Origin of the sequence: Paenibacillus periandrae, assembly GCF_022458865.1 — a bacterium.
GTDB classification, from domain to species: Bacteria; Bacillota; Bacilli; order Paenibacillales; family NBRC-103111; genus Paenibacillus_S; species Paenibacillus_S periandrae.
This window is the reverse complement of the sequence record NZ_JAJNMU010000037.1, coordinates 1-57671: the sequence shown is the minus strand read 5'-3', so window position 1 is coordinate 57671 and position 57671 is coordinate 1. Positions and strand designations below refer to the sequence as shown.

Annotated in this window: 60 protein-coding genes and 2 pseudogenes (1 of these 62 running past the window's edge); 54 read left to right on the top strand and 8 right to left on the bottom strand. The window is 46.0% G+C overall.

What is annotated here, in order from left to right:
* On the bottom strand, window positions 1–304 hold the 5' end (the start) of the coding sequence (locus LRL21_RS40035) for a LysR family transcriptional regulator (protein ID WP_240421390.1). Its footprint begins 596 nt before the window's first position; the window shows 304 of its 900 coding nt (coding positions 1–304); the start codon lies at window positions 302–304; its stop codon lies beyond the left edge, outside the window.
* Window positions 305–554: 250 nt separating this feature from the next.
* Here LRL21_RS40035 and LRL21_RS40030 point away from each other — a divergent pair, with 250 nt between their 5' ends.
* The 3 genes from LRL21_RS40030 (at window position 555) to LRL21_RS40020 (ending at window position 2286) form a co-directional block, all read left to right on the top strand.
* Window positions 555–818: an aldolase/citrate lyase family protein gene (locus tag LRL21_RS40030; RefSeq protein ID WP_240421389.1), complete on the top strand. Its 264-nt coding sequence runs from the start codon at window positions 555–557 to the stop codon at window positions 816–818.
* A gap of 21 nt (window positions 819–839) precedes the next feature.
* Window positions 840–1880, top strand: coding sequence for a threonine aldolase family protein (locus LRL21_RS40025; RefSeq protein WP_240421388.1), 1041 nt, complete (start codon window positions 840–842; stop codon window positions 1878–1880).
* Window positions 1881–1992: 112 nt separating this feature from the next.
* Window positions 1993–2286 carry a type 2 periplasmic-binding domain-containing protein gene (locus tag LRL21_RS40020; RefSeq protein WP_240421387.1) on the top strand — a complete coding sequence of 98 codons (294 nt, stop codon included), beginning with the start codon at window positions 1993–1995 and terminating at the stop codon, window positions 2284–2286.
* Between the two features lie 75 nt (window positions 2287–2361).
* Here LRL21_RS40020 and LRL21_RS40015 read toward each other — a convergent pair whose 3' ends face one another.
* Window positions 2362–3279 (bottom strand): LysR family transcriptional regulator, encoded by a 918-nt coding sequence (locus tag LRL21_RS40015; protein ID WP_240421386.1) that lies wholly within the window; start codon window positions 3277–3279, stop codon window positions 2362–2364.
* A 158-nt stretch (window positions 3280–3437) separates the two neighbouring features.
* Between LRL21_RS40015 and LRL21_RS40010 the strand changes: the two genes are divergently transcribed.
* The 11 genes from LRL21_RS40010 (at window position 3438) to LRL21_RS39965 (ending at window position 13236) form a co-directional block, all read left to right on the top strand.
* A complete protein-coding gene (locus LRL21_RS40010) occupies window positions 3438–4196 on the top strand; it encodes an HpcH/HpaI aldolase family protein (RefSeq protein ID WP_240421385.1) in 759 nt (252 codons plus the stop codon).
* Window positions 4197–4238: 42 nt separating this feature from the next.
* The gene (locus LRL21_RS40005; protein ID WP_240421384.1) at window positions 4239–5288 is read left to right on the top strand and encodes a threonine aldolase family protein; all 1050 of its coding nucleotides are present in this window, start codon (window positions 4239–4241) and stop codon (window positions 5286–5288) included.
* A complete protein-coding gene (locus LRL21_RS40000; protein ID WP_240421383.1) occupies window positions 5285–6196 on the top strand; it encodes a sugar phosphate isomerase/epimerase family protein in 912 nt (303 codons plus the stop codon). Before LRL21_RS40005 ends, LRL21_RS40000 begins: the two co-directional genes overlap by 4 nt.
* 43 nt (window positions 6197–6239) lie before the next feature.
* Window positions 6240–6557 (top strand): Rossmann-fold NAD(P)-binding domain-containing protein, encoded by a 318-nt coding sequence (locus LRL21_RS46545; RefSeq protein ID WP_338044751.1) that lies wholly within the window; start codon window positions 6240–6242, stop codon window positions 6555–6557.
* Window positions 6527–7201: an NAD(P)-dependent oxidoreductase gene (locus LRL21_RS39995; protein WP_338044752.1), complete on the top strand. Its 675-nt coding sequence runs from the start codon at window positions 6527–6529 to the stop codon at window positions 7199–7201. Before LRL21_RS46545 ends, LRL21_RS39995 begins: the two co-directional genes overlap by 31 nt.
* 75 nt (window positions 7202–7276) lie before the next feature.
* Window positions 7277–8017 carry an MBL fold metallo-hydrolase gene (locus LRL21_RS39990; protein WP_240421382.1) on the top strand — a complete coding sequence of 247 codons (741 nt, stop codon included), beginning with the start codon at window positions 7277–7279 and terminating at the stop codon, window positions 8015–8017.
* A gap of 14 nt (window positions 8018–8031) precedes the next feature.
* Entirely contained in the window at window positions 8032–9339 is a 1308-nt protein-coding gene (locus LRL21_RS39985; protein WP_240421381.1) for an ABC transporter substrate-binding protein, read from the top strand.
* 13 nt (window positions 9340–9352) lie between these two features.
* Window positions 9353–10420 (top strand): ABC transporter ATP-binding protein, encoded by a 1068-nt coding sequence (locus tag LRL21_RS39980; RefSeq protein ID WP_240421380.1) that lies wholly within the window; start codon window positions 9353–9355, stop codon window positions 10418–10420.
* 7 nt (window positions 10421–10427) lie between these two features.
* Window positions 10428–11297 carry a carbohydrate ABC transporter permease gene (locus LRL21_RS39975; protein ID WP_240421379.1) on the top strand — a complete coding sequence of 290 codons (870 nt, stop codon included), beginning with the start codon at window positions 10428–10430 and terminating at the stop codon, window positions 11295–11297.
* Window positions 11298–11315: 18 nt separating this feature from the next.
* A complete protein-coding gene (locus tag LRL21_RS39970; RefSeq protein ID WP_240421409.1) occupies window positions 11316–12137 on the top strand; it encodes a carbohydrate ABC transporter permease in 822 nt (273 codons plus the stop codon).
* A 28-nt stretch (window positions 12138–12165) separates the two neighbouring features.
* Window positions 12166–13236, top strand: a complete 1071-nt coding sequence (locus LRL21_RS39965; RefSeq protein ID WP_240421378.1) for a succinylglutamate desuccinylase/aspartoacylase family protein — start codon at window positions 12166–12168, stop codon at window positions 13234–13236.
* 238 nt (window positions 13237–13474) lie between these two features.
* Here LRL21_RS39965 and LRL21_RS39960 read toward each other — a convergent pair whose 3' ends face one another.
* Entirely contained in the window at window positions 13475–13711 is a 237-nt protein-coding gene (locus LRL21_RS39960) for a hypothetical protein (RefSeq protein WP_240421377.1), read from the bottom strand.
* 70 nt (window positions 13712–13781) lie between these two features.
* Between LRL21_RS39960 and LRL21_RS39955 the strand changes: the two genes are divergently transcribed.
* The 5 genes from LRL21_RS39955 to LRL21_RS46540 all read left to right on the top strand — a co-directional run bounded on the left by LRL21_RS39955 (window position 13782) and on the right by LRL21_RS46540 (window position 16313).
* Window positions 13782–14303: a hypothetical protein gene (locus LRL21_RS39955; RefSeq protein ID WP_240421376.1), complete on the top strand. Its 522-nt coding sequence runs from the start codon at window positions 13782–13784 to the stop codon at window positions 14301–14303.
* Window positions 14304–14341: 38 nt separating this feature from the next.
* Window positions 14342–15055, top strand: coding sequence for a phosphatase (locus tag LRL21_RS39950; RefSeq protein WP_240421375.1), 714 nt, complete (start codon window positions 14342–14344; stop codon window positions 15053–15055).
* A gap of 91 nt (window positions 15056–15146) precedes the next feature.
* A complete protein-coding gene (locus LRL21_RS39945; protein WP_240421374.1) occupies window positions 15147–15788 on the top strand; it encodes a LuxR C-terminal-related transcriptional regulator in 642 nt (213 codons plus the stop codon).
* A gap of 43 nt (window positions 15789–15831) precedes the next feature.
* Window positions 15832–16236: an NlpC/P60 family protein gene (locus LRL21_RS39940; protein ID WP_240421373.1), complete on the top strand. Its 405-nt coding sequence runs from the start codon at window positions 15832–15834 to the stop codon at window positions 16234–16236.
* The gene (locus tag LRL21_RS46540) at window positions 16161–16313 is read left to right on the top strand and encodes a hypothetical protein (protein WP_338044750.1); all 153 of its coding nucleotides are present in this window, start codon (window positions 16161–16163) and stop codon (window positions 16311–16313) included. The genes LRL21_RS39940 and LRL21_RS46540 overlap by 76 nt, the downstream gene beginning before the upstream one ends.
* Window positions 16314–16446: 133 nt before the next feature.
* On the opposite strand, the pseudogene LRL21_RS39935 reads toward LRL21_RS46540, so the two are convergent.
* Both LRL21_RS39935 and LRL21_RS39930 read right to left on the bottom strand, forming a co-directional pair.
* Window positions 16447–16578 (bottom strand): annotated as a pseudogene (locus LRL21_RS39935) (ArsR family transcriptional regulator); the annotation flags it as partial.
* 47 nt (window positions 16579–16625) lie between these two features.
* Window positions 16626–17222, bottom strand: a complete 597-nt coding sequence (locus tag LRL21_RS39930) for a TetR/AcrR family transcriptional regulator (RefSeq protein WP_240421372.1) — start codon at window positions 17220–17222, stop codon at window positions 16626–16628.
* 168 nt (window positions 17223–17390) lie between these two features.
* Between LRL21_RS39930 and LRL21_RS39925 the strand changes: the two genes are divergently transcribed.
* Complete coding sequence (locus tag LRL21_RS39925; RefSeq protein WP_240421371.1) at window positions 17391–18056, top strand: nitroreductase family protein; 666 nt, start codon at window positions 17391–17393, stop codon at window positions 18054–18056.
* Between the two features lie 510 nt (window positions 18057–18566).
* On the opposite strand, the gene LRL21_RS39920 is transcribed toward LRL21_RS39925, so the two are convergent.
* Window positions 18567–18722 carry a hypothetical protein gene (locus LRL21_RS39920; RefSeq protein ID WP_240421370.1) on the bottom strand — a complete coding sequence of 52 codons (156 nt, stop codon included), beginning with the start codon at window positions 18720–18722 and terminating at the stop codon, window positions 18567–18569.
* Window positions 18723–19146: 424 nt separating this feature from the next.
* Between LRL21_RS39920 and LRL21_RS39915 the strand changes: the two genes are divergently transcribed.
* From LRL21_RS39915 to LRL21_RS39885, 9 genes and pseudogenes are all read left to right on the top strand, one after another.
* Window positions 19147–19362: an MATE family efflux transporter gene (locus LRL21_RS39915; protein ID WP_240421369.1), complete on the top strand. Its 216-nt coding sequence runs from the start codon at window positions 19147–19149 to the stop codon at window positions 19360–19362.
* Window positions 19363–19405: 43 nt separating this feature from the next.
* The gene (locus LRL21_RS45935) at window positions 19406–19537 is read left to right on the top strand and encodes a hypothetical protein (RefSeq protein WP_275901129.1); all 132 of its coding nucleotides are present in this window, start codon (window positions 19406–19408) and stop codon (window positions 19535–19537) included.
* A gap of 171 nt (window positions 19538–19708) precedes the next feature.
* Complete coding sequence (locus LRL21_RS39910) at window positions 19709–20524, top strand: phytanoyl-CoA dioxygenase family protein (RefSeq protein ID WP_240421368.1); 816 nt, start codon at window positions 19709–19711, stop codon at window positions 20522–20524.
* Between the two features lie 11 nt (window positions 20525–20535).
* Window positions 20536–21432, top strand: a complete 897-nt coding sequence (locus tag LRL21_RS39905; protein WP_240421367.1) for a sugar phosphate isomerase/epimerase family protein — start codon at window positions 20536–20538, stop codon at window positions 21430–21432.
* 186 nt (window positions 21433–21618) lie between these two features.
* Window positions 21619–21765 (top strand): hypothetical protein, encoded by a 147-nt coding sequence (locus tag LRL21_RS39900; RefSeq protein WP_240421366.1) that lies wholly within the window; start codon window positions 21619–21621, stop codon window positions 21763–21765.
* A gap of 26 nt (window positions 21766–21791) precedes the next feature.
* Complete coding sequence (locus LRL21_RS39895) at window positions 21792–21947, top strand: DUF6298 domain-containing protein (RefSeq protein ID WP_240421365.1); 156 nt, start codon at window positions 21792–21794, stop codon at window positions 21945–21947.
* Window positions 21917–22252, top strand: a pseudogene (locus tag LRL21_RS47105) (DUF6298 domain-containing protein); the annotation flags it as partial. The gene LRL21_RS39895 and the pseudogene LRL21_RS47105, both read left to right, overlap by 31 nt.
* 43 nt (window positions 22253–22295) lie before the next feature.
* On the top strand, window positions 22296–22481 hold the full coding sequence (locus tag LRL21_RS39890) for a DUF6298 domain-containing protein (RefSeq protein WP_240421364.1): 186 nt from the start codon (window positions 22296–22298) through the stop codon (window positions 22479–22481).
* The gene (locus tag LRL21_RS39885; RefSeq protein WP_240421363.1) at window positions 22471–22806 is read left to right on the top strand and encodes a putative collagen-binding domain-containing protein; all 336 of its coding nucleotides are present in this window, start codon (window positions 22471–22473) and stop codon (window positions 22804–22806) included. Before LRL21_RS39890 ends, LRL21_RS39885 begins: the two co-directional genes overlap by 11 nt.
* A gap of 58 nt (window positions 22807–22864) precedes the next feature.
* Here the strand turns inward: LRL21_RS39885 and LRL21_RS39880 are convergent, their stop codons facing one another.
* Window positions 22865–23395, bottom strand: coding sequence for a GrpB family protein (locus LRL21_RS39880; RefSeq protein WP_240421362.1), 531 nt, complete (start codon window positions 23393–23395; stop codon window positions 22865–22867).
* Window positions 23396–23779: 384 nt separating this feature from the next.
* On the opposite strand from LRL21_RS39880, the gene LRL21_RS39875 reads away from it, so the two are divergent.
* From LRL21_RS39875 to LRL21_RS46535, 10 genes are all read left to right on the top strand, one after another.
* Window positions 23780–25057: a glycoside hydrolase family 38 N-terminal domain-containing protein gene (locus LRL21_RS39875; protein ID WP_240421361.1), complete on the top strand. Its 1278-nt coding sequence runs from the start codon at window positions 23780–23782 to the stop codon at window positions 25055–25057.
* Window positions 25057–26253 carry a glycoside hydrolase family 38 C-terminal domain-containing protein gene (locus tag LRL21_RS39870; protein ID WP_240421360.1) on the top strand — a complete coding sequence of 399 codons (1197 nt, stop codon included), beginning with the start codon at window positions 25057–25059 and terminating at the stop codon, window positions 26251–26253. The genes LRL21_RS39875 and LRL21_RS39870 overlap by 1 nt, the downstream gene beginning before the upstream one ends.
* Window positions 26254–26447: 194 nt before the next feature.
* Entirely contained in the window at window positions 26448–27230 is a 783-nt protein-coding gene (locus LRL21_RS39865; RefSeq protein ID WP_240421359.1) for an SDR family NAD(P)-dependent oxidoreductase, read from the top strand.
* A gap of 19 nt (window positions 27231–27249) precedes the next feature.
* Window positions 27250–28029 (top strand): enoyl-CoA hydratase/isomerase family protein, encoded by a 780-nt coding sequence (locus tag LRL21_RS39860; protein ID WP_240421358.1) that lies wholly within the window; start codon window positions 27250–27252, stop codon window positions 28027–28029.
* A gap of 75 nt (window positions 28030–28104) precedes the next feature.
* On the top strand, window positions 28105–29289 hold the full coding sequence (locus tag LRL21_RS39855) for a CaiB/BaiF CoA transferase family protein (RefSeq protein ID WP_240421357.1): 1185 nt from the start codon (window positions 28105–28107) through the stop codon (window positions 29287–29289).
* Window position 29290: 1 nt separating this feature from the next.
* Window positions 29291–30451 carry an extracellular solute-binding protein gene (locus tag LRL21_RS39850; RefSeq protein WP_240421356.1) on the top strand — a complete coding sequence of 387 codons (1161 nt, stop codon included), beginning with the start codon at window positions 29291–29293 and terminating at the stop codon, window positions 30449–30451.
* Between the two features lie 51 nt (window positions 30452–30502).
* Window positions 30503–31567: a lactonase family protein gene (locus tag LRL21_RS39845; protein WP_240421355.1), complete on the top strand. Its 1065-nt coding sequence runs from the start codon at window positions 30503–30505 to the stop codon at window positions 31565–31567.
* A 594-nt stretch (window positions 31568–32161) separates the two neighbouring features.
* Complete coding sequence (locus LRL21_RS39840) at window positions 32162–32452, top strand: carboxylesterase family protein (protein ID WP_240421354.1); 291 nt, start codon at window positions 32162–32164, stop codon at window positions 32450–32452.
* Window positions 32453–32806: 354 nt separating this feature from the next.
* A complete protein-coding gene (locus LRL21_RS39835; protein WP_240421353.1) occupies window positions 32807–37996 on the top strand; it encodes a sugar-binding protein in 5190 nt (1729 codons plus the stop codon).
* Window positions 37997–38241: 245 nt separating this feature from the next.
* Window positions 38242–38658 carry a chitinase N-terminal domain-containing protein gene (locus LRL21_RS46535; protein WP_338044748.1) on the top strand — a complete coding sequence of 139 codons (417 nt, stop codon included), beginning with the start codon at window positions 38242–38244 and terminating at the stop codon, window positions 38656–38658.
* Between the two features lie 423 nt (window positions 38659–39081).
* On the opposite strand, the gene LRL21_RS39825 is transcribed toward LRL21_RS46535, so the two are convergent.
* Complete coding sequence (locus LRL21_RS39825) at window positions 39082–39987, bottom strand: helix-turn-helix domain-containing protein (protein ID WP_240421352.1); 906 nt, start codon at window positions 39985–39987, stop codon at window positions 39082–39084.
* Between the two features lie 367 nt (window positions 39988–40354).
* On the opposite strand from LRL21_RS39825, the gene LRL21_RS39820 reads away from it, so the two are divergent.
* The 15 genes from LRL21_RS39820 (at window position 40355) to LRL21_RS39750 (ending at window position 57526) form a co-directional block, all read left to right on the top strand.
* On the top strand, window positions 40355–41902 hold the full coding sequence (locus LRL21_RS39820; protein WP_240421351.1) for an extracellular solute-binding protein: 1548 nt from the start codon (window positions 40355–40357) through the stop codon (window positions 41900–41902).
* Window positions 41903–42240: 338 nt separating this feature from the next.
* The gene (locus tag LRL21_RS39815; RefSeq protein WP_240421350.1) at window positions 42241–44253 is read left to right on the top strand and encodes an MGH1-like glycoside hydrolase domain-containing protein; all 2013 of its coding nucleotides are present in this window, start codon (window positions 42241–42243) and stop codon (window positions 44251–44253) included.
* A gap of 271 nt (window positions 44254–44524) precedes the next feature.
* Window positions 44525–45382, top strand: coding sequence for an ABC transporter permease (locus tag LRL21_RS39810; RefSeq protein ID WP_420832557.1), 858 nt, complete (start codon window positions 44525–44527; stop codon window positions 45380–45382).
* A gap of 1 nt (window position 45383) precedes the next feature.
* Complete coding sequence (locus LRL21_RS39805) at window positions 45384–46256, top strand: carbohydrate ABC transporter permease (protein ID WP_240421348.1); 873 nt, start codon at window positions 45384–45386, stop codon at window positions 46254–46256.
* Window positions 46257–46427: 171 nt separating this feature from the next.
* Window positions 46428–48683 (top strand): helix-turn-helix domain-containing protein, encoded by a 2256-nt coding sequence (locus tag LRL21_RS39800; protein WP_240421347.1) that lies wholly within the window; start codon window positions 46428–46430, stop codon window positions 48681–48683.
* A 612-nt stretch (window positions 48684–49295) separates the two neighbouring features.
* Complete coding sequence (locus tag LRL21_RS39795; RefSeq protein WP_240421346.1) at window positions 49296–49922, top strand: zinc dependent phospholipase C family protein; 627 nt, start codon at window positions 49296–49298, stop codon at window positions 49920–49922.
* Between the two features lie 86 nt (window positions 49923–50008).
* Window positions 50009–50533, top strand: a complete 525-nt coding sequence (locus LRL21_RS39790) for a nucleoside-triphosphatase (protein ID WP_240421345.1) — start codon at window positions 50009–50011, stop codon at window positions 50531–50533.
* A 279-nt stretch (window positions 50534–50812) separates the two neighbouring features.
* A complete protein-coding gene (locus LRL21_RS39785; RefSeq protein WP_240421344.1) occupies window positions 50813–51373 on the top strand; it encodes an ATP-binding protein in 561 nt (186 codons plus the stop codon).
* A gap of 127 nt (window positions 51374–51500) precedes the next feature.
* Complete coding sequence (locus tag LRL21_RS39780; protein WP_240421343.1) at window positions 51501–52022, top strand: transposase; 522 nt, start codon at window positions 51501–51503, stop codon at window positions 52020–52022.
* Window positions 52023–52530: 508 nt separating this feature from the next.
* Window positions 52531–53421, top strand: coding sequence for a methyltransferase domain-containing protein (locus LRL21_RS39775; RefSeq protein WP_240421342.1), 891 nt, complete (start codon window positions 52531–52533; stop codon window positions 53419–53421).
* Between the two features lie 347 nt (window positions 53422–53768).
* The gene (locus tag LRL21_RS39770) at window positions 53769–54113 is read left to right on the top strand and encodes an ArsR/SmtB family transcription factor (protein WP_240421341.1); all 345 of its coding nucleotides are present in this window, start codon (window positions 53769–53771) and stop codon (window positions 54111–54113) included.
* Between the two features lie 31 nt (window positions 54114–54144).
* The gene (locus LRL21_RS39765) at window positions 54145–54660 is read left to right on the top strand and encodes an SRPBCC domain-containing protein (RefSeq protein WP_240421340.1); all 516 of its coding nucleotides are present in this window, start codon (window positions 54145–54147) and stop codon (window positions 54658–54660) included.
* Window positions 54661–55116: 456 nt separating this feature from the next.
* A complete protein-coding gene (locus LRL21_RS39760; RefSeq protein ID WP_240421339.1) occupies window positions 55117–56028 on the top strand; it encodes a GNAT family N-acetyltransferase in 912 nt (303 codons plus the stop codon).
* Between the two features lie 417 nt (window positions 56029–56445).
* Window positions 56446–56904: a GNAT family N-acetyltransferase gene (locus tag LRL21_RS39755; RefSeq protein WP_338044747.1), complete on the top strand. Its 459-nt coding sequence runs from the start codon at window positions 56446–56448 to the stop codon at window positions 56902–56904.
* 148 nt (window positions 56905–57052) lie between these two features.
* Window positions 57053–57526 (top strand): GNAT family N-acetyltransferase, encoded by a 474-nt coding sequence (locus LRL21_RS39750; RefSeq protein WP_240421337.1) that lies wholly within the window; start codon window positions 57053–57055, stop codon window positions 57524–57526.
* Window positions 57527–57671 lie beyond the last annotated feature (145 nt).

Below are 57671 nucleotides of genomic sequence, written 5' to 3'. Positions count from 1 at the left end.
CTACATTAACCGTGCATCCGATGGTGATTTTATTTTCAGAGTTTTGTAATGATTTCAACAGGACGGCTTGGGCTTCTTCTGCACAGGAAACCATTTGGCGAGCGTAAGGCAGAAGTAGAGTGGCGGCATGAGTCAAAAAAATCCGGTTTTGTCTACGTTCAAATAAAGTTGCACCCATGAACGATTCTAATTTTTTCATGTGAAAAAGCACGCTTGGATGTTTTACCTTAAGCATTTCGGCAACAACAGTCACTTTTTTATGTTCCGCCATGAACACGAGTATTTTTAATTGCTGTAAGTTCATGTCAATCCCCCATAGTGTAAATATTATATACATAGTATGTATCTAGTGTTATCCCTATTTTAACGGTGAGTTAACTTAGTGTTAATTCTGGGATAATTGCATCGTTTTATTATGAAATAGCAAGATCTTGAAGCGTATTTCAACCCGATAGTCGATTAATTTTGAAAAAGGAAGTGTGGGAAGAATTGAGAAGAAAACAGTGAACCAAAATTTTGGTGGAAAGTGATCAAGAGTATAAGCTTGCTGTTGTGTGGCCACGGGGAACCTTTTACGTTTTGGTCAACATAAGGACGCTGTTGAGAAGATTGATTCAATCGTTAAAGTTGAAGGAATTGATGTGTTATTTATAGGTCCATCCGACCTTTCTCAATCTCTCGGGTATCCCGGGGATGCCGGGCATCCTGTGGTAAAAAAGGTTATGAATGACGCATTTTCAAAAATAATAGAGTCTGAGAAGATAGCGGGTACGGCGGGAAATCTTGAAAGATTGGACGTCCGGGCCATATATGCTTAATGAAAAAAGGGAGAATCTACAATGATTGATTTACGCAGCGACACCGCAGCAAGAATACCGTCTGCTATGCTGGCGAACATTATCACGGAGCGGCTGGGCGACGACGGGCAGACGCAGGAGGATATGGACGACGATGAGAAGGTCAAAGAACTGCAACAGTTAGCCTGCGACATAACTGGTAAGCAGGACGCTGCGTTGTTTCCCACAGTCACCATGGCAAACTTGGCGGCTGTGTACGCTTGTGCCGCGCCGGGGGAACAGGTGCTGGTTGAGCGGGATATGCATCTATACCGCTTTGGGCAGTATTTTGCCTTTCACCCGGATTTTGGAAGGCGCGTCCCGATCTTTTATGGTTTGACACAACAGGGCGCCCCAGATGTGGAAGACATCGGGCAACTGGTGGAGCGGAATAATCCCTCGCTGATCTGTCTGGAGAATACCCTCAATTTTACGGGAGGCGTTTGTATTCCCCCCGAGGCGCTTAAAGAGATTTCTCTTTACGCCCACAAACGGTCTGTTCACATACATGTGGATGGCGCGCGCCTATTCAATGCTAGCTGTGCGCTGAGTATACCAGCGCGGGAGTTGTGCCAACATGTGAATTCAGTAGCGATCTGCCTTTCTAAGGGACTGGGGGCACCAATAGGAGGTGTGCTCTGCGGGGAGAAAACATGGATTGAACGTACGCGCAAAATCAGAAAGCTGCTGGGCGGAACCATTCATAAAGCTGGTATCATCGCAGCCCCGGGCATCTACGTATTGCAAAACAATATTGAGCGCTTGAAAGAGGATCACGCAAACGCGCAGCTTTTTGTAAAAGTTTTGAAAGCCAAGGCGCCGTCTGCGAAGCTGGTCCGAGAGGTACAGACGAATCTTGTACTGCTGGATATCTCTCAGAGTGGCCAAACGTCCGAAAAATTTCTTGATGAGCTGGCACTGCATGGCGTGCTGGGCAAAGTCAGGCCCAACAATTCGGTCCGACTAGCCTTTCACCAGTGCGTCTCGTCTAGCGATGCCGAACGGGCAGCGCTGGCGGTGGCCGATCAAATCAACTGTTGGTAGTGGATATATGTAGCCAAAGGAGAGGAAAAGATAATAGTGAATCTGAAAATATTAGGACACAAGCACAGAATTCCACTTAATGCGGCAGGAGGGGCACCCTCGCATTTAATTAGTGACCAGAGTTGCAGCCACCGGTATGAATATCGAATCTAAGGAGGAATCGGCACGGACATTTATGAAGTGGATGACCGATGCGAAACAAACCGTTACTTCGAGCCTCATTACAGGCTATCAGCCGACCCGTCATTCCGCGATTAACAGTCAAGAGATGCAGGACGTGTTTAAAAAGAATCGTCTGTTCAAGATCGCTTCGGATCAAATGGAGTTCGCATCGCCGCGGCTTATGGAGTTGGCCTACTATGAAATCGGTAAAATTTTAATTCAGAAATTCAAAAAGCACTCCTGAATCCTTCCTAAACACCCAAGGCAGCGCTGAATGAGGCGGCCAAGAAATCGAACGCATTTTGCAAAAATCATGAACTCAACGTTCGAAAACTAGGTTAGTTAATTGGTGGATCAAAAGCTGATTAGAAAATAAGTCTATAAGTTGTTTCATTTGCAGGTTGTAGGAGCGTTTATTGCTATAAATGAAGCATAATTTTTGAGTGGGGACGGACTCCAGTTTTTTAAAGATAAGCTTATCTTTCTTAACTTCTTCAAAAACCGATAAATAATCCATAATGGAGATCCCCAGACCCGATATAACCGCCTCCTTTATGGCGTCAGATGCTCCGAACTCTGAAACTGCATGAAGATTCAACTTATGCTGTAATGTCCACTCATCGAAAACCTTACGCGATAGTGCTCCTTGCTCACGAATAAGCCAACGATCGTTTTCGATTTGTATGGGATGAATCGATTCGATATTGGCCAGCGGATGAGACGGGGATAGTGCAATACCGTAAACGTCGTCAAAGAGGGGGAGTTTTGAAAAGTCGTATCTTTCGATATGACGCTCCATTAAAATTCCAAAGTCAATTTGAAAGCTTGCCAACAAAGTTGCGATAATATCCGACTTTTCGATCTTAATATCTACGTTCACATTAGGAAAGGCTTGTCGCAAATGGTTAAGCAAATGAGGGAGAAAATATTTTCCTACAGTAGCCGTACACCCGATGGTAATTTTATTTTCAAAGTTTTGTAATGATTTGAGCAGCACGGCCTCGGCTTCTTCGGCACTGGAGACCATTTGGCGAGCGTAAGGCAGAAGCAGAGTGGCGGCATGAGTCAAAAAAATCCGGTTTTGTCTTTTTTCAAATAAAGTTGCACCCAGGTACGCTTCTAGTTTTTTCATATGAAAAATCACGGTTGGATGCTTTAGTTTTAGCATTTCGGCAACAACAGTCACTTTTTTGTGTTCTGCCAATAACACGAGTATTTTTAATTGCTGTAAGTTCATGTAAATCCCCCATATTGTAGATTTTATCTACATACTACGTAGATAGTGTTATCCCAATTTTAACGGTGAGTTAACTGTGTGTTAATTCTGGGATAATTGCATCGTTCTATCATGAAATAGTAGGAGCTAGAAGCGATATTTTAAGGAGGTAAACTGACTTGAAAAATACTATGAAAGAAAAATTGCTAGAAGGTAAAGCAGTATTAGGAGTTTCTATTATGATTCCCTCCGTACAGCTTGTGGAAATGGCCGGGAAATTAGGCTTCAATTGGGTTCTGATTGATTGCGAGCATGGTTCCATCAATTTAGAAACAGTTGAATACATGGTAATGGCTGCCGAAGCGAGCAACATTACACCCATCATCAGACCGCAAAAAAACGATCCGGAGCTAATCGCGCAATACATGGATCGTGGTGTGATGGGGATACAAGCGCCACATGTCAGTTCTGCAGCAGAGGCTCAGGAAATCGTAAACGCTGTAAAATACTATCCGATCGGCAACAGAAGCTTGGCCGTGGGAACACGCTCTGCCAATTACGGATTTGGGATCAATTTAACCGATTATTCCCAACGGGCTAATCAAGATCTGTTGGTCTGCGTCCAGATTGAGGACAAGGAAGCTGTTGATAACCTTGATTCTATCGCTAAAGTTGAAGGAATTGACGTGTTATTTATTGGCCCATCCGACCTTTCTCAATCTCTCGGACATCCCGGAGATGCCGGGCATCCTGTGGTAAAAAAGGTTATGGACGACGCTTTTTCAAAAATAATAGAGTCTGGGAAGATAGCGGGTACGGCGGGAAATCTTGAAATAACACCAAGACGTTTGGAGCAAGGCGTCAAATATTATTATACGCATTTGACAACGCTGCTTTCTTATTCATCTTCGGCATTTTTGAGTAATGCAAACGTTTAACGTCCGGGCCAGATTTGCTTAATGAAAAAAGGAGCATTTACAGTGATTGATTTACGCAGCGACAATGCATACCGACTACCCTCCACCATGCTGGCAAACATTATCACAGAGAGGCTAGGCCGGTTACAAGGGGGTATTAATGACGATGAGGTGGTCAAGGAACTGGAATGTTTAGCCGCCAACATCACAGGCAAGCAAGCGGCCATACTGTTTCCCTCAGGCACCATGGCAAACACAGCGGCGGTATACGCCTGTACCGCGCCAGGAGAACATGTGCTTGTTGATCCGGATATACATGTATACCGCAGTGAGCGGGTTGCCTTTCATCCGGATTTTGGAAGGCGCGTTCCGATTTTTTACCGCCTGACACAACAGGGCACCCCGGATGTGGAGGACATCGGGCAGCTGATGGAGCGGAATAATCCCTCACTGATCTGTTTGGAGAATACCCACAATTTTGCGGGAGGCATTTGTATTCCCCCCGAGACGCTTAAACAGATTTCTCTTTGTGCCCACAAACGGTCTGTCCACATACATTTGGATGGCGCACGCCTCTTCAATGCTTGCTTGGCGCTGGGCCTATCGGCGCGAGAGTTGTGCCAGCATGTAGATTCGGTGATGTTCTGTCTTTTTAAGGGACTGGGCGCACCAATGGGATCGTTGCTCTGCGGGGAAAAAACATGGATAGAACGTGTGCGAGGAATCAGAAAGCTATTGGGTGGAACTATTCATAAAGCGGGTGTCATCGCAGCCCCGGGCATCTACGGATTGCAAAACAATATGGAGCGCTTGAAAGAGGACCACGCAAACGCGCAGCTTTTTGCAAAAATTTTGAAAGCCAAGGCGCCATCGGCCAAGCTGGTCCGAGAGGTACAGACGAATATTGTAATGCTGGATATCTCACAGAGCGGCCAATCGTCCGAAAAATTTCTTGATGAGCTGGCACTGCGCGGTGTGCTGGGCAAAGCCAAGTCCGACAATTTGGTCCGACTGGTCTTTCACCAGTGCGTCTCGTCTGGCGATGCCGAACAGGCGGCGCTGGCAGTGGCCGATCAAATCAACTGTTGCAGTGAAAGAAGAGGTACAAAATGAATGAATCCATGCATAAGTATTTTAAACCCGGTCTCGTACACTTCATGGCTTATCCTTCAACTATAAAGGGAGAAGGCCCTATAGTAGTGACAGTAAAAAAAATAGCATGTGATGACTATTTTGGTGCAATTGAAGTAACCTGGATGAAAGACCCTGAAGTAAGAAAACAGGTTAAAAAAATAGTTGAGACCAGCCATATGACAGTAGTCTATGGTGCACAACCCAGGTTATTGATAACAGGAATGAACATCAACGACCTGAATGAAGATGGAAGAAGAAAAGCTGTTGGCACACTAAAAGACGGAATTGATGAAGCTTATGAAATAGGAGCAGAGGGATTTGCTTTCTTAAGTGGGAAATATGAAGAGGCAACTAAGGAACAATCCTATCAGGCCCTGCTGGCATCAACAAAAGAGCTTTGTGAATATGCAAAATCAAAGGGCAACATGAGAGTAGTACTTGAAATTTTTGATTATGATATCGATAAGAAAAGCATCATTGGTCCTGCACATCTGGCAAAAAGATTTGCAGAAGATGTAACAGCAGAATATGATAATTTCGGTTTAATGGTGGATTTGAGCCACATTCCAATGATTAGGGAGACTTGTGAAGAGTCCATATTACCTATTAAGGACTACCTGGTGCATGCTCATATGGGAAATACAGTAATTAAGGATCCCAGCTGTGAAGCATATGGGGATACGCATCCGAGATTCGGATTTCCTAACGGAGAAAATGATGTAAAAGAGCTTACAGAGTACTTGAGAGTGTTATTGAGCATCGGCTTTCTTAACACTGAGAATCCTCCAATCGTAAGTTTTGAAGTTAAACCCTGGGGAAATGAAGATTCTGAGCTAGTTATAGCAAATGCCAAAAGGACTCTGAACGAAGCGTGGGCACGAGTGTAAATTAATAGAATTTATTTAATTTAGGGGGGAGGAGAAGATCATAATGAAAATTGTTGTTTTAGATGGGTATACTTTGAACCCCGGAGACCCTACCTGGGATAGGCTGGAGAAAATCGGTGAATTAAAGATTTATGATCGTACGCCTGCAGAAAAGATAATTGAGAGAATAGAAGATGCGGAAATTGTATTTTCGAACAAGACTCCATTAACCAAAGAAATTTTTTTAAAGCTGCCCGGTATAAAGTATGTAGGCCTTCTGTCTACAGGCTATAACGTAGTGGATGTTGATGCAGCAAAGGAAGCTGGCGTTAAAGTAACAAACGTTCCAACATACGGAACGGATGCGGTTTCACAATTTTAGCATTCGCGCTGTTACTTGAAATATGCCATCACGTCGGCGCGCACAGCGATGCTGTTAGAAGAGGCGATTGGACAAACAATCAGGATTGGTGCTTCTGGAATTATCCGCTGATTGAACTTGCAGGCAAGACTATGGGTATTATTGGATTCGGAAGGATCGGCCAGGGGACTGCAAGAATTGCGCAGGCATTTGGAATGAAAGTTCTGGCTTACGGTGGCCGCCAGAATAAGGCTTTGGAAAATGAAAATTTGAAATACGCAACACTTGATGAGCTTCTGGCAGTCTCTGATGTAATTAGCCTGCATTGTCCGCTTTTTGAAAATACAAAAGGTATCATCAATAAAGATACCATAGCAAAAATGAAAACTGGAGTTATGATTATCAACACCTCCAGAAGACCACTTGTTGTCGAGGAGGATCTTGCCGATGCACTAAACAGTGGAAAAGTGGCGGGAGCCGGTTTGGATGTGGTATCAACAGAACCAATCAAGTCCGATAATCCACTGCTTACAGCAATAAACTGCCTGATCACGCCTCATATTGCGTGGGCTCCAAAAGAATCAAGAGCACGTCTTATGAATATCGCAGTAGATAATCTTGAAGCCTTCCTTAGTGGAAACCCTGTCAATGTGGTAAATAGCTAATTCCATACCTCATTGGTTGACGGGGAAGTCATTTTTGAAATGAATTATCGCGGGAAAATAGGGAGAGAGTAATAAATGCGTTTACAGATCTTGGGACCTTGGGTGTTAGCTCCATTAGATGCGGCAGGGGCGGCTCCTTCTTATTTGGTAAGTGATCAACATACAACATGTTTGCTCGATTGCGGTGCAGGAACATTGCCCCTATTGCAATCCATGAACGTATTGCCGCATCTGGACGCTATTGTGATTTCGCACATGCATCATGACCATTATATGGATTTATTTCCACTGGCCAATACGTTATCCAAACATTCGCTCAGAATCAAGCTATTTGTCCCGGATTTTAATGGCCGGAGCATATTGACGGAAATTTCCAATGTGTTATTCGAGGGAGATAACCGATTTAGCAAAGCGTTCGAAATCATCGAGTATGGGGTTAAGGATGAGCTCGTCGTCAAAGGATTGCACATGACCTTCCAAGAAACGATCCATTCCATGACCTGTTATGCACCGCGTATAACGAACGGCAACAAAACGATCGTTTATTCAGCGGATTCGGAATATTTTCCGGAATTCAGCCAATTTGCGCAAGGGGCGGATCTTTTGTTGTGCGAGGCAACCTTCCTTGACCCTCTTCCCGGTCATATGACGGGAGAACAGGCAGGAACCATTGCTGCGGAGGCCAATGTGGGGAGACTCGTTTTGACCCATCTGAGAGACGACATGGATGTCAATGAACAAAACAGACAAAATGCTTGCAAAGTTTTTCTGGGAACCGTGGATCTTGCTGTACCAGGTGCGGAGTATCGAATCTAAGGAGGAATGACAATATGAAAAAAATGGCGGCAATTACTTCTCTTATTTTATCGTTGGTATTTTTCACAGCTTGCCAAGGCAATGTTGAGCAGCAAAAAGACGCTTCGCAAACGGCCGGGAGTACATCATCGAAAAAACCGGTTGAAATCACGTTCTGGTATGCGTACGGCGGAAACCTCGGCAAGGCAAGCGAAGAATTGGTCAAACAGTTTAACGCCGAGCAAAATGAGGTCAAAGTGACGGCTCAGTTTCAAGGAGCCGACTACAACGCGCTGCAGGCGAAGTTGCAAGCTGCGGTTGTCGCCAAAAACGCTCCGGACGTAACTGTAATCGAAAATCTGGCGACCGGCCCGTTTGCCAAATCCGGAATACTACAGGATCTGACGGGCTTTATACAAAAAGATAAAGTAGATCTAAACGATTTTGTACCCGTCATGCTCGGAAATTCTTATGTGAATAACAAGTTTTATTCGTTCCCTTATTTACGCAGTACCAATATGCTGTACTTTAACGCTACGATGCTTAAAGAAGCGGGGCTCGATCCGGCAGGGCCAAAAACTTGGGACGAGCTATCCGAATATGCTCATAAGCTAAACGTTCCGGGCAAGCGCAGCGGAATAACCGCAGTGGTTGATTATACAAGATTTGAATCTTTTGTGAAAGAAGCAGGCGGAAGCATGCTTTCAGACGATGGTAAGCAAGTGTCGTTTAACTCTCCCGAAGGAGTTGCGGCTCTTGAATTCTGGATGAAGTTGAACAGGGATAAAGTTGCCGATCTGCCGTATGCTGAAAATTCGGCTGACATCGTGAAGCAAAACTTTATGAACCAGCGGGCAGCCATGTTTATTCAATCCTCCTCCTGGATCACGACATTGACGGATGCTTTTCAACAAGCGGGAGCTGAGCTTGGTGCAACTTTAATGCCGGCTAAAGTGAGTCAAGGCTCTACCTCGCTCGGCAGCAATATTGCCATGCTTGCTCATTTGCCGCAAGACAAACAGGAAGCGGCTTGGAAATTTATGAAATGGATGACCGATACGAAACAAACCGTTACTTCGAGCATCATAACAGGTTATCAGCCGACTCGTCATTCCGCGATTAACAGCCAGGAGATGCAGGACGTGTTTAAAAAGAATCATCTGTTCAAGGTTGCTTCCGATCAAATGGAATTAGCATCACCGCGGCCTATGGAGTTGGCCTACTATGAAATCGGTAAAATTGTAAATACAGAAATTCAAAAAGCGCTGCAGGATCCTTCCTATACGCCCAAGGCTGCACTAGATGAGGCAGCCAAGAAATCGAACGCTATACTGAAAAAGTAAGGAGGAGATTCACTTGGCCGAAATCGTATTGAAGCGCATCAACAAACAATTTGAAAAAAGAACGATTATCGAAAATCTGAATTTGACGATCAGGGACGGCTCTTTTACCGTACTGCTCGGCCCTTCCGGTTGTGGTAAAACGACAACGTTGCGCATGATTGCCGGTTTGGAAAAACCGGATAACGGAGAGCTATGGATCGGAGATCGGTGTGTGAACCACGTCCCGCCTGGTGAGCGGGACGTGGCCATGGTCTTTCAAAACTACGCCCTCTATCCGACCATGACTGTCCGGGAAAATATTGAGTTTGGTTTGATCAACAAAAAAGTTCCGAAGCGGGAACGGCAACAATTGGTGGAGGAGATCGTAGAGACCGTAGGTTTGCAGGATTATTTGAACAAAAAGCCTAACACTCTCTCCGGCGGACAGCGGCAACGGGTTGCTCTGGCCCGGGCAATGATCAAAAAGCCAAAGGTGTTTCTCATGGACGAACCTTTATCGAATCTTGACGCAAAGCTTCGTATGCACATGCGAACGGAGTTGGTAGAGCTTCACAAAAAGCTGGGCACCACTTTCGTTTACGTAACTCATGATCAGTTGGAAGCCATGTCGATGGGCGAGGATATTGTTGTGATGAACCATGGTGAAATTATGCAACAAGGCAATCCGTTACAAGTGTACGACGAACCGGAAAATGCATTTACGGCCCAGTTTATCGGCACCCCGCCTATGAATATGATCGAAAAGAGCCGGATTGCCGGGCTTCTTCCTGTCAACCCGCATGAATCAGCCGTTTACGTAGGCTTTAGACCGGAGAAAGTGGCATTATCGAGCGAGTTAGCGGATGGTGTGCACATCGACGGAGTGATCGTCACACGGCAAGTTTTCGGAGCGGAAACGGTATATCAAGTTCAGACTGAGTTCGGGCTGATCTTCGTCAGAGATTTTCTGAAGCCGAGGCATACTTCATCTGTGGTCCAGCTGTTTGTCGCTCTTAGCGACCTCCATTTCTTTGATGAGCAGGGGCGGAAAATGGAAAGAATGGGCGATGTTCACGCTTTGGACGAGCCTGTAAGGGGGTAGTGGCAAAATGTTTGGGAAAAGAATATACCCCTATCTCATGATTGTTCCGGCTATCGTCATCTTTATCGCATTTTACATCTATCCTATCGTTTATATGGTTTATTTAAGCTCAACCCAGTGGGATTTTTTGAGTGCGACGAAACCGTTTGTCGGGCTGCAAAACTTTATCGATTTGCTGCAAGACGAGCTATTTTTGCAGGTATTGAGCAACTCTTTCATTTATACCTTCTCTACCATCGCTTTAAACATGTGTCTGGCCCTTCTATTAGCGTTATGGATGAACAAGCCCGGCGTCTTTTCCGGGATTCTTCAAGGGACGGTTTTTAGTCCGCATATTATCTCTATGGTATCTGTAGCTATTCTTTGGATGTGGCTCATGGATCCGCAATACGGGCTATTAAACGGAATTTTAGAATCTGTAGGGCTGCCCGCACTTCAGTGGTTAAGGGACTCGCACACTTCCTTATTTTCGCTTATCCTAGTAGGGGTTTGGAAGCAAGTCGGTTTTTATTCTTTAATATTGCTGGCTGGTTTGCAAAGCATCCCTAAGGAGATTTACGAGGCGGCCGACTTGGATAAAACTCCGTTATGGAGATCCTTTTACAAAATTACAATGCCAATGCTGTCCCCGACGCTGTTTTTTTTGATGATTATCGGAACCATCAATTCGTTTCAGGTATTTGAGACGATATCCATTATGACGCAAGGAGGACCGGTCAATTCGACCAACACGCTCGTTTTTTATATTTACGAAAATGGTTTTAAATATTTTAAGATCGGGTATGCTTCCGCAGCCGGTGTCGTACTGCTGGTCATTATTTCTGTTCTCACGCTGTTACATTTTAAGTTTTTGGAAAAACGAGTCCATTACAGGTAGGTGATAGCTTTGCTGAAGATCCGTCAATATGTGAGAAGTATCCCGAGGCTTTCTGCAGGTCTCTTGATATGCGCCGTGTTCGCGATACCGTTTCTATGGATGGCCTCCACATCGTTCAAGAGCTTACCCGAAACCCTCGTATTTCCGCCAAAATGGCTGCCGGACAAGATGATGTGGGAAAATTATGCGAAGGCATGGCAATCAGGTCCGTTTCTGCAATATATCCTAAATAGCATAATCGTATCAGTATGCATATTGCTGCTGCAATTTCTCACGATTATTCCCGCAGCTTATGCGTTCGCCCGATACCGGTTTCAAGGTAGCAATCTTCTGTTTGCCCTTACATTAGTCACGTTGATGATCCCAACCCAATTGATTTTTCTTCCGGTCTATCTGTTATTCAGCGATTGGGGGATGGTGAATACTTTATTCGCTCTAATATTACCTTTTGCATCAAGCGCGCTTGGTATATTTATGCTGAGGCAAGCATTTAAGCAAGTTCCCGAAGAATTGCTGGAGGCGGCCCGATTAGACTATGCGAGTGAATGGAAGGTTATTCGCAAAATCATGGTCCCGATGGCGAAGCCGACATTAGCAACGTTTGCTTTACTTAGCTTTATCTCGCACTGGAACGACTATTTTTGGCCGCTTGTGATGACCAACTCTGCCGCAACTCGAACGCTGCCTGTCGGGGTTGCTGCTATCCGCGAAGCTGAAGGTTCGGTTAGCTGGAATGTTTTGATGGCAGGCAATATGATGCTGGTTATTCCAATTCTTATCGTTTTCCTGATCGCCCGCAAGCATATCATTAACGCCTTTGTATATTTTGGAATTAAATAGACGACGTCCAGAGAGGAAGAATTTGCAAATGACGCATTCCTATGAATTGAAAACGGGCCGATCCGCGGCTTCGACGGAAGAATATCCGGGAGGAGCATCCCGGATTTGGACGGATATCGATCTCGACGCAGAAGGCAAAACGTTTGGCTATTTCCGGTTGCCTCATTCTACGCACGAACACGGAGCTTATTGGATTCCGATCCCCGTCGCCGTTGTAAAAAACGGTGTCGGCCCTCGCGTTCTCCTGACGGCAGGCAATCATGGGGACGAATACGAAGGCCAGGTCATGCTGATGAAACTATTGCGCAGGCTTCGTGCGGAAGACGTGCAAGGGCAAATCATCATCCTGCCAGCTGTCAACGCCCCGGCGGCTTACGCCGGCCGGCGCGTCTCGCCGCTCGATGGCGGCAACCTGAATCGGCTGTTCCCCGGCAACCCTGACGGGTCCCCGACCTCGAAGATCGCTCATTTTGTCGAAAGCGTTCTTCTGCCCAAGGTCGATCATGTGTTTGAGTTTCATTCCGGGGGCGCCTCTGACGATTTTCTGCCTTCCGCGCATGTTTATTATTGTTCGGATCGCGCCAAGTTCGAGCGGTCGCTTCATTTTCTGAACATATTCGGCATGCCGATGAGTGTTGTGAATAAAGGGCTTCTGGGCAACGACCAGAAGATGTACGGCGCCTGCGTGCGAGCCGGAGTCACCCACATGTCCACCGAGCTCGGCGGTGCCGGGCGTGTTTCGGTTGAAGCATTGCGCCTCGCCGAACAAGGCTTGGCCCGAATCCTGTTCGACATCGGCGTCGTACGCAAGCCGCTCACCGATGTTCCGGCGCCTCCGCTGTCGCAGCTCTATACCCGTCTTCCCACCCGAAAGTATGTATATGCGGCTGCTTCCGGTGTTTTCGAGCCCTATGTCGAGCTTGGTGATCGGGTGAGCGCGGGACAACCTGCAGGAGCGATCCACTTTCCTGATACACCATGGCGGGAGCCGGAAGTCGCCGTATTCGGCGACAGCGGCATCGTTTTCTCCATACGGTCGATCGCCCAAACCGTTTTGGGCGACAGCCTCTTCATGCTTGCTGTTCCATGGGAAGAGTGATTATAATGACACAGTCTGTATGGTTAGAGGGCGAGACCTTAAGCGAAGGAGCAGGCTTTCCGTATCTGACTTATTATCGGGCGGGATCAAGGGACAAGCCGCTGGTTATCTTCGTCCCCGGCGGTGGACATCTTGCGCGCGTTTCGTACGGACACGGCGGCGCAAACCGACACCATTTCCTTGATTATTGGCTCGAAAAGCACGGGTACGGCTTGCTCGCCGTTTCGTATCCTTCGGATTATCCCGTGTTCAAGCGTTTGTATCCGGAAATGTCGGTATCGGACTGGGGAAGCACCTTGGCCTCTGCAGCCGCCGATGTTATAACGAAGAATGGCTTATCCCCGAGGATCGTTATTTTGGGCTGGAGTATGGCCGGCAAAGTGGTCGGCCGATTCGCCCGGGCTGCCCGCACTTCGGGATTGGAGGTGGCCTGCTTTATTTCGCTGGCTGCCACGCCGCCGTTGCCAGGGCTCATGCCTCGTCAACCCGGCGGAGATCCGCTGACTTCCCAAGGGCTGTGGGATAGCGATGGTAGGGTGCGGCCCGTGGCGTGGGCCGATGAGATAGAGGCCATCGGACATGCAGAAGATGAGCCGGTCATTTCCCGCGAGGAGTACGCACGCTTTTACCGCTGTAATCACTCTATACAGTTTCGCGGCGAGGTGGAGCGACTGCAGGGCGGCGTTCGGGTCAACTCCTTGGAGTCGGCCGTCGACGATGTCGGCCCGTTCGACTATGCGCATTTTCCGATTTGCGCCGCCATCGCGCCCACAAGCCCGTCCGATGCAAGGCATGTGCTTACGGACAGGGTATCTTGGGCGTTCTACACGGTTTCAGCCATTTGGTTCGGCATGCTCTCCGGTGTTGATGTTCATGCCGTGTCGCAAGCGGCTTGGAGCGAGCTGAGGACACTCATGGATTCAATTCCACAGCGCCTCACCCGGCATGTTCCGGGCGGCCATTTCTTTTTCATCGGTAAGACCGGCGCCTCCGAGACCGCGCGACATGTCGATGAGCTGATCCGCGAAGCCGCCCGATTGGAAGAGGCGCTCCAACTCATCAAGTGAGTGACGACGGCGCGAGGAAAATGAGCTAACGGTTTCATATGAGCGTCGGTAAGCGCGGGAGACGCGTGCATCTTCTCGGCTTTTATGTGGAGCCGAACCACCCGGCGATTGAGGAGTTGTGTGCGCCTCTGCGAATAGCCCGGCACGAGGCCTGCCGGATCATGGTCGAACGGATTCGGGAAGCGGGCTATAACATCGATTGGGAGCAGGTTGAGGCGTATGCGGAAGGCGGGACCGGCGTGTACAAGCAGCATATTATGCATGCGCTGATCGACCGCGGCTACACCGACGCTATCTACAGCCAGCTGTACAGGCAGTTGTTTGCGGGCAATGGAGAAGGCAAGGAACCGAGCATCGCGTATGTACCACTGACCTATGTGGATGCGTTCGACGCGATCCGCACCATTCTTGCCGCGGGAGGTATTCCGGTGCTTGCGCACCCTGGGCAGATGGACAATTACGACGCGGTGCCGGAATGGGTAGAGGCCGGACTAATGGGCATCGAGGTAAGGCACCCGGACCATAGCCCGTTGGATGAGGCTAGAGCTCGGGCGCTGGCTCATGAGTATGAGTTGGTTATGACGGGTGGATCGAATTTTCATGGCTTCTATGGTGACAAGAAGAGTCCGCTGGGGTCGCAGAGTTTAGGTATTCAAAGCGTCGAGGCGATAAAAGAGAAGAAGCGATTTCGCAATAACATGCTGAGCAAGAAAAGCGTTGCTTCACGGGTAACAAGGCAATCATTCAACTGAATGGATTGTGCGGCTAGTGCCCCGCCTGGAGCCGGACTTTGCCCTTAGGGTGGTGTCCGGTTTTATCTGGGCAAATATTGAGGAGAATAGGATGACCGAACCCATACATGTATTACTCGTATCCGATCACGACATCTGTTTGAACGAATTAGCCTCGTTTCTACGAATCCAACCGGATTTTATCATACACCCTGCAAACATCGGGAAGGAAGCAAAACGGTTGCTGCTGCAGGAGCCGCTCAGTGTTGGGGTACTTGGCTTCGAATTGATTACGCCTTTCTATGCGGGGTTGGAAATAGCGATGGAACTGCTGGCGGTCAAGCCGATCCGGCTCATTTTGCTAACCTCAATGGACGAGAGGGAGGCGATTCTCGATGCCTTTACGATCGGAGTGCTGAACATCGTAGATAAAGCCAGCTATAAGGACATCCCAAATGCCATCTGGGAAGCGCACCGGAATCAAATTTCGATTCATCCGTCCGCCGCAGCGCTGCTTCGGCAGGAAGTAAGCCGTCTACGACAAGCGGAACTGCAACGGATGCTTACTCCCTCTGAAAAGCTAGTACTGGATCTTCTGATTCAGGGCTATACGAGAAAACAAATCGCGGAAGCATTGAACGTAACCCTAAACTCAGTTAAGTTCCATGTGCGCGGGTTGATCAAAAAAATCGGCGGCAAGTCCGGAAGAGAGGCTGTGAGACGGGGCAAAAGTAGGGGATATCCCTACTCATAGTTTGCATATTACGTCTGGGGAGTTTCGGCCACTCATATTAGTGATGTTTGGGAAAGAAACGAATATTGGCTTGACGCCGGGACAACTTGTGGATGTTGAGCAGCATTTGCCCGAAGGAGAACTAGGCAGCGAAGTCGTCAAATTGGCGCTCACTCGTTTAGGTGATCCGTACAGCCAACCGAAGGCCGGACAGGATGACTTTACAGACTGCAGCTATCTCGTTCAATGGGTTTATCGGCAGCTGCGCATTAACCTACCACGAACCGCAGCGGAACAAGCAAGATTTTGCGTAGAAAATGACCTGACAGTAAGCCGGCAGACTTGGTTCCAGGCGATCTTATATTTTGGAGCTACGAGCGTAATGGCAGGTTTATGGATATTACACACGTTGGAATTTATGCTGGGGAGGGCAAGGTGGTGGATGCTTCCTCAAGTCGGGGACAAGTAGTGTACCGTAATCTGTTCGATTTGGACAAGCAAGTGATGTTTGGAAGACCAGGGTTAAATAATGCGAATAAATCATGATCAAAGATGTAATCTCTGAATGCTCGGAAGTCGCTCGGCTTTCGAGAATATGCTCCTCTAAAGTACTTCTTTAATATCTCTTTGTTCAAGCACCAGCTTAAACAAATCCATTATACCCTTGTCTGTAACACCGGGATTCGAGCAGCCCGGCTTTCTTCATTAGCAGCAAATAGTTGGAAACGACGGATTGGGCCAGTCCCGTTTTCTCCTGTATGCTTCATACGCATATCCCTCCTCTGAAATCGGAATCCGACGACAAATACAATTGAGGCCCAAAATTTGCACACGAGTTTCATTAGACAGTACTTGCCATTAAACCTGCTCCATTAATTGTTTGAATCCGTTCATCACCAAAGGCATGCTCTCTGCAACGAATGATTCCGCACTGATTTGGCGCCCCTCACTATTCCAATTATAAGCTGCCCCATACATTCCCCAACTTAACATAACCGCAGCAGTGTTCATGATGAATTGCTCGTTTGTCTTTATGGGCATCTTATCATTCGTCATCATGGATAGAATCAGTACCTGTATTTTTTCCTTAATTTGAATTTCAAAAATAGACCCTAGCGACCGATAGCTTCTTCTGCATAAGGCGCTCAAATCTTGATGGAAATCGCAAACAGCCAGAAAAAGAAGCTGCATCGTTTCTTCACTAAATCGCGAATGCCCGCTCAGTCTGCGATCCACAATAGCCATAAAGGACTCCGTTATTTTGGACTCGAGGATTTCGAATTTGTCGGTAAAGTGCGCATAAAAAGTCGCTCGGTTTACAGTGGCCTTTTCGGCAATATCTTTGACGGTTATCGACTCAAAGTCCTTCTCTTGAATTAATAAAGAAAAAGCATCTTGCAGGAGCTGACGCGTACGCTTCACGCGTGGATCGGCTTGATTTTTTGATGTGATCATGTTCGACCTCCCAGGCAGAACGACAGAATCGACAAGATGTTGTCAATGCTACGCTTTGCATGTATTGATGATTGCAGGCGTTCTGTTGTTAGTATAACATAATAAAACAACGCGCGTTGTTTAAATAACTATTGCCGATTAAACAATAGATCAACAGGAGGAATATCCATGTCCGTTTTACATTCGTCTCAAACGCTACAGCAGCCTCTCTTTTTCGATGTCATTCGGGAACGCCGATCTGTTCGACACTATGATGCCGAAGCCAAGATTTCTCGGGAGGATTTGAACGAAATCTTGCAGCAAGCCTCCCTCGCTCCTTCAGCCGCCAACTTGCAGCCATGGCGATTTCTCGTCATCGACTCGCCGGAACTGAAGCAAAAGCTGTATCCAATCGCGTTCAACCAGCAGCAAGTGATTGAGGCCTCAGCCGTCGTCGCCGTTCTTGGGGACTTAGAATGTGTTACGTTGGCCGGGAAGATTTATGGTCAAGCCGTCGATGCAGGGTTCATGTCGGAGGAGACGGCAAAATCTTTCGTTGAGCGTTATAAGAACATGTACACAAACATGCCTTTAGAGGAGATTAGCCGCATCGTACTTGCCGATTGCGGGATGGCTGCTATGCAGTTCATGCTTGCCGCCCGAGCCAAAGGCTATGACACCGTCCCGATGGGCGGTTACGACAAGATGAAGTTCGTGGAAACTTTCACTATTCCCGACCGGTATGTATCCGTTATGCTTATTGCCGTCGGTAAAGCAGCAAAACCCGGTCATCCGACTGTGAGGTTGCCAATCACGGATATAGCCTTCTATAATGAAATACTTGGAGTACAATAAACTGTGCACTCTGAAATTTAATAAATTTTGAAAAACCGCGCTTAACAACGCTATCGATAGATAGTGCTGCTAAGTGCGGTTAAATGGATAACAGAGAACGATTCAAACGATTGACCAATTTGTTTCATTTAAGCCATTTCATGAGCTAATAGATCAAAACAATCAATAATGGTACAGAATGGCCTCATGTGGAGCCGGTCATATTAATGGTTCGAAAATGAGATGTGACAGTATCGCTCAAATGTTATGTTGATGAAGTTTTAGGAGACTTAGCTCAGTTGGGGAACACGGCGTGGCCGATTACAAGAAAATAATATGCAGGGCGTTTTTCAGTGGGAGGATGTTTCGCTGGTAGTGATGAGGTCAGGAATTCTAACCCTTGGCTCCACCAAAACGAACATATAAGACACGCCGATTCAAGCGTGTCTTTTGCGTATTGTGAAGTATTAAGGGGGAAAGCCCATGGGTTCGTCCCAAGCGGACGCAGCGAAGTGAAGGAACAGTGCATCGTCAATCGAAAGCGTTGCACCTGAGCCGCTTTTTTCCATTTTTGTCCTCTTCGACGATAGTTTTAATTTCCTCATATTCATAACCAGTAGCAGCTTTCAACAGATCATGCGTCTTGGCGATAATGAGATCCCGATTATTTAACGGCTCTGTAATCATACTTCCTCCTTTCCGACTTATTTGGTTGACCAACCAAATATAAAATATTCCTCTAGCCTAGTCAAGTCATCATGGCGATGGACAAATAGCAATTCCCGAGCTATACCGTGTTTCACCCCTTTGTTATATTAACGGAAATGGAAGAATATTGTTGCGGTATGCTGCCCGTAGCTTAATGAAGCATCGTCAGTCTACTTTATTTTCTTTAGACAGCAGAAACAACATTTGACCTGCCGGATCACGGAACTCCAATCGGAGATCAAACAATAGCATTAATTGGATAAATCTTAAGAGATAACAACAAAGCAAATAAAAACGTTGCCACTATGGCAGCCACTATCTTGGTAGGGCAGAATTTAGGGGCCAATCGACGAGAGGATGCTTATCGTTACGGTATGTTGACCGCTGGAATCGCCGTTGTTTCATGTCTTTTATCGGTATCCTATTATTTATGTTTTCTCCTTTAGCGACTACCTGGTTTACCGGCCAAGCCAATGTCATTGAGATGGTGACGACAGCGCTCCGGATTGACGCTTTTGCACAGCCATTTTTGGCGATAAGTCTCGTTATTGCTGGGGCTCTACAAGGTGCAGGTGATACCAAAAGCCCTATGTACAGCACAGTGATCGGTAGCGCTTGATCCTACAGCAACGGCAAAGCTAACTCAGGAGCAATTGGAACAAATGATGAAAATAACGGATAAAACATTGAATGCCGCCAAACTGGTAGCGGCCATGATCCCTGTTTTGCTTATCTATCCGTTCTTGCAGCGTTATTTTGTCAAAGGCATTGTGGTTGGAGTTGTCAAAGGGTAGTAGCTTTCTTAAGAGGTATAATAGAGAAACGGATTCGATTTGTTAGGGGATACACGTGAACTGTACCGACGATAATTGCTTTTGACAATAAGCTAGCGCGATATGACAAAGACAATGCCTATATTTATGGTTAGTATAATGATATAAATTGACAAAGGAGAGAAGAACATAATGATTTCACCTCTGGAAACCACGTCTAGTCTAAGCAAACAGCAGATAGAGGACTATCAAGAAAAAGGACATATCATTTTACGGGACGTGGCTGGCCCCGATTTGATCTCGAAATTTGAGCCAATCATCAGCAAGAGCGTCCGCGAGTTAAATCGGCAGAGCAAGCCGTTGGAGGAGAGAGATACTTACGGCAAAGCTTTCATTCAAATTACAAATTTGTGGCAGCATCATGAAGCGGTTCGCACGTTTGTGCTGGCGAATCGTTTTGCCCGAATTGCAGCTGAACTCATGGGAGTACCGTCGGTACGCATTTATCACGACCAAGCCTTGTTTAAAGAGCCGGGAGGCGGCCATACGCCTTGGCATCAGGATCAAATTTATTGGCCATTAGACACCGATAAAACAATAACAATGTGGATGCCTCTGGTGCCAATTTCGGAGGACGTAGGGTCCATGACTTTTGCTTCGGGGTCGCATGAGCTGGGTTATATTAATAAGCTGGTCATTTCGGATGAATCGCATCGGACATTAGCCGGATTCATCGACAGCAAGGGATTTGAAAAAGTATCTTACGGTGCTATGAAAGCAGGAGATGCTACGTTCCATGCAGGATGGACATTGCACAGCGCACCCGGCAATCCAACCGATCAAATGCGGAAAATCATGACCGTCATCTATTATGCAGATGGCACGCGAGTAGCCGAACCGGACAGCAACGTGCGCAAGAATGATCTTAAAAACTGGCTGCCGGGCGTACAGCCGGGCGAGTTGGCGGCAAGCACGTTGAACCCGATCGTTTATAATGCAGTCAGGTAAGGGAAGGATTTATGAATATGAAGCTAAGGGCGAATGACGGCAGCGTCGCGGCACCAAGACTGGAAATACAACAAGCAATGTGGTCCATGAAATGCTACGGGACAAATAACAAAGAATGGTCGTTAGAGGAAAAGTTTAACTGTATTGCCGAAGCCGGCTTTACGGGGATCTTTGGAGCTCTTCCAGAACATGGTGAAGAGCCATTGTGGAGAAATTTATTGGAGAGGAACCGTTTCACCTTTGGCTTGGAATCATTTCCGGCGACGGGAGAGCAGCTTGTCGAGCTTTTGGAAAAAGCCAGCGATTATCCCGTGCTCTATGTAAATGCCCAGGTGCCGAATGCATTTTGTGTGGGCAAGGAAGCAATAACCCGGTTGGATACTTTGCAGAGAGTGGCAGAACGATATAATCTTCCCTTGTTTATCGAAACCCATCGGGGACGAATTACGCAAGATCTGCTTCGAACTGTTCAATATGTCCAAACTTTGCCGAATCTCAGACTTACAATCGATTTATCTCATTACGTGCTGGCAGGAGAAATGTACGACTTCGAACATATCGATCCTTATTTCGATGAGCTGCTCCAACGAACTTCTTCGTTTCATGGCAGAATAACAAATGCACAGCAGATTCAAATCAATGTCGGTCAAGAGGCCGATCATCCCATGGTCGAACATTTTGCGCGTTGGTGGGAGCGCGGAATGTCATACTGGCTGGAGCAAGCTTCACCCGGAGATATTCTTCCGTTCGTATGTGAAATAGGGCATCATTACATGGTTACGGATAACTACTTGCCAGCTTATTCGTGGTTGGAGCATTTTGACCGGTGGGAGCAATCGCAGGTGATCAAACGAATTGCTGAAAAATGTTGGAGTAAGGCCATAACCAAGAGCTACGATGGCGTATAAACAATTAGGCCAATGGGAGCAGGATGACGTTCATTATTAAAGGGATGGGATGTGACAATCAGCATAAGTTTGCCGTAATGGTAAGCCTATGCTGATTGTTGCTTTATGCGGCACGATGCCGGTCGAACATCCTCGAATCGTACATAAAAGGATGATCTAATTTGAAGCTCATAAACGGCTGGTACGTTGACAAGGAACGAATCGTATGGGGATTGCTCAACACAACAAGATATGGGGCAGATTTCAGGAAGGGAACGGCTGGTATGTCGGCTGCCCGATCCGGCCCAATATAGCGGCTTGGGGATCCTGACCGGACAGGGCCTGGCTATGTAGAGGATCTCGACCGGCTGACGGATTCTATGCAGAAGCACGGCTTTCCCGGATTCGAGCATTGCTACGGACTGTGGTTTGACCGCAGGCGCGATGCCCATGATACCGTATGGAGGCCGGATTCCTACGCCGTTCCCCCTTTTCTGGAGCATCCATGGATGACCCCTCTGCATGGGACGGGTTAGGAAAGTATGATCTGGAAAGCTTCAATCCCAGGTATTTCAGGAGACTGAAGGAATTTGCCGATCTGTGCGACAGGAAAGGGACCATTCTATTTCATAACTTTCATTTGCAGCATGCTTTGGTTGAATCGGAGGCCCATTATGTGGATTTTCCATGGCGGCCCGCCACGGATATGCCGGATCAGGTTCCGGCTGCGAATGCATTCTATGATGTGAGCCATCCCCTTCGAAGGGAATTGCACCACAAATACATCAGGCGATGCCTGGATATTCTGGGAGACAACCGGAATGTGGTCTTCTTGATCGGAGAGGAATATACAGGACCACTGTCGTTCGTAGAATACTGTTTGGATGAAATCCGTCAATTGGGAAACGGAGGCCGGGAAGTCCGTTCATATTGCGCTAAACGCGACCAAGGATGTGACGGATGCGATTCTGGAAAATCTGGATCGATCCGGGACGGTTTCTACCGTCGATTTGCGGTACTGGTCCTATGTTGAAACCGGTGTCTTGCATGCACCGCCCGGTGGGATGTAACATCATCCAAATTCCGTTTCATTTTATTAAAAAATATCTGTCTGAGGCTTTGCCGCAAACCAAAACCATTGTGCTTGACGGCCAAGATCGAAATTGGTGTCTCGCCGCTCATGGTAAGCTGATCTTGATCTATATGCTTGAGGGTGGGAATGTCTCGTTAGAGCTTCCGCCCGTCGATTCGGCGTTAGCCTGCAGATGGTTCGATCCGAGAACAGGCGATATTCTGGATGGAGGTACAGTCGGGCCAGGTGGTTCAGGGTGCGTTAAGTTTATGGATCCCGATCTTCAGGACTGGCTGCTGTGGATCTCTCCTTTGATCCGGTAAGGTACCTGATTGGGAGCCAAATAAAAGAATGGAACCTCGAAGCCAGAACTACTGTCTACTAGCAGTTCTGGCTATCGTATCCCAAAGTTCTCTTTGCTTGTTCGAGCAAGCTATATACGAAATCGGCTTTTTCATCCGAATAAGGAAGTAGTGTCGTGTATCCTTTGTTGATAGAATTGAGCTTTTTATCCGAGTAACACTTGGCTACATCGGGATTATATCTTAAATAATCCCTTATGAGAAGATTGTTTACCCATTGCTCACCTTTCCAAATAACAACAGCAAGATTAAACGCAAATTCTTCCCGTTTGCGAAAATATAATCGACCCGGCCCCATTTCTCCGAATCCTTCATAGCCCAGATGGGATAAGTTGTTCATGACGGACTGATTTAACTCAAGTGTACTCATACCAATTAAGATATCAATGATTGGTTTTGACATCATTCCGGGAACAGATGTGCTTCCAAAATGCTGCATTTCGGTAACATTATCTCCGAAAGCCTTAAGAAGATGTAATTTTTCGCTTTGGAATAAAGCATTCCACTTCTCATCGTAAGGGACTACACTTATTGTCTCATTAATATCCATCTTGTTTCCACCCACTTTTAAAAATATTGTAGCATAGCTCACCGCTTAATATAACAAATTATCATATTCTGTCGCAGATTGCATTTACAATTGGGAGTCATAGAGAGCAGAAAATGAATATAGGGCGATAGAAAATGAATATAGAATTTACGATTACACGATTCTAAGCAGTTCATCTGAAATCCCCCAATTAATGAATATCGACTTGAATTTCTATCACAATTAGCATGAATGTGGAGACACCTTTCATTCATGATGGATGGAACTGTGCCAGCAGCCTCAGGTCTTCAAGCAGGTGATCTTGCGGCGACTCCGTTCAACCCGCTGGTCTATTAAATTAAACATATGCACCCAAGTGCACAAGAAAAAGGGGGGAACATGAACATGAAGCAATTAAAGAGTAAATGGAAGATTTTCGTCATTCACCATGCCCATACAGATGTCGGCTATACGGACAGACAGGAAAAAGTTGCATTATATCATGTGGATTTTATTAAACAGGCGATTGAAATCAGTGAAAAAATTCGCTCAGGCGAGCGGGCAGAATGGGAAGGATTTCGTTGGACCTGCGAATCATTCTGGCCAGTCGAGCAGTTTCTGGAGCAAACGACTACTGAGTGGCACGAACGCTTCAAACTTGCCTTGCAGGCGGGACATATAGAGCTAACGGCAAATTACTTGCATATCGTCGAAATTTTGGATAACGGCATTTTTAAAGCTTGTACGGAGAAAGCGGTCGACTTTGCAAGCTCCATGGGTTTAAAGATCGATTCTGCGATGACAGCGGATCTTAACGGTTATGGCTGGGGGTATGCGCAGTCTCTTGCCGATCTGGGCATTCAGAACCTGTCCATGTGTATCCATACACATCACGGGATGTTCCCGCTTTGGCGTAAGCAAATCCCGTTCTGGTGGGAACCCCCCCAAGGTGATCGGCTTCTCGTCTGGAATGGGGATCATTACAATCTGGGCAACGATCTCGGTCTTGTTCCCGGAGCTCTTCATTCCTATATGATCAAGGATGAATTCAGCCCGACCCATACAGCTGACAACCACTGGGAGATTACCGAGAAGCGAATTAACCGCTACTTGGCGAAGCTGGAGGAAGAGAAGTATCCATATGACTTTGTCCCTATCATGGCTTCGGGTCTGCTTACAGACAACGCTCCACCCAACGGTGAAAACATGGAATTTATTCAGAAGTGGAACGAAGTTCACGGGGAGCATATTCAAATTGAAATGGCAACCCTAAGCGACTTTTTTTCCCATCTTCGAAAACGGCCCGAGGAGATACCGGTACACCGAGGTGATTGGCCGGATTGGTGGAACGATGGAGCGGTATCGACGCCGTTGCACACCCAAATCTTCCGGGATGCTCAACGAACACTCCGAAGGGTGAAGCAGCTAGATGCCGGAAGACGTTATGTAAATGCGGAGTTAGTAGGGCAGGCAGAGCACCGGATGATGATGTTTGCAGAGCATACATGGGGTCATTTTGCTTCCGTGAGCGAGCCGTGGAATCTGCAGAATCATGCGTTAGCGGTACGCAAGGAAGCGTTCGCCGCTGAGGCTCACTATTACGCCAAAAGCGCACTGGATCAAGTACTGCAGGCGCTCGGAGAAGACCTCTGGCACATAGCAGGCCTCTTCGTTACCAGGTGATGAATCCTTCGAATCATCCCGTGACCGATCTGGTTAAAATCTATGTTGATTATTGGGAGGCCTCAAGTTTAAAGAAGAAAGGGTTTGAGGTGATTGACGAGGCAAACAATATGCCGCTGCCTTATCAAATACGTCAGGACAGTCGAGGGATAGAGGTCTATGTTCTGATTCGTTTGGCCCCTGGAGAACAAAAACGATTGTCGATCCGTATCGGAGCTGAACATATGCTTCAGGGCGCTACGGCCTCAAGCTTTCAACGGACGGGTACTGACGGCATGACTGACATCAAGGAACCCCCAGCAGGAGTTGGGAACGTTACTAGTGACCCTATAAGTATCACTGAAACCTCGGTAGAAACCCCTTTTATCAAGATCGTTTGGAAGGAGAAGGAAGGGGTCGTCTCTGTATTCGATAAAAAAGAGAAACGGGAGCTCGTCAGGACGGATTGGCAATACGCAGCTTTTACGCCTATTTACGAGGTGACGCCGGCCGGATCTGCCGATAACATGATGCAAGTGCGCAAAAATATGGGCCGAAACCGAAAAGGCCTCAATGTCAAACGCACTGCTGGAAACTTGGTGGGAGTCAAGGGTGTGGAACAAGGCGACCACTTTGCGACTGTTGAGCTGCTATATGAGCTCACGGGGACAAGCTACTGCTCTTTGTTTTTGACGGCTTACGCTGGTATGCCTCGAATCGATGTAGCAGTTCGCATGCATAAGGACAGCGTCTGGGACCCAGAAAATGTTTTTGTTTCACTACCTTTCGAGATCCGGACGGATGCAGAGCCTGCTCAACTTTGGCTTCAAAAATATGGCTTCCTGCTTCGTCCAGGCAAGGATCAGTTGCCGGGCAGCCTAATCGATTTTTATACCATCGAAGAAGGGGTGGCGTACAGCTCAGGGCAATACGGTTTGGCAATTGCCATGCCGGATACGCCGCTCGTACAATTGGGTTCGCTTGAGTTTGGTGAACGATTATTGAACGGGCAACAAGAAGCCGACCTAGCTCATGCCCATTTGTATTCCTGGGTGATGACGAACTATTGGGAAACGAACTTCAAAGCAACCATGGGCGGGTTCTATGAGTTTAATTACCGCTTAAGTTGGGGAAGCGAACTTGCTTCAGAGGAAGCTGGCCTGCAAAGATGTCGCGACATGAACGACGGTCTAGTTTGCTTTCGCTTGAAAGAGTAGTTAATTGATGGCCCATGACGTACCGATCATGAAAAATAGGGTCAATGGACAAACGAGTCTGTTGGCCCACGTTTATGTAATCCCAGCATGGGTGTCATGGGGGTCAAGGCAATTTGAATGACTTGAAACAGTATTGGAACCATGTAAGGCATGACTTAGTGGAAGGTGAAAGATTATGGGGAGGTATGAGGACGATGTCAAATATCAAGTATGATTTTACCGGCAAGGTGGCTGTTATTACGGGGGGATCGGCAGGGATCGGCGAGGCGACTGTTCGTAAATTTTCAGCGGCAGGCGCTACGACGGTGATTGGCGATGTTCATGAAGAAGTTGGCAATGCGTTAGCGGAGGAACTTCGCCGCTCTGGACAAGATGTTCATTTTGTGAAGACGGACGTAGGCAATGACGACATGGTAAGGAATTTGATGACGAAAGCGTATTCTTACAGACAGAGACTTGACTATGTGTTTAATAATGCTGGTGTCGCGATCGGCGGAGAAGTGACGGCGATGAGCGAAGCGCATTGGCAAAAGGTACTGAATATCAATCTTGGCGGCGTGTTCCGTGGTTGCAAATACGCAATCCCTTACATGCAAAAGCAAGGCAGTGGAGTCATTGTCAATTGCAGCTCAACGCAGGCGCTGCGAGGTTTCATGGGCTGGGCAGGCTATGCGGCCTCAAAAGGAGGGACTCTCGCGCTGACACGTCAGGCGGCTATTCAATATGCGAGAGAAGGTATACGAATTAACGCTGTTGCGCCAGGAACGGTAATGACACCGATGAATGAGAAGATTTTTGAAGACGTTGAGGATCCTCAGGCGCTTATTCAGTTGTGGAACGATGCCCATCCAATTGGAAGGTTCGGTCAACCGGCAGAAATTGCTGACGCGGTTTTGTTCTTGTGCAGTGAGGAAGCCTCGTTCATCACGGGACAAACCCTTGTGGCTGACGGTGGTCAGACAGTACGAGGAGAATAATGAGGGGAGAGAGCCGAAAATGTCTTATACGTTCTTACAAACGCAATCGGTTCAGCATGTGCTTGTCGTGACGATTTCACGGGAAGAGAAGCTGAATGCGATGAACAGTAAACTGATGCAGGAGTTGACCGATTGCTTTCGATTTGTTCATGAGACACCCGAAGTGCGTGCTGTCGTGCTGACGGGGAAGGGGAAGGCCTTCATGGCGGGCGCTGATATTGGAGAATACAGTGGGCTGGATGCCGGACAGTTTTTTGCATTCCAGGATAAAGGGCGGGAAATGTACCGCTCGATCGAAAGCTGCGCCAAGCCGATCGTAGCGGCGGTAAATGGCTTTGCCCTTGGCGGCGGCTTTGAGCTGGCCTTGGCATGCGACCTTATCTTCGCTTCCGCCAAGGCAAAATTCGGCCTTCCGGAAGTGAATCTGGGTCTCGTACCGGGAGGAGGCGGGCTTCAGAAGGTCGCACGTTTGATGGGGCCGTATGCGGCGAAAGAACTTGCCTTGACGGGTCGATTCTTGACAGCTGACGAAGGCTTGCAAGCCGGACTAGTCAGCCGGGTAATGGAGCCCGAAGCTCTGTTAGATGCAGCCATTGCCTTGGCGCAGGACCTTGCTCGGAAAGCGCCGCTAGCTTTACAAGTAATCAAGAAGCTGATTAATGAAGGCCGCGATGCCAGTCTGGAAACGGCCCAAGCGTACGATCGGGCGTTTCTTGCCAATTTGTTCCGAACAGAGGATGCCCAGGAAGGGATTGCTGCATTTATCGAAAAGCGGGAAGCCCGGTTTATCGGGAAGTAATCACAGCAAGCCGCTAGGTTATACGTAATTATTGAGGCCATCATGAAGCGGCTTACAAGGGGAGGAAGATTGAACATGGAACATGCATTATCGGGAGTTAAAGTACTGGATTTTACTCATTTGCTGCAAGGGCCTTTCGCCACACAAATGCTCGGGGATCTGGGAGCTGACGTAATTAAAATCGAACGTAAGGGCAGTGGCGACAGCTATCGACAATGGGCGTTTTTCGGCTATCGGATCGGCGGAGAGTCGCCGTGCTATCTGGCGTTTAACCGCAACAAGAGATCGCTTGCGCTCAATTTGAAATCGGCGGAAGCCAGAGAAATTATTTATAAGCTTGTGCAGGAATGTGATATTGCCGTAGAAAATTTTCGCCCTGGCGTCATGGAGAAACTTGGCTTCGGCTATGAAGACTTGAAACAGATCAATCCGCGCATCATCTACTGTTCCAGTACCGGATACGGACAGGACGGCCCCTATGCGGAACTCCCTGGACAGGATTTGATGATACAATCCCTTTCCGGACTGACGACACTTACCGGTCGCAAGAACGAACCGCCCGTCCCGCTGGGCACCGGAATTGCAGATCAATTAGGTGCCTTTAACATCGTGTACAGTGTACTATCCGCTTTGTATTACCGGGAAAAGACGGGAAAAGGACAAAAGATTGAGGTCAACCTGTTTCAATGTCTGCTAGCCCATCAACTCCAGGAATTCGCTGTAACCCTCAATTCCGGCAGGCTGTTCGAGCGTCCTGAGTCTGGAATTGCGCATCCGGGCCAATCCGCTCCCTTCGGCATCTATCAAACGTCAGATGGCTATATGTGCATCTCCGTCAATCCGATTCCCGTGCTCGCCGAGGTGCTGAGAGACGAAGGGCTGAACGCCTATAACGATCCGCAAACGCTGTATGAGAAGCGGGATGAGGTGTTTTTTCGAATTCAGGCTAGCGTAGTGAAGGAAACAACCGCATATTGGGTGGCTAAAATGCTCAAGCGGGATATGTGGGTCTCGGAGGTCAAGAACCATCTTGAAGCTGAGCAGGATCCTCAAGCCGTCCATTTGCAAGCTTTCACTTCGTATCGGCATCCTGTCGCCGGCGAGGTGAAGACCGTCAATATTCCGGTCAAACTTAGCGAGACACCCGGGGAAATTCGGCGGCATCCTCCTCAAGTCGGCGAGCAAAATGAAGAAATTCTTAGGGAGCTGGGTTATTCAGAAGAAGCCATCACCGCTATGAAACAAAATGAGGTAATCTAAGATGACCGAACTAAGAGGAATGACCTGGCAACATCCCCGTGGCTACGCTCCGCTGCAACGATTAAGCCAATTATTCAAGGAGCGTCATCCCGACGTGGACATTGTCTGGGATTGCCGTTCGCTTAAAGATTTTGGGGATTATCCGGTTCACATGCTGGCACAAAAATATGATCTTATCATGATCGATCATCCTCATGTCGGGATCTGCTCGTCGCAAGGTGTGCTCGTGCCGCTCGATGAATGGGTTGAGCGGGAGTTTCTGGATGATCAGGCCCGGTATTCTATTGGCCCAAGCCATTTCAGTTATCAATGGGACGGCAAACAGTGGGCCCTTGCTGCTGATGCCGCCGCACAGGTTGCCGCATACCGGCCAGATCTGTTATCCGGATGTGCCCTCCCTCGGTATTGGCATGAGGTTATCATCCTTGCAAAATCTTTGGGGGCCGGCCAGCGTGTAGGCTGGCCGCTATGCTCGACTGACGCGATGTGCAGCTTCTTATCCTTGTGCGCTAATATTGGTGGCCATCAATTCTTTGATGAAGAGCATGGAGTTCCGTTCAAAGTGGGAGAAGAAGCGCTCGAAGTCCTGTTTAAATTATTGCCAGTTCTACATTCCGATTCGCTATACATGAATCCCATTCAAATGTATGACAGGATGGTGCAGTCCGATGAGATCGCATATGTACCGCTCGCCTTTGGCTATTCCAATTATTCCAGACGGGGGGTAGGTGAAAAGATCCTTCAATTCGGAAATATCCCCTCTGTCTCCGGTCTGCCGCAAGGCGGCTTGCTTGGTGGCGTAGGGATTGCGGTATCCGCATTGTCCAATCACATCCCGCTGGCTGTAGAGTTTGCTAAGCATATCGTAAGCCCGGATGTGCAAAGAAACGAATACTTTGATGGTGGCGGGCAGCCCGGTCATGCCGGTGCCTGGCGCGATCCGCGAGTGAATATGGAGAGCAGTAACTTTTTTAAAGGCACGATCGATACCCTGGAAAGTAGCTATATGCGTCCGCGCAACCGGGCGTTTCCGGAGTTTCAGGAGCAAGCAGGATTTTTGCTGCACGAGAAATTGGTTCAGGCCGCAGGAGGTGCGAATCTTCAGGCAAAAGAATTGATTACGAGCATGAATGAAATATACAGTGATGCTGTTCGAAGATGATCCCTTATTGATACATGAGACCTAAACATAGATGTATGAGGAGCAGTTGGTATGCACTATTCAATCCTAGTAGGAACGTACACTGGAGCTGGAGATGTCGGCATCCATATGTTGGAGTTAGACAGCTCTTCCGGGAGACTTCAATATGTGAACGGATATAAAGGTATTCAAAATCCTTCATTTTTGGCAGTAAATCCACAGATGGAGGTTGTATATGCTGTGAGTGAAACTGAAGAAGGAGCTGTCGTTGCCCTTAAATTCAATAGAAACTCAGGTGTTTTTGAAGAAATCAATCGTCAGCCGACATATGGAAGCTATCCATGTCATCTTCAAACAGATGAATATGGAAAATGGATCTGCTCGGTCAATTACGGAAGTGGCTCCATTAATGTGTATCCGCTGAACAAGGATGGTAGCATCGGTACCATGACTGATCAAATCCATCATAAGGGCAGGAGTATTCGGAATGATCGGCAAGAGAGTTCACATCCACACTCGGTCAATCGTATTCCGAATACAAATCAGTGGCTGGTTCCAGACTTGGGAAATGATAAGTTATATCTCTATGGGTTGAAAGATACAGCTGGAAAGTGGGACCTGGTCAGCATGCAAGATACTTTCCAAGGTCATGGACCACGCCATGTAGCATTTCATCCCCGATTATCAATAGCCTATGTTTTAGAAGAACTAAGCTCAACTGTTGGCGTGTATCGGATTCGTGCTGGTGATAACATCTCGGCAAACTCCAAGCTTACATTGGAGCGCATACAAACTGTTTCTGCACTTCCCAAAACGTATGACAGCGAGAATATTTCTGCAGATATTCATATTACTCCCGATGGGAAATTTCTATATGCCTCGAATCGCGGACATGATAGTCTGGTCATTTACAGCATCCATGAAGATGGAGGATTGCATTGCGGTGACCATTTCAGCACGGGAGGGAAAACACCTCGCAATTTTAGTATCGTAGGCAATGAGCCTTACCTCGTAGTAGCGAACCAAGACAGCGACTCCATTCTGCTTTTCGATATCGAGAAAGAGGGAAGGATTCAAAAAACAACGCAAACGATATCCATACATCGTCCTTCATGCGTTTGTATACTTAATAATTAGTTGCAAAGAAGATTCAAGCCCGGTACCCAATTGGTGGTACTGGGTTTTCTTATTGATAGCAGAAAATGAATATTAATAAAAAAGAAGATGAATATTTACTTAATCGTAAATAGGATGGAATGGAGTTTGCCGGAAAAACCCATTTTGTGATTATCGACCTGAACAACAATGACGCTTAAATTAGTCTATAGAATGATTGAAATTAGGTGATGGAATTATAAAGGGAATTTCGAACAATGAACAGTTATTGGTTTCGCGTGACATGGATGTAAACTACCGGCTATATCTGCCACGGGATTATGAGCTAGAGATGAAGAAGGATTGGCCGTTGGTTGTATTTCTCCATGGAGCAGGCCAGAGAGGGAGTGATCCGAACCTTCTTGGTATGCATGGGATTCCTAAGGAAGCGGACGAAGGTCGTGAGTTTCCCTTTATCGTGCTAGCCCCTCAATGTCCGGAACCTTCCGTTTGGATTATGCAGGGCGACAGAGTGATGGAACTGTTAGACAAAATTCGCCAGGAATATCGTGTGGATCCGGAACGAATTTATTTAACGGGGATTAGCATGGGGGATTCGGAACCTGGGAAATTGCCATGGAGCACCCTAGCGTTTTTGCTGCTATCATCCCAATTTGCGGGGGCGGCATGTCCTGGAGAGTCTTCCGACTGCTTCATACACCAATATCGACGTTTCATGGGGGAAAAGATGAAGTGGTTCCCATATCCTATACGGAGGAACTGGTCCGTGCACTGAAGGCTTTGGACAATCCGGTTCGGTTTACCGTATATCCCGATGCGGGACATGATTGCTGGACCGAGGTATACCGCAGGGGAGACATTTACGACTGGTTGCTTCAGCAGCGGTTGAATACTGCACACCGTTAACGGTGGTCAAATCAAAAGCGAACCCGTCGACCAATGGGGAAAGGATGAGGGACATGGAAGAACAGCGGTATAAAGTTCGGCAACATACTAGAGACGGGTTCGCCACTGTCATTTTACACGATATAAAGCGGGATGCAGAGGCACAACTTCATGAGGGATTTTGAAGGAAATTTTTTTAAAGTAGTAATGTAAGCGTTTCATAAAAAAGAGCAGCCAAGAGTCAGAAAAACCATGAGAGGAGGTGATGTTATAGAGGCAACTTCGTATGATTTTCCAGAGAAAAATGAAAGCGTTTTACCCTGTGCAGTAATGCTTAGGCCATAGTTGATTGAGAGGGAGGAAGTAATGTTGACGATGAAATTATTTAAGAAAATGCTCTGCTTGGCGCTCTCCGTGCTAATCCTGCTTTCCGGCACAATGGGAATCACGATTCGTCAGGCAAGTGCCGCAGCGGCAGATCAGACTGTCTATAATGTGAATATATCAAGTGTGGATCAACAGTCAGTCAAAGGCTGGGGGGTGTTTCCGTCATGGAACCGCGCGGATTGGAACCGGAATTTTATCCCGGAGACGGGGGCACAGGATGCACTCTTCAACGATTTAGGCATCAGTATGTTTCGTGTAATGATCCCGGTCGTTGCGGGGGACGCGAATGGCAACGTGTATGACGACAAAATGAAGGAGATTTATGACCTCGTTCAAACTGGCGAGACGAGAGGAAAGCACGACTATATCGTCTCCGTATGGTCACCGCCGGTAGGCATGAAAACGATTGCAACTGTAAACGGCTGGACGGGTACGGAGCATGTAAGACTGCGTCCCGAGAAGGAGGATGCATTTACCGACTACTTGGTTAATGCGATCAATTGGCTGAAAAATAAAGGTGCATCTGTTCCTAAAGCCATCAGCTTCCAGAACGAACCGCTCTCGACGATTGTGAGCGAATGGTGTTATTGGGGCGATGACAATGGAGCCCAGTATCAACGCGTGGCCAAGCTTCTGCGGTCGAAACTGGATGCCGCAAGCTTGACAGGCGTTCAGATATTGGCTCCAGAGGGGGCTACCTATTCTGAAAACGAGCAACTGCTAGGTCAGAACTTCTCCGCATTGACGAACGATTCGGCTTTGAATAACGCGATCGGCGGGCTGGCGTCGCACAGCTACTACCTCAAAGGGTATGACACGACGAATGTGTACCAATCTTACTTAAACACGCTGAACAATGTGCCTGGCAGGGATCGCTGGCAAACCGAATACAGCACCTTGATCACAAATGTATCCGAAATGGATATGGCGATTAATGTCGCACGGCGGTTGTCAAGCGATATGGCATTTATCCAGAACAACTACTGGTTCTGGTGGCTGGGATTTGCAGCCGGCAGGCACCCGAAGGATGCGGGCGAAGTTTTGCTTGACGGAGACGGGGTAACTGTTACCAAATCCAAAGCATTCTACGTCCTGAGTAAAATTTTCAATAATGTTCCAGTCGGTTCGAAAGTGCGGCGTATGACGGCCGATGCCGCTTCCGGCTTGACGACAGACAATTCGGTCTGGATGGATGGCGTTGCCTTCGTGAACGGCACGAAAACGACCGCACTGCTCGTGAATCCAACGGACCAGGCCAAAACTGTCAATGTGAACGGCTTGACCGGACTGACCGCAAGTGTTTATCAACATACTGCGGTTATTCCGGTGGGGCAGGATATGAAACTTGCAGCAACTCGCAATATATTCGGAGGAACGGCATCCAGCGTTGTGCTGCCGCCCAAGAGTGTGTCGGTCATCGTCAGTTCCAACACGGATACAGCACCGCCGAAAGTTACGTTTGACCAATCCGGCAGTTCTTCCGTACTCGATGCCGATTATGCGGTAAGGGGCTCGCAGTTTACGGTGTCCGGGCATCTGGACGAACCCGGCACGCTGCAGATTAACGGGCAGCAGGTCACCGTGGCCAACGATCTGAGCTTCAGCACGACGATTACGCTGAATGTCGGCATCAATACGATAATGGCCGTAACTACGGATCAAGCAGGAAATCAAGGAAGCTCCGAGCCTTTAACGGTTCGATACGATCCGACCTATTTGGGCTTGAGTCTTGAGCAGAGTGGCCAAAACTTCGTCAAGCAGAGCGCTTATAGCGTTTCGGGCAGAACGAACGGGAGTGCAACTGTTCATGTCAAGCAGGAGTTTAATGGCGCAATCTTAGCCGACAACACCTACAGTGTCGGCGGGACAGGATCAGGCGGCCATACGGCGGGAGAATTGATGCAACCTTTGGCAAGCAATGGCTGGCCAGCACCAGGCTCTTCCGTGACTCCTGCACCAGGCGTAGTAGGTGCTGTTTACATGGGCGTTTTAGGGAGCTCTGGTGGCGGATTAACTGCCAACGCGCAAGGAGTTTGGGACAGTGCGACAATATTCCAGCCGGCTGAAGGCGCCAGCTCGCTGCGGCTGAAGATGGGCACATCATCGGTTGGTTTCGCCCGTCTCAACTTCGATTTCCTTAACAAATCGTCGCAAGGCATTACCCAGGATTTCACAGCTTATCGAACAACGGGAGCGCTTCAATTCTGGCTGAATGCTGCTATTGCCGAGAGCACTCTTTCCGCTGTGTTGGAATCAGACAATGGTACCAAGGTGGAAGCACGCTTGCCGCTTGCCAATTACATTACAGTGTCCGATTACATCAATAAATGGGCGCGTGTGACCATTCCTTTGGCGGACTTCGATGCTGCCGTGCACTATGCGCCGTCAACGGATATATCGGCATACAATCAAACCATTGCCACGCCAATGGATTGGAGCAAGATCAAAGGATTTGGATTCTCGAGCAAAGCGGCTGCTGTATATAGCGCCCGAGTGGACGACATCAAGCTTGTCTACGTGAGCGATTCAACATCGGCAACGGGTCCGCTTACCTTTAGCAGCAACTTGAACCTGCAGCTCGGTGACAACACGATCACGGTTACGGCCTCCAACTATGCTGGTGTGCAAGCGGTGCCACTTGTCAGTCACGTAATTTACGATCCCATTCCGCCGGTGATAACGGTACCTGCCTCAGGATCGACGACGACGACCAGCTATGTGCTGAAAGGAAGCGTCAGCGAGGCGGCAACCGTCACTGTAAACGGCACAGCGGTGACTCAACAGAGCGATAATTCGTTTACGGCCATCGTTCCGGTGGTCAAGGGGACTAATACGATTACAGTGGTGGCAACGGACCCTGCAGGAAACACGTCTACGGCTGTTGTGAGCGTAGATTGCAATCCGACACAGGACGGCGCCATTGTCTGGGGGGTTGCAGCCGGGAATAAAGCGGCTATTCCGCCAGTCATCGATGGAGATTTGTCGGAAGCCGGCTGGATTGTCAACAATGGAGTACGTCGAATTATCACAGGAACACCAGACAACAGCGTCTTCTTCGGGACGATGTGGGACGACAATCATCTCTACGTAGCAGTAAAAGTACTGGATTCTGTGCTGAAGAATGATTCGTCCCAAGCCTATCAGGACGATTCCGTCGAAATTTATATCGACGGCAACAATGACCGAACCACCACCTACGGTCCCGACGACCATCAAATTACGCTCGGCTGGCACGATGCACAGCTCGCCGTCGGCGGTGACATTCCCGGTATCCAGTATGCGCAAAAAGATATTGACGGTGGTTATACGGTGGAAATGGCGATCCCTTGGAGCGGTATTGGCATTCCGACTCCGAAGGCAGGCTCGGTCATCGGCTTCGACGTGGCAAACAACGATGATGACGGCCATAACAACGGCAACCGCGAGAGCCAGCTGATGTGGACAGGTGACAACAACAACTGGCAAAATACATCCAACTTCGGCGCGCTGTATCTGAATGATGGGAAAAATGTAACGGCTGCAGTGCAGCATGCTGGCGCCATTACGATCGATGGAGCGCTGACCGAATCCGATTGGCTGCTGCGCGGCCATGTGACCAAGGCGATTACCGGTACGCCGAACAACGTCGTCAGTTTCGCCACGTTAAGCGACGCGCAAAACTTGTATGTCGGCATACAGGTGCTGGATACCGTACTGAAGAACGATTCGACTCAAGCTTATCAGGACGATTCGGTTGAAATTTATCTCAATCCGGATAACAGTCGAAGCACTTCCTATGGTGTGAACGACCGTCAGATTACGATCCGTTGGCACGATACGCAGCTGCATGTCGTCGGGGGCGATATTCCCGGCATACAGTATGCACAGAAAGATATAGACGGCGGTTACACCGTTGAGATGGCGATTCCCTGGACGTCGCTCGACGTCACTCCGGCGCGGGATATTACGTTAGGGTTCGACATCGGCGTTAACAACGACGACGGGAACAACGGCGGCAACCGCGAAAGCCAGCTGATGTGGAACGGCACCGCAAACAACTGGAAGGACATGTCTCAGTTCGGACATCTGCTATTGCATAACCTGGGTATGTCTTTGCCGGTCGTTACTGTACCATTACCGGAAGGACTTACGGATTTCACGGATGATGCGCACGACTTTTCCAAGCTATATGCGAAAACGGCGAATATTGCCGTGATCACGACGCATCCGGAAAACTTCGCGAATGACGCGGCATCGTTCATTCATACGAACGATAACCCTAATCCTGCAGAGTACGTAATTTATAAATCGCCGGGCAACGACATTTACTCGTTCGACATTGCTTCCGGACTGTACTCGACTACACCACAGTTTACGTTCTATAGTTCCGCCGACGGTGTGAACTTTGCGCCGATCACGGTAAAATCAACGGTAACTGGCGGTGCAAATGGCTATTCCGTATGGAGCAACACGGCAAGCAATCTGCCGGCTGGGACCCAATTTCTGAAGGTAGTATTCCCCGGCAAACTCAACTGGCATGAACGTTTGCTGAATGTTACCTTTAAATATGTTGCTGTGAAGGTACAGCCCGAGGATTCGGTCAAGCTGCTATTTACGGATGACGCGGTCGATTTGTCAAAACTTTTTGACAAGTCCGCGAATATAATCAACATAACCGCCACCAGCGGCTTGGACAAATACGGTAACGATGCCACCCAGTTCCGGCATAAGAACGACGGCATCATGAGTCCGGAATATGTGATCTACAAATCGCCGAACAACGATATTTATTCATTCGATATTAACGCGTCGGCTTGGACCGGCCTTCCATCGACTGTCGGCTTTACGTTTTACGGTTCAACGGATGGAGTTAACTTCACGAAGCTTGCAGCCACACAGACGTTGCTTAGTTCTTCATCCGGCTTCAATACGCTCGATATCAAGGCCGATAGCGTAGCAAGAGGCTACCGTTATCTGAAAATCGTCTTCCCGTACGGGGACGCTTCTTGCGACAATTGGACGGTTACGATCAATAAAGTGACCTTCGTCTATGGCTCGGACGCTGTTCCGGTAACTGGCGTTGCCTTGGATCAAACGTCAATCGATCTGAATCCAGGTGTAACGACCCAATTGAATGCGACCGTATCGCCCGCAAATGCGACCAATCAGAAGGTAATGTGGAGACGATCAGAGCAATGAGCTTGAATCTCGACAGTTCCGCGCCTCAGGCTGATCTGACACAATCGGGCCACAGCGTCGGGGGATGTAGAGACCAACGCCCAATTTACCTTTGAACTCTCAAGCTCGGACAGCATGTCCGGCGTAGCCGAGCAAACCCTCAAGCTCGATGGCAACGCCATCGCGGCGGGCAGGCGATTACATCTGATAGCCTGGCGGTTGGTCCGCATACGATTACATATCGCATAACGGACATTGCCGGCAACGTGAACGAAGCCTCAATTCCGTTCCAGGTGAAGAATGCGCCTGTTGTTGACGCAAGCGCTCCGGGTATGCCAGTGCTTTCGTCGAACAGCGGGAATGCGAACGGGTTGAAAGACGGCAACTACACCGTTTCGATGAATACGTGGTGGGGTCAGAACGGCTCCCAATTTAAATTGTATGAGAACGGTGTTCTTGTGAACACGACGAACTTGACGAATGCATCCCCAGCTGCGCAAACCGCAGCGTGGACGGCAACGGGCAAAATCAACGGAACCTACACATACGTGGGTGAGTTGATCAATTCGGCAGGCAAGACGACAAGTCAGCCACTGGTGGTGAAGGTGACGGACGCAGCGCCTGGCAAGGCGGTATTGGCAGCGGATAATTGGGACGGAGACGGTAACTTTATGTTTCTATGAATCTGTGGTGGTGAACGAATACGACCGAGTATCGTCTGTATGAGAACGGCTTGCTCATTGACACCAAGAGCCTGACGGCGGCAACGCCTAACGCGCAATATGCTTCGACTTCGATCAGTGGAAAGCCTGTCGGCGTGTATGAGTACCGCTGCGAGCTTGTGAATGCCGCAGGCGCAACGTCCAGCGAAGTGCTGACGGCGACAGTGTCAAATTAAGTAAGTAGTATTGTTTCATATAAATATTTGACTATAAACAGAACCGCCGAAGTAATGACGGTTCTGTTTATATTTCTGGAATCATTAGAAACCTGACTTTTGGTGACTTTCATGTTTTGGCAGGTTAAGCGTGGGCTAAAGGGGCTATACTTGGACTGGCGGCATGTGAAGTCATAGAAGGCAGAAGGGAAGGTTATTGGATTCCTGATCAACAAGATTCTTTTGATTCTCCAGCAGCTTCCTTTCTACGATAACCATTTGGTGTATTATCGGTCATTCTACGGAATGTTTTGGCAAAGTGATGCATATCTGAGAAACCACAATAGGCAGATATCTCGTGCATCCCCATACTGGTTGTACGAAGAAGCGTCTGTGCATGTTGAATTCGCATGTTCAACAAATATTGGTGTGGTGACATGCCAAACGTTTGTTTGAACACGGTAGAGAAGCGTGATGGTGACAACTTAGCACGCTTGGCCATGTCCTCAATGGAAAGAGGATGTGATAAATTGAAGAAAAAGTAGGATGTAATCCAGTTTAATGATTGAGAAGGGTCTGATTTGTGGGAAGTAAATTCTTTCTGTTCCTTTAGCAAACTCAACATCAGATTGGCAAGATCTAAATTTGCTTCTAAACACTGCAACGTGCCGCCATCAGACCACATGCCGATGATCTTTAGCATCGTCTTCTTGAAGACATCCGGAAGGGTGGGCGAAAATTTAACCGGGACATAGATGGCCTTTAAATCGTTTAATTTGGGCTGAAGCAGATGGTAAAATGGGCTAAGATCAATTAGCCCGGCTGGGGACGGAAAGCTGTCAACCCGAGCCGGATTAAAGAAGAGGTCGAAGTGAATAAACGGCGTGATTGTATTTGTCACACCCTCTAATGAATGAAGGTCCCCAGGTTGCAGAAGACAGAATTCATCACGGTTAAAAAGGTGTGATGTTCCGTTAAGTTGAATTTTCAATGTACCCTCTTGGATATAAATAAGCAAATAGTCCAGGAGTCGTCGTTCGGATAATCTCCACGGTTCCCGGACAGCAAATCCAGCTTCTCGAATATATGGCATCAAGGGAGAGTCGCTTGTCAGTTCTTCGAAACTCTTCATCATCGATTTCATCTCCGTTACAAGAGCAGGATCTATGAGTCACCCTGTACGACTCGTGTTTTCAAAAATAACAAATAAAACTATAAAATTCAATATGAAAATGGGATCTGCGTGAATTTGCCCAGAAGATGATAAGCTGTTGCAGATAATGATTATAGATTCTCTTAATAAGCAGTGATTTACATTCTCTACCTGAAAGAAGGAATGAAATGATCATCGACATAAATGATGAAATACCTTTAGAGTGTTGATATAAATACTTCTTAGAAAAAATATAGCAGCTAGTGAGAAGTGATAGAGGGATAGTAATGCCATTCGATGTGGCACCTGTCTTTTTATAAATAACAAATTATGGAGGGTGAAAAGAAAGATGAAAAAGAAAGAGGGAGCAGGTAGCTGGAAAAAATGGATGTCGCTTGGTATTACAACAATCTCGGTTGCATCTTTAGTTTCCGCTTGTGGGGGAGAAACTGGGAAGGTAGAGAATGCCACAGCGACTTCAAATGTTGCAGCGCCGGATCAGCCGACTAAAATCAGCATGATAGCGCCGTTCTTTGCCGCACAACCACCAACAACGGATGATTCTAATGCTGCGTTCAAGGCGCTGCAGGAAAAGCTGCGCGTTAAACTGGATGTAACCTTCGTTCCCGGTGCGACCTACAACGATAAGATGAACGTAACACTCGCATCCGGCAATCTCCCCCAAGCGATGGTCGTAACAGATAATAAAAACTCGGCGATCATTAATGCGATTCGTTCTGGTGCCTTCTGGGAAGTCGGACCTTATATTAAAGATTTTCCGAACCTTCAAAAATATTGGAATGAACAGATTGCTAACAATATCTCGGTTGATGGGAAAGTTTATGGCATTTATCGTGAGCGCCCAGTCGCTCGAAAGGGCGTCATTTTCCGACAGGACTGGTTGGATAATTTAGGATTGCAGCAGCCGAAATCGGTGGATGATTTGTATAACATAGCGAAAGCGTTTACCCAGAATGATCCAGACAAAAATGGCAAAAACGATACGTACGGCCTAGTGCTTTCGGATGACAATCTGATAAATGATGCTATGTCCGTACTCGTAACAGGGCTTGGTGGCTTCAACCAATGGGGGATCAAAGATGGTAAAGTCACACCTGATTTCTTGACAACAGAGTATATGGATGTACTTAAGCTGCTGAAGAAGATGTATGACGAAAAATTAATTAATCAGGATTTCGGCGCGATCAAAGGGACCAAGCTCAAGGAAAACTTTAATCAGGGTAAAGCGGGTATGTTTTTAGCAAGTTCCAGTGACGCAAATACCCTTTCAGACTTGTTCAAGTTGAATCCTAATGCCAAGACAGACTTTGTAGTTGGACTGCAAGGGCCGAAAGGTGTTAAATTACCTGGTAATTCTGGCTATTATGGTGTGTTCATGTTCCCGAAATCTAGCGTTAAAACGGAAGCTGATTTGAAAAAAATATTGGCCTACTTCGATAATAGCCTGAATACTGACGTATATAAGCTATTTGACTTCGGTGTAGAAGGTGTACATTATAAGACCGAAAACGGTAATCCAATCTTCACGAACGAACAGTTATGGAAAGATCAGGTTGCCGATCTGGGGCAATTGCACATTAATCCTTCTGACTTGACTTGGCCGACAGAGAACGATGTGATGAAGAAAGTGAAGAAAATGTATAAGGAACAATTGCCGAACTCCGTGCAAAACGTTATAGAACCGTATTTGTCGCCAACGAAAGCAGAATTGGGGGCAGAGCTGGATAAGATCATCAATGATGCGCGAGTCAAATTTATTATGGGTGGAATTGACGAGGCAGGCTTCACCAAAGCAACAGATGAATGGCGTAATAAAGGCGGAAACAAAATTAGCGATGAACTCACTCAGGAATATACAAAATCACAGAAAAAGTAGCACAACTGCTGTGACGTAAGTTTAAGAGTGAAGCTTCACTTATTATAACTTTATCACAGAAAGCCTTAGAATTGACCTAAAATTCTAAGGCTCTTTTGAATATGCAGATTAATCATATTTTGTCACAATGGCGCTTCGTTATGTATAAAACGGTTTGCGTGACAACAGAAATTGAATGTACAAGGAAAGAAGATGAATACTGGAGTAAATACTCGTTGAAGCACCCACTTTATGAATATTTACAGTAATACGCATATGCACTTAAATATGTTGAAGTGGCGGAAATAGCCACACGTTTAAGTTACAGCCAAAAAATGACTTAGAAGGATGGAAAAGTTATGGATGCTAAATTGAATGATTTTGCTTTTGACCTTAGATCGAGTCTTGCTCCGTCTAATCACATTTGGGTCGGAAGCGGCAGAAGTACAGTCGCTCCACTTGTCAACACGGTCGCAGGGGTGAAAAGCCTATTTGCGCCGCCATTTGCCGCAAGAGATGTTGAGTTGATTCTAAATATTGAAGCTGACCAACATATCGTTCGAGATAACGGAAATCTTGGTAAAGGAGACTGCGGGCTCTTATTAGCAGGAAGTGAGTGGCGGCCGGATCGGATAACGCGAGGCGGAACATATCATTATTTTGTAGAGGATCGTCTCATCTCCTTGTATGTTACTAGTCGGCTTGTACCGCTTGTGGACAGACCTGGATTTCTGTTAAGCCTCTCCATTACTAATCGCTTGGAGCGAAGTATAGAGGTCTGTGTTCAGCCTGAATTAAGTCCGGGTCACCTCAGTTCTCAACCTTTGGACGATTGGGATTATGGTCATCCGCCACTAGGAGAAATCGCACATCAAATCGGTCAACATCAATGGGAAAATCAAGACGTAAGAATGGTTCTGCTACGAGAGGATTCTTTGCCTGTCTTACTAGAACCAGGTGAGGAACTGGTTTGCCGCATGGCTGTAGTCTTGATGAACAGTGGTGAGGAATGCGATGTTTCGGAAAGCTTGGCGATTTGGGAAAAGCGAACAGATCAGGTTTGGCAGGAACGGATCAGTCGGTTTTGCTCCTCCGTGCCACAGTTGAAAAGTGACATCCCCGGACTCGAAGACTATTACAAGCGCTCGATTGTCAGCGGTTTAATCTGCTTATGGGAACATCCCGATTTCGCTATGCAACCATTTCCTGCAGTGTCGGGCATAGAGGGAGCGGGGATTTGTTGCTACCCGTGGGATACCGGCGGTTATGCAGGTAAATTGCTCGCTATGATGATTGGCAGTGAGAAGATGTTGGAGCTAGCGCGCCTTATGGCGAATAGCGGCATAGAATCACATTCTCGCTTTTCGCCTAGCGGCGTTGGCAAGGACGTCCCCTACTCATATAGCCTTTGGTCATTCTTCAATTTAGTTTGGAGCAATATTGAACAACATGGTGAGGGGACCGAACTTTATGAGGTGTTGCGTAAATTGATATTGAGCGAAGAGAGCAGGCTGCCAGCCTGGGGTGAACTGCTCGATTATGGCACGCAACGTAATTTGTTGGAAATGCGCAGTGCCGCGCACGATCATGTCGTATCCAGTCCAAACGCAGAGCGTGCTTGGTGCTACGATCGGTTAGCAGATTTAGCTGAGCAGTTGGGTAAAGAAGAAGCCGCAGACTGGCGGGACAAGGCAGAACGTATCCGAAGTTCGATCCGAGAGCATCTGTGGGATGAGGAGTCTGGGTGGTTTATTTGCCGCTTTCCAAGTGGACACGTAGAGAAAGTGTACACCATCCAGGCCTACGATACGTTACGAATGGGAGTTTGCACGGATCAGATGAAAACTGCTCTGCTTTCTCATCTTCGTGATGGCGCTTTCCTCGCCCCTTACGGTGTAAGCAGCATATCAGCAGAAGATACGATTCATTATGAGCTGAACGATCCAGACTGGTCTGGCGGTGGTTGTTACACGGGTGAAGCGACAATGCTCGCACTAACACTCTGGGAGATCGGAGAACACAAGCTTGCCTGGGATGTGCTGAAACGATTGTTCTGGATGGGCAAGCACTTACCTTACTATCCGCAAGAACATTACTGTGACCGCCCAGCTGTCCCTGCGCACAAACGTGCAAATGTCATTGCAGGCCTCTCTGGCGCAGAAGCCATTTTATTTGGTCTAGCCGGGTTCAAGCCTGGAGCAAACGGAAACCTTGTTGTAAATCCGCAGCCGGTATCTGAGGGAAGTATGTCGATTACAGGTTATTCTTATCGTGGGCGAATGATCGATATTCATTTGAACCCAGGACATTGCAAGATTGTTTGTGACGGCGTTGTGGTTCACGAAGGTGAACCAACCCCTTGCATCATCTAGATGCATTCAGCAGAAAATGATTGCGACAGCCCCCATATTCCGGCTTTTATTGAGTTTCATCTGCGAGAAGCAACGAGATGATTATCGACGGAAACGCAGTCAGACAATTACAATTGCAATATACAAGCTGACGGAAAGGTGAGATGGACAGATGAACAAGATTTTGGCTCGGAACGGAGAGGGGCGTCAGGCTGTGTTGCCGAAAGTGAATGAACGGGGATATTATAAGCAGCTCCTTTCAGACTTAAAAAGAGAAAAGCTTCTATACGTCATGCTGATTCCCGGCATCCTGTTTTTTATATTGTTTAAATATTTACCCATGCTTGGTGTTGTAATCGCTTTTCAGGATTATCAGCCATTCGCAGGAATTCTGAATAGTCACTGGGTTGGGATGAAGCACTTTGAGCGCTTTTTCACAGATCCTTCATTTTGGATGCTGTTTAAAAATACGTTCCTCATGGCGGTGTACAACCTCCTTTTCTTCTTTCCGCTTCCAATTATACTGGCACTAATGTTAAATGAAGTTCGAGTGCAAGTTTTCAAGCGGTTTGTACAAACCGTGATTTATGTTCCGCACTTTATTTCCTGGGTTGTCGTAGCAAGCTTGTCTTATACGATGTTGACGACAGAAGGTGGGATTATTAATGAAGCGCTTGCTTCGCTTGGTGCAAACAAGATTAATTTTCTACTCAATCATGATTGGTTTCGTACAATTATTACATCACAGGTGATTTGGAAAGAAACGGGATGGGGGACCATCATTTTTCTAGCGGCTCTTGCGGGAGTTGACACACAGCTTTATGAGGCTGCTAAGATGGATGGTGCTAACCGATGGGATCAGCTCTGGAATGTTACGATTCCAGCTATTCGGACTACGATTGTTATCCTGCTCATTTTACGACTCGGCAGTTTTCTTGATACAGGTTTTGAGCAGATTTTTCTGATGTTGAATTCGGGAAATCGTGAAGTCGGGGAAGTATTTGATACGTATGTCTATACATCGGGGTTAATCAATGCGCAATTCAGTTATAGCACCGCGGTAGGGCTTTTCAAATCAGTGGTGAGTCTCATTCTTGTTATCTCTGCGAATACGCTGTCGAAAAAAATGGGTGAGGAAGGGGTATATTAAAATGAAAGAACATTCATTTGGAGGCAAAGTTTTCGATGTATTTAACCTAATCGTACTTTTCTTCGTAGGAATCGTGACTGTTCTTCCGTTCCTTTATGTGATTTCAGGTTCATTGGTTGGCTCGGAAGAGCTGCTCGTCAAAAAAATCGTGCTATTTCCAGAACATATTACATGGGAGGCGTACCGATTCATTTTTGATTCCAAAATCATCTATCGCAGTCTGCTCGGCACGATCTTCATTACCGTTGTCGGCACATTCATCAATTTGTTGCTTACCACGCTAATGGCTTACCCGTTGGCCAAAAAGACACTGCGTGGCCGAAGTAAATTGATGCTGATCATCGTGTTCACCATGTTGTTCAATGGCGGACTGATCCCAACTTACCTTGTGGTCAAGAGTATGGGAATGCTGGATACGTATTGGTCGTTATGGCTTCCCTCGGCAATCAGTGCCTTCAATTTAATTTTGCTGCGCAACTTTTTTCAGCAGCTGCCCGAAGGGCTGGAAGAATCGGCTAAAATAGACGGCTGCAACGATTTAAAGATTTTGTTCAGCATCGTTGTGCCGTTGTCGCTACCGGCTATGGCAACTTTTGGACTGTTCTATGCCGTTGGGCATTGGAATTCCTATTTCAATGCGGTAATATACATTAATAATGCCAACATGTGGCCGATTCAAGTCTGGCTCCGGCAAATCGTTCTGCTTTCATCTGGCGGCTTTACGGATGCCAGTTCCTTGACGGAAACTGTCGTTCCGCCAGAAAGTATCAAATATGCCGTAATCGTGGTTGCCGCGGTGCCCGTTTTGGTCTTATATCCATTCTTGCAGAAGCATTTTGCCAAAGGTGTACTGCTTGGCTCGGTAAAGGGATAGACGAGATTCAATAGTTGTATGACAGGTAATTACGGCATGAAAAAGGGTTGTCTGCATGACAGACGAAGTCCCGCTCATGTCGTTGTTGCCTTTGACTATTTGATTCCACGAGCGATAGGTTGCTACACAAAATACAGTGTTTGCCAAAGCACGATCACGGAGGCTTAATTCATGAAATTGCATGTATCGTCTTTTATGTCAAAACTCATATGGTTTGGATTACTGCTCGGAACATTCCCTGTCATCGTTCTGGGCATTTTTTCCTATTATACGGCGTCTAGCACTTTGCAGACCAAAATGTATGAAAGCAATCAGCAGATGCTGCAGCAAACCGAGTTGCGAATTGAGCAACTGCTACGATTGATTGACTATTCTGCCATACAGTATATGAACCAGCCTAGAGTTATTACTGCGTTGCGAGAAAACATGCAAAGCGATGCCAGTAGCGTTAGATCGGTACATGATTTGATTGATGGGATGAATACGCTGTTAAGTAGTGAACTTGGTGCGATGAACATGGAGTTAATTAGTCTGACAAATAAGTGGTCGGTTAGTGATACCGGATTGACTACACTTTCCGATAGTGAAATGAGAGAATTCGATCATTTGGTAAACGACCCGAGAACTTCATTTTGGATAGCTTCACCTTCCGCCATGATGTTGGTCAAAAAGATTCCGGCCTTCTCCTCCAACCCCACTGGACTAATTATTTTGTCCATCCCACAGTACGAGATCAACAAATTGATTACTCGCGATAAGAAGAGTCATGTTTTAGTTATGAATGATACAAGATTCGTGTTTGCCGGTAATGATGCTACGGTTTTGGGAAAACAATTCGATGTTTTACCTTATGGCGGCAAATTGATTTCTGCCACTGATGCTCAAGGCTACTACAGTACTCGTACGTCGAAAGAGCGCGTAGGGATTAGTTACCTCAAATCGGCTTACAACGGGTGGATCTATGTATCCATTATTTCCATTGATGAGCTGAATAAAGAATATCAGGATATCGGTTGGTTCACGATTATTATATGCTTATCCATTCTGGCCGTTGCTTTGCTTATTTCGTATCTGGGTTCAAGGAAAATGTACAAGCCAATACGGAGGTTGTACGAAGCTGTACGAAGTTCGCCGGAATTCGACGGTCTGGAAGTTACGAAAGATGAATTCGAATTTATGAATGAGCGATTCCGGGGGCTTCTTCAGCAAGAGCACCAACTTTTACAAGAAATGCAGGGGCAATCCTATCAAATAAAAGAATATTTCGTTTTTAAGCTTTTCCAGAGTGATACGGACAAGGCAGAAATCCATGATAAGTTAGAGTTGTTTGAACACCCACTCCGATGGAAAGACATGAGCGTCATGTCGATACAAATCGATACGCTTGCAGGCACGAGATTTCAGGAGCAGGACCGGGATTTGCTCATGTTTGCCTTGAATAATATGGTTTCAGAACTCATTGATAAAGAATATCGCCTGCTCCCTGTTGTAATGGGGGAATCGCAAGTGACCTTGATTGGCAGCTCAGTGTCGGAATCCCATCAGTTTAAAGCGTTCCTTGATGCAAAGGCCCAACACATTATGAGTATGGTTAAACAATATCTTGAGCTCAAAATCAGTATCGGCTTCAGCAGAGTCTTTAATGATGTAAAGGATATACGGATTGCCTACAAGGAATCATTGTCTGCCTTGAATTATCGGATGAAGCTGGGCGAAGAATCGATTCTATTCATTGAAGAAGTACAACCGGACCAAGAGGTTCCGCAAAATTATCCTGACGTGCTTGAACAGCAACTCCTTGATGCACTCAAAGTGGCAGACCGGGAACAGACTTCCAAGTTGCTTCCTCAAATTATTGCAACAATAGCTTCCGATGAACGGACGCATGAAGCCTATTTCATGTCCTTTATTCGTCTGTTGCTGCAAATTCTTCAAGCAATTAAAGATGCCGGAGTCAATCCGAACAGGTTGTATGTGGCGGAACAAGAATTATTTATTCAGTTGTTTAACTTAAAAACAGCCAAGCAAGTTGAACAGTGGTTTCAATATACTGTAGTGGCCCCAATCGTAGAGCATTTGGAACAGCGACGGAATGTGCAATACCAGAGTATTTCAGTGGAAATTATTCGGATGATTGAATCAGGATTCGACACCGACTTGACACTGGAGGTTTGTGCACGCCGCATGAACTACAGTCCTAACTATCTAACCAAAGTTTTTAGGAAAGAGACAGGTATCAATTTCAGTGAGTATTTATCTGAATATCGCATGAAGATGGCTAAGAAGTGGTTAGTGGAAACGGATATGAAAATATCGGAAATTGCTGAGAAGCTAAAATACAACACTTCGGCGAACTTTATTCGATATTTCCGTAAGCTGGAAGGTTGTACCCCGGGGCAGTATCGGGAAAATTATTTAAACAACTAAGCTATAGCTGGGATGGGAATTTTAAATATCGGTAAACGGAAGTGTAATGAATTACAAAAAGGCAACGCAAGACCAGTTTTCTAATCTTGGGCTGCTTTTTTTGTCTGCTTGTAACTTATAAAATGTATCCTAGAAATAATTTAGTGTCGGGTGACAAGAACTTGATCTCATTAATTGCCGCGTGAATCGCGTTTTTTTTTGTTATGGGATAAAGTTCTTGTCAAATTTCAATGACAAGAACTTTATCCCATTCCCGAAATTGACAAGAACATTATCTCATTCCCGACAGTGATTACATAACGTGGGTATTTATACGGGCCAAATCACTGCAATCAATCAATTGGACAAAGTATTTATCTGAACCAAGCAAAAGCATTATGACACAAGATGAACTTTATCGCATAGAGACCAAAGAGTGGTTGTCATTAAACTATCGGAGAACTTTAATGGAGCAATAGTCGCTCAACTGTTTTGGACCTAGATACTACACAAATTACTATCTTATTGTCATTAACATGTTAGTTTACGACTATTGAAATATATCCATGTTTATCAGAATATGGATAAAGGCAAATAAATACAGTGTCTATAGCTTAAGAAGGGGGCATATTGATGGGTTCAAGAATCATGCACTATTGTATTTCATCTCTATTGGCTGATAGGTTAGGTATTGAGAACAAGAACGAGTTTATGCTCGGGGGGATAGCACCTGATATACATGGGCTCATGGGTGTGGCAAAAGGAATAACACATTTTAAGGATATTGATGCAAGTGGAAAAAGTCGTATCAACTACTTTCGCTTTTATGATACTTACAAGGATACTATGAATAAACCCTTTTATCTTGGCTATTTATGTCACTTAATTTCGGATGTAGTTTGGTTGGAACTATATTTAAAAATCGTAGGATTCGCATCTCCTCAGCAATTGAAGGATAAAGCACTAGTCGCTTATCGTGATTTTGCAAGACTAAACGGAAGAATTACAAAACAATATTCTATGAAACTTCATCAGCATGTACTACCTACCGTGAATATTGACGGGTATAACAGCGAATACTTACCTGCCTTACTAGATTTGCTGAGAAAGGACTTTACAATTGATGAAGACCTTACGAATGAAACGCTGGAGCTGTTTAACAACAATAACTTTGAAATCATTGACTATATTAACAGGTCGGTTGACGAGAGTATGGTGTTTTTGTCCAATTTGCGATTAAGCTACGAGGAATATAGTTGAACAGAGCAGACTGCGGAGGTGGTCTGCTTTTTCATTAAAGTAAATATTTTTTCCTTATCTTATTTATATATAGGGAGAGTGAAGAGTTGGAAACTTGTTTTTTGTTAACCGGTAAAGCTCGAATAGGAAAATCAACAGCAATAAAGCGAATCATTCAACAAATTGGTCCCGAATATTTTGGTGGTTTTTACACTGAAGAAATACGTAACTCTACAAATCGTACTGGATTTAATTGCGTAACGCTTAATGGTGAGACTGTATGTATTGCAAGTGTTGATAGTGAAAGTTCGGTAAGAGTAGGGAGATATGGGGTTGATGTGGATGCTTTTGAAAATATTGCTTTAATGGCAGTGAGCCTATCGTTAAATACAAAGAAGATTACAGTTATTGACGAGATCGGTTTCATGCAAATGATATCCGCTCCATTTGAAGAAATGATCTATGAAGTTATTTCGAGCTCTAAACATATTATTTTAGGGACAATTTGTGTGGATAGCCATCCGAGTATTGACAAGATAAAGAAACGATCTGGGATAAGACTTTATCATCTGAGTGAAGAAAATCGTGAGTTGACAACAGAAATAATAGCAAGTGATATTCTTAAGTTTTGAAGTGAATAAATTCACCTGTATCGTGTGCTCAGTAGCATAACCACAGAATATGCTGCAATGGAGGTTTTTTATGGGTTCGCGGTTGATGCATTTAATAACTGGTGAGACGGTTGCTTCTAAGCCTAATATTATCAGAAACAAGAGAGAATTTTTAACGGCAGCCTCCATTACGTTAACGGTCAGGATACTTCGATCTAAAAGATCGGCTAAAAAATACAAGAGTAAGTCAACGATAATATCGTTACAATAAAAAATTATAAACCGATTGGAGATAAGATTATGAACCGTCTTTTGATCATGACAGTTGGAAAGACACATAGTGGAAAAACGACGTTTGCTAATAATTTAGAATCTATATTACAACAAGCTGTTGTGATAGATCAGGACAACCACGCAGAATTTATAAATAAACACTATAAGAAGCTACGACCGAAAGAAGGGCAGAATACTTTGAAATTCACCGTAACGAATGCAATTGTTGAGTATGCTACAGAGCAAAGTAATTTTGACCTCATCTTAAGTAATTCCAACCTAAATAAACCAGCTCGATCAAATGTCCTCAGGTATTTTTATGATAAAGGATTTAAAAGTATAATTGTCTATTTTGAATCACCAATTGAAGTTTTGAAAGAACGTATAGAACAATCACAGAGGAGTAAAGCTATCTTTCGAAGTGCGTCGAGCTTTATGGAAGTGTTAGAACGACAAGAAAAGTCGAAACTGGATGAACCAACCGAAGACGAAGTAGATCATTTATTTGTTATTAAGAATCAAGAGGAGATTACAGAAGTAATTCAAAAAATTAAAACAATCAGTAATATTGGCACTTCGCTCAGCTAACGCAGAACTATAGTGGAGGAGCTTGTTACGTGGCAGCTCCTCTTTTCCATTGAACCTTCCTGTAGGACCTAAGAAATGGTCTTTGTCAAAAAAGGAGCACAAGCGGAGCGTAGGAGACATTACGGCATTGGACGAAGCAAAACAAGATTTAGGTCGGCTAATCTCAGAATACGAACGTATTGTGGATGTGTTAGAGGTGATGCAGAAACAAATCCTGGCATTACTTAGCGAGATTCCTATGGCAAGTCAACTTCGATCCATTAAGGGGCTTGGTCCCATCTTTGTTGCAGCAATTTTGGCTGGTGCCGGTGACCTTAGACAGTATGCGCATGGACGTCAGTTATTGCGAAAGGCCGGTCTTAATCTGGCCGAAAGTATGTCGGGAAAACGGAAGGGGCAGATTGTTATATCGAAACGTGGAGATTCTACCTTACGTAAATATCTGTTTCTCGCAACCATACAGCTCATAGGAATCAATCCTGTCTTTCGAGAGCTACATGAGAAAAACATTAAAGTTAAGCATATGAAGAAGCAACAATCCGTATTTAAACGTCTAGGAAAAATGGCTCGAATCCTGATCAGCATCATTCAACGAGGAGAAACATTTTCGCCCGAAAAAGCAAGTCACGTCATTACTCAAGCTGCATAAGACATGGAATACCACATAGATTGACTCATTCGCAGGATTTAACAAAGAAAGCACGGAGAACCGAGTTCCTGCCCGAAAAGGGCTTAGACCCGTCCGCTAAACGCAATCGGTCTCCACACCTTGGATAGGTATGACGATGGAATGTAAGGGCCAAGACCCGTAGAGCCATGGGATGGTGAACATCCAAGGCATTTGTGGAGTTGGTGTGCAGTAGAGTGAGCCTGAGGGAAATGGTTTATACGTTCCTTCTGTTCCCGCATGCCCCAAAAATGAACCCAATGCTTATATAAGCTTGTTTTCCGAGTATTCGTCATTCCAATAGGTGCTAAAATCCTGCGAGTGAGTGAGCATACGTGAGAAAAACCCTTAAAACCGAGGGACGGGCAGGATTGCTTAACGAGCCATGCAATCGGCAGTACATTGAACAAAATTTTATAGCACACTTTTTGTATTGAAATAACACAAAATATGTGTTATTTTTTATGGATATATTTGGGGAGGTGTAACATTGGTCGACGACAAGACAAAAAGGTTTTCCGTTTATTTACCAGAGAAGGTGAAATCCGATTTAGAACAAATGGCATACGAAACTGGGCTTTCGATGACCCAACTAATCGTTATGGCTACTCACGGATTATTGTCCAATTACAAATCTAACGGAGGAAACATATTTGCAGACTTAGTAAATTCCAGACAAAAGAACTTATTTTCAGAGACGCTAAAGACATTAAGGTCGGAGAACTCAGTCATGCAAGAATACTATGGAGCCCGCGCTTTTGAGTATGAGAAGGTATATCATCGAGAAGACCCCGAGTATCAGCAAGAACTTTCTCTACTTACTACAATTTTGAAGACGGTAGTGAAAGACCGAAATGTTCTAGAAGTCGCTTGCGGGACTGGATATTGGACTCAAGTAGTATCTGAAGTTGCCCATCACATAGTGGGGTTAGATATTAGACCAGAAGTGATTCAAATTGCTCATGATAAAGGCTTACCGCGTACCAAAGTCGATTTTATTGTCGGGGATGCATACAATTTGGGGCAACTGGAAAACGATTTTGATTTTGGGCTTGCAAACTTCTGGTTTTCGCATATTCCGAAAAACAAAATTGAGGATTTCTTGACTGGGTTTCATAATAAACTGCAACCTGGTGCAAAGGTTTTTATGGCGGACAATGTCTATGTAGAGGGCAGGGGCGGAGAGCTCATAACCAAAGATAACAGTGAGGATACATATAAAATAAGAGAACTGGCCGATGGTTCTAAATACGAAATTCTTAAGAATTACTATACCTACAATGAACTGTTTGAGTTTTTCGAACCCATTACAGAAGAATTAAAAATCTTCTGTGGTAAAAGCTTTTGGTATGTACACTACACTGTCAAGTCGTTGAACTAACGGAAACGATAGCTGAATAAAGGGTATTTGTTCGCAAGAAAGGGGGAAGTGGTAAAATAGGGCTTTTCTGTCTGTTTGATGCGTTAACGCGGTTTTTGTAGACACCGCGGGTAACATCCTCACAAAATATAGGGATTTGTACATATGTACTAACCTAGGCGTTGAACGGGTTATCTTCAATGACGGATTTCTGATATCGGCACTGAACCGGTGCCATTTTATTTTTTTTGAATATTCCTTTACAGATATATTCCTTTTGCGGTATATTTAATTCAACCAAAAGTTGACCCATAGTGATGAAGGAGGATGGGCCGATAAGAAGACACTGATTACATGAGGTGAGCATCATGTCAGGGAAGAACCCAGGCATGGATATGACGACATTAAGCGCTTTGGCCGAACCGAATCGCATGCATATCGTTGAACTCCTGCGCGACGGTCCCCTGACCGTTGGGGAAATCGCCGACCGGTTGGGACTGCGGCAGCCCCAAGCCTCGAAGCATCTAAAGGTGCTTAGCGACAACGGGATTGTGGAAGTGCAGGCCGAGGCCAACCGCCGAATTTACAAGCTGCGGCCCGAGCCCTTCCAAGCGCTGGATTCTTGGGTGAAGTCCTTCCAGCGCGTCATGAAAGAAAGATTCGACAATCTGGACGAATACTTGCGAGATCTGCAAAACAAGAATCATTCATAGATCATTCAAATTGATAGTGGGAGGAATTACAATGTCCAACAACGAAATGCTTTCGAGGGTAGAGAATGATCGGGTGCTGGTGCTGGAGCGCGTCTTCGATGCACCGCGCGATCTCGTTTTCAAGATGTTCAAAGAGCCGGACCATCTGAAACGCTGGTGGGGGCCAAGAGGCTGGGATCTTCCGATTTGCAATCTCGATTTCCAGGTGGGCGGCGTTTGGCACTTCTGCATGAAGTGCGTCGATGAGAACCAAGGTCAATTTTTCGGCATGGAATCTTGGGGCAAAGCGGTTTATAAGGAAATCGTTGAGCCGGAGAAGATCGTCTTAGTCGATTCCTTCTCGGATGCCGAAGGCAATACGAATGAGTCCATGCCCTCGACCGAGGTCACGCTGGAATTCATCGATCTGGGCGGCAAAACGAAGCTGGTCAACCGTGCTGAATATGTGTCGGCGGAGGCCCTCGAGACCGTCATGGATATGGGCATGCTGCAAGGCGTCACCGAAACGTGGGACCGTCTGGAAGAGCGTCTGAATGAGGTCAAGTAAAGGAGATAGGGGAACGGCCGACTGGCTTTGAGAGCCGGCGGCCGTTTTATATTGGCGTTTTATTTGACCAGCTGATTCTCCTGTTCTATCTGGGGGGGAACGATGCCGGAGAACGGTACTTATCGACAGCACTATATCCTGAAAGTTAAATTTCTCATACCTACTAAAAGGAAGAGGCTGCCGGAATTGAACTGCAGCCTATTGAAGTAACGGATACGTTAGCACAATAACACCAGGACGAGGCTGCCAACACGATCGGCAGCCCCCATTACGTTAACGGGAGGATAGTGGAGTGATCGCCGCCTTTGTAAGTGGGTATTGTAAGGCTCGATAGTGCATAACTGAAGATGATTATAATTATTCATTACCATACGAAGTATCAATAAGATAATAAAATATAAAATACTACTGTTGAACTTTTGGGGTAGTTAATAATAAGTGGTGGTGATTTGTGGTTTGAGTGAAATTGAAATCCGTAGATTTACAAAGGACGATTTGCAGCAAACCGGCGAGTTGTACCTTGCCGTTTCATCTAAAGGTAACGCTGTTTTCTGGTGGGTTGGAGAAGAAGATAATTGGTCAAATGTATTCATTGCGGTTGAGGGAAAACAAATTATAGCTAAGGGGCAAGTTAGTGTTATTTCTATGATACCGCTAGGCAGCCCAAAAGAACACAAGCACCATATTTATTTCAATTTGAAGACCCTTCCGGAAAGAGAAGAAGACTATCGTATCTATGATCTTCTCTATGAGCAATTGTTATATAGGGCATACAAGTTGAAAGAAACATTACCTAATGAATATCAAACGATGATTGGCATTGGGAACCAATCCACTGAAGAGCAAAACAACAACTATTTCAAATTAAAAGGGTTCGAATACTGGAAGAGTTTATATACGATGCGTAGAAACTTATCCGAGCCGAATGAACACTCGGTTCTTACTGCACCCTACCGTTGTATGCAGTGGGACATGGCTTCGGAGGAGAGCGTAAATGAATATTTAAAAATCGATATGGAGATTTGGCCGGAGGCACCAATTGGGCTCAAGCGGTTAAAAGAGAACCAGAAACATTCTGAGTGGACTGCTTTTGTTGTAAGGGAGAATGCTACCTTAGTAGGAAGCGTTATGACTTGGATAGATGAAGATGGAGATGGAATCATTGAAGATGTATTTGTCAGAGCACCTTGGCGGAAACAAGGAATTGCAAAGCATTTACTCTCTCATGCGCTCACCTATCTCAAAGATCATGGATGCGCGTTCGCAGAACTACAAGTTGAGACGGCCAATAAATCCGCGCTATCTTTATATCACTCGGTTGGCTTCAAAGAAGTATCGGAAGAAGTGCGGTATCTTCGAGAGCTATAAATCGTTCAACTACCATGAAAATTCATCTCGCAGTAACATCTAAAAAAGACAAAACTAAAGAGAGGCGCCGTTCTTTAATTTTTTTAAGGTGCAGCACCAGTGTTAATTAATTTATCTGTATTCTGTAGACGTGAATCAAGAAACCTCAGATATTGAAACCAATCTTTCTCTTATAAATCACCAGTAACGGGAAACGATAATTGAACGTACCAAGGGAGCAGACAGTTGCTACAACTGCTCTCTTTCTGCATTGAAGTAACGAGTAGATTTTTTCAACATTACAGGATTTTTGGATCTGATATCGAACTTCTTCTCTAGGCTTTCAGGGGTCGCGGATTTTAGATGGATGAATTAGATGATGGAAACAAGCATAAGATCAACTCGGAGTATAGGAGCAACAATAATACAAAATAGGAAGTGAACTATTTGAACAATGATGTAATCATTAGAACAATATTACCGGAAGAATTGCCACAATTATTAGATTTATACAAGCACTTAAATAAAGACGACCCTAAGTTAGATCATAATGAAATTGCCCCGCTATGGGAGCAGATTTATACTAATCCCAATATGTACTACATTGTTGCTGAAAAGGACGGTCTTTTAGTTGCATCTTGTGTTCTTGTAGTTATATTAAATTTGACACGAAATGCACGTCCCTATGGCTTAGTCGAGAATGTCGTCACTCATAATGGACATAGACGCAAAGGATACGGAAAAAGGGTACTGCATAAAGCTTTAGAATTTGCAAAAGACCGAAACTGTTATAAAGTAATGCTTCAAACAGGATCCAAAGAAGAAGAAACTCTTCAATTTTATGAAAAAGCTGGGTTTAAGAAGGGTGTGAAAACTGGATTTATTGCTATACTTTAATGCTTTTTTCGTTAACGAAGAACTATAGCTCAATAAACAACAAGTGAAGGCTGCAAAAATCAATTGATCGGCAGCCTTCTCAGCTAACTGGCAGTTTAATCCCAATATGTGGTACTATATTGTAAAAAAGCTGAAGGAGCGTTTAGTCATGAAGGTTGTGAACGCAACAAAAGATGACTTGAACGGATGGTTAGAACTAGCTTCTGAAGTCGAATATCTTTTTGGTCCGATGGTAGATGACCCAATGTTTTTTCAGGCACTAGAGAAAAATATAAATCAACAATCTGCGTTTTGCGTGCGGGAAAAAGATGGGTTACCAGGTTCTCGCTTACTCGGCGGAGTATTATTTTCTTCATCAAAAGCCCCAAGCTACAAGATTGGATGGCTATCAGTTTCATCTCATGCGAGAAACAAAGGAATCGCAGCAGCGCTGCTCAGACATGTCTTGAAACTTGTGGAGGTTCCAGCAGAAGTATCAGTTATTACATTTGGTGAAGATACACCAGATGGTCAACCAGCGAGAAAACTCTATCAGAAATTTGGATTTGTTCCCTTAGCGGAAATGATTCCAAACGGTCCAGAAGGAGGGAAACGTCAAAAATTCAAGTTGCTTATAACTTAGCATGATTCAGCTAACGAGGAAGTACGACAAGTTCTGCTATAAGCACCACATAGTGCGAAAAGCAGGAGATTACACGAGTAATCTCAACTTTACGACCGAGGATGGGAATGACGGAACCAAGTATCCTGAAACCATCCCGCCAATA

What these genes read in the sequence shown, in the direction of transcription:
- LRL21_RS39905 (WP_240421367.1), top strand. Translation starts at nt 20,536, where the DNA reads ATGAATATGAAGCTAAGGGCGAATGACGGCAGCGTCGCGGCACCAAGA.
- LRL21_RS39895 (WP_240421365.1), top strand. Translation starts at nt 21,792, where the DNA reads ATGCAGAAGCACGGCTTTCCCGGATTCGAGCATTGCTACGGACTGTGG.
- LRL21_RS45935 (WP_275901129.1), top strand. Translation starts at nt 19,406, where the DNA reads ATGATGAAAATAACGGATAAAACATTGAATGCCGCCAAACTGGTAGCG.
- LRL21_RS39975 (WP_240421379.1), top strand. Translation starts at nt 10,428, where the DNA reads ATGTTTGGGAAAAGAATATACCCCTATCTCATGATTGTTCCGGCTATC.
- LRL21_RS39875 (WP_240421361.1), top strand. Translation starts at nt 23,780, where the DNA reads ATGAAGCAATTAAAGAGTAAATGGAAGATTTTCGTCATTCACCATGCC.
- LRL21_RS39965 (WP_240421378.1), top strand. Translation starts at nt 12,166, where the DNA reads ATGACGCATTCCTATGAATTGAAAACGGGCCGATCCGCGGCTTCGACG.
- LRL21_RS39835 (WP_240421353.1), top strand. Translation starts at nt 32,807, where the DNA reads ATGAAATTATTTAAGAAAATGCTCTGCTTGGCGCTCTCCGTGCTAATC.
- LRL21_RS39990 (WP_240421382.1), top strand. Translation starts at nt 7,277, where the DNA reads ATGCGTTTACAGATCTTGGGACCTTGGGTGTTAGCTCCATTAGATGCG.
- LRL21_RS39815 (WP_240421350.1), top strand. Translation starts at nt 42,241, where the DNA reads ATGGATGCTAAATTGAATGATTTTGCTTTTGACCTTAGATCGAGTCTT.
- LRL21_RS39765 (WP_240421340.1), top strand. Translation starts at nt 54,145, where the DNA reads ATGTCCAACAACGAAATGCTTTCGAGGGTAGAGAATGATCGGGTGCTG.
- LRL21_RS39810 (WP_420832557.1), top strand. Translation starts at nt 44,525, where the DNA reads ATGCTGATTCCCGGCATCCTGTTTTTTATATTGTTTAAATATTTACCC.
- LRL21_RS40025 (WP_240421388.1), top strand. Translation starts at nt 840, where the DNA reads ATGATTGATTTACGCAGCGACACCGCAGCAAGAATACCGTCTGCTATG.
- LRL21_RS39915 (WP_240421369.1), top strand. Translation starts at nt 19,147, where the DNA reads ATGTCTTTTATCGGTATCCTATTATTTATGTTTTCTCCTTTAGCGACT.
- LRL21_RS39770 (WP_240421341.1), top strand. Translation starts at nt 53,769, where the DNA reads ATGTCAGGGAAGAACCCAGGCATGGATATGACGACATTAAGCGCTTTG.
- LRL21_RS39945 (WP_240421374.1), top strand. Translation starts at nt 15,147, where the DNA reads ATGACCGAACCCATACATGTATTACTCGTATCCGATCACGACATCTGT.
- LRL21_RS39855 (WP_240421357.1), top strand. Translation starts at nt 28,105, where the DNA reads ATGGAACATGCATTATCGGGAGTTAAAGTACTGGATTTTACTCATTTG.
- LRL21_RS39825 (WP_240421352.1), bottom strand. Translation starts at nt 39,987, where the DNA reads ATGATGAAGAGTTTCGAAGAACTGACAAGCGACTCTCCCTTGATGCCA.
- LRL21_RS39805 (WP_240421348.1), top strand. Translation starts at nt 45,384, where the DNA reads ATGAAAGAACATTCATTTGGAGGCAAAGTTTTCGATGTATTTAACCTA.
- LRL21_RS39750 (WP_240421337.1), top strand. Translation starts at nt 57,053, where the DNA reads ATGAAGGTTGTGAACGCAACAAAAGATGACTTGAACGGATGGTTAGAA.
- LRL21_RS40000 (WP_240421383.1), top strand. Translation starts at nt 5,285, where the DNA reads ATGAATGAATCCATGCATAAGTATTTTAAACCCGGTCTCGTACACTTC.
- LRL21_RS39930 (WP_240421372.1), bottom strand. Translation starts at nt 17,222, where the DNA reads ATGATCACATCAAAAAATCAAGCCGATCCACGCGTGAAGCGTACGCGT.
- LRL21_RS39785 (WP_240421344.1), top strand. Translation starts at nt 50,813, where the DNA reads ATGAACCGTCTTTTGATCATGACAGTTGGAAAGACACATAGTGGAAAA.
- LRL21_RS39910 (WP_240421368.1), top strand. Translation starts at nt 19,709, where the DNA reads ATGATTTCACCTCTGGAAACCACGTCTAGTCTAAGCAAACAGCAGATA.
- LRL21_RS39890 (WP_240421364.1), top strand. Translation starts at nt 22,296, where the DNA reads ATGAAATCCGTCAATTGGGAAACGGAGGCCGGGAAGTCCGTTCATATT.
- LRL21_RS39960 (WP_240421377.1), bottom strand. Translation starts at nt 13,711, where the DNA reads ATGAGCCCTGGCAACGGCGGCGTGGCAGCCAGCGAAATAAAGCAGGCC.
- LRL21_RS39800 (WP_240421347.1), top strand. Translation starts at nt 46,428, where the DNA reads ATGAAATTGCATGTATCGTCTTTTATGTCAAAACTCATATGGTTTGGA.
- LRL21_RS46545 (WP_338044751.1), top strand. Translation starts at nt 6,240, where the DNA reads ATGAAAATTGTTGTTTTAGATGGGTATACTTTGAACCCCGGAGACCCT.
- LRL21_RS39840 (WP_240421354.1), top strand. Translation starts at nt 32,162, where the DNA reads ATGGAGCACCCTAGCGTTTTTGCTGCTATCATCCCAATTTGCGGGGGC.
- LRL21_RS39925 (WP_240421371.1), top strand. Translation starts at nt 17,391, where the DNA reads ATGTCCGTTTTACATTCGTCTCAAACGCTACAGCAGCCTCTCTTTTTC.
- LRL21_RS39845 (WP_240421355.1), top strand. Translation starts at nt 30,503, where the DNA reads ATGCACTATTCAATCCTAGTAGGAACGTACACTGGAGCTGGAGATGTC.
- LRL21_RS39865 (WP_240421359.1), top strand. Translation starts at nt 26,448, where the DNA reads ATGTCAAATATCAAGTATGATTTTACCGGCAAGGTGGCTGTTATTACG.
- LRL21_RS39870 (WP_240421360.1), top strand. Translation starts at nt 25,057, where the DNA reads ATGAATCCTTCGAATCATCCCGTGACCGATCTGGTTAAAATCTATGTT.
- LRL21_RS39820 (WP_240421351.1), top strand. Translation starts at nt 40,355, where the DNA reads ATGAAAAAGAAAGAGGGAGCAGGTAGCTGGAAAAAATGGATGTCGCTT.
- LRL21_RS39850 (WP_240421356.1), top strand. Translation starts at nt 29,291, where the DNA reads ATGACCGAACTAAGAGGAATGACCTGGCAACATCCCCGTGGCTACGCT.
- LRL21_RS39860 (WP_240421358.1), top strand. Translation starts at nt 27,250, where the DNA reads ATGTCTTATACGTTCTTACAAACGCAATCGGTTCAGCATGTGCTTGTC.
- LRL21_RS39950 (WP_240421375.1), top strand. Translation starts at nt 14,342, where the DNA reads ATGAGCGTCGGTAAGCGCGGGAGACGCGTGCATCTTCTCGGCTTTTAT.
- LRL21_RS40015 (WP_240421386.1), bottom strand. Translation starts at nt 3,279, where the DNA reads ATGAACTTACAGCAATTAAAAATACTCGTGTTATTGGCAGAACACAAA.
- LRL21_RS39940 (WP_240421373.1), top strand. Translation starts at nt 15,832, where the DNA reads ATGTTTGGGAAAGAAACGAATATTGGCTTGACGCCGGGACAACTTGTG.
- LRL21_RS39985 (WP_240421381.1), top strand. Translation starts at nt 8,032, where the DNA reads ATGAAAAAAATGGCGGCAATTACTTCTCTTATTTTATCGTTGGTATTT.
- LRL21_RS39795 (WP_240421346.1), top strand. Translation starts at nt 49,296, where the DNA reads ATGGGTTCAAGAATCATGCACTATTGTATTTCATCTCTATTGGCTGAT.
- LRL21_RS39920 (WP_240421370.1), bottom strand. Translation starts at nt 18,722, where the DNA reads ATGATTACAGAGCCGTTAAATAATCGGGATCTCATTATCGCCAAGACG.
- LRL21_RS46540 (WP_338044750.1), top strand. Translation starts at nt 16,161, where the DNA reads ATGGATATTACACACGTTGGAATTTATGCTGGGGAGGGCAAGGTGGTG.
- LRL21_RS39880 (WP_240421362.1), bottom strand. Translation starts at nt 23,395, where the DNA reads ATGGATATTAATGAGACAATAAGTGTAGTCCCTTACGATGAGAAGTGG.